Origin of the sequence: Nostoc sp. (assembly GCF_036919815.1) — a bacterium.
Taxonomy (GTDB): Bacteria; Cyanobacteriota; Cyanobacteriia; order Cyanobacteriales; family Nostocaceae; genus Nostoc.
The window spans coordinates 1-57,671 of sequence record NZ_JBALCE010000046.1; the positions used below are offsets into that span (position 1 = coordinate 1).

Annotated in this window: 47 protein-coding genes and 1 tRNA gene (1 of these 48 running past the window's edge); 19 read left to right on the forward strand and 29 right to left on the reverse strand. The window is 41.1% G+C overall.

The features are described 5' to 3' along the window. On the reverse strand, positions 1–4,306 hold a 4,306-nt coding region (locus V7K15_RS11795), incomplete at its 3' end, for an nSTAND1 domain-containing NTPase (protein ID WP_334905687.1). Between the two features lie 316 nt (positions 4,307–4,622). On the opposite strand from V7K15_RS11795, the gene infC reads away from it, so the two are divergent. Continuing rightward, the gene (gene infC, locus V7K15_RS11800) at positions 4,623–5,156 is read left to right on the forward strand and encodes a translation initiation factor IF-3 (RefSeq protein ID WP_334905688.1); all 534 of its coding nucleotides are present in this window, start codon (positions 4,623–4,625) and stop codon (positions 5,154–5,156) included. 374 nt (positions 5,157–5,530) lie between these two features. On the opposite strand, the gene V7K15_RS11805 is transcribed toward infC, so the two are convergent. The 3 genes from V7K15_RS11805 to V7K15_RS11815 form a co-directional block, all read right to left on the reverse strand. Next, the gene (locus tag V7K15_RS11805) at positions 5,531–6,055 is read right to left on the reverse strand and encodes a L,D-transpeptidase (protein WP_334905689.1); all 525 of its coding nucleotides are present in this window, start codon (positions 6,053–6,055) and stop codon (positions 5,531–5,533) included. 566 nt (positions 6,056–6,621) lie between these two features. Next, positions 6,622–7,137: a L,D-transpeptidase gene (locus V7K15_RS11810; protein ID WP_334905690.1), complete on the reverse strand. Its 516-nt coding sequence runs from the start codon at positions 7,135–7,137 to the stop codon at positions 6,622–6,624. Between the two features lie 113 nt (positions 7,138–7,250). Next, entirely contained in the window at positions 7,251–7,883 is a 633-nt protein-coding gene (locus tag V7K15_RS11815) for a bifunctional 4-hydroxy-2-oxoglutarate aldolase/2-dehydro-3-deoxy-phosphogluconate aldolase (RefSeq protein WP_334905691.1), read from the reverse strand. A gap of 554 nt (positions 7,884–8,437) precedes the next feature. On the opposite strand from V7K15_RS11815, the gene V7K15_RS11820 reads away from it, so the two are divergent. From V7K15_RS11820 to V7K15_RS11835, 4 genes are all read left to right on the forward strand, one after another. Then, entirely contained in the window at positions 8,438–8,710 is a 273-nt protein-coding gene (locus V7K15_RS11820; protein WP_334905692.1) for a GlsB/YeaQ/YmgE family stress response membrane protein, read from the forward strand. A 123-nt stretch (positions 8,711–8,833) separates the two neighbouring features. Beyond that, positions 8,834–9,121 carry a GmrSD restriction endonuclease domain-containing protein gene (locus tag V7K15_RS11825; protein ID WP_334905693.1) on the forward strand — a complete coding sequence of 96 codons (288 nt, stop codon included), beginning with the start codon at positions 8,834–8,836 and terminating at the stop codon, positions 9,119–9,121. Positions 9,122–9,373: 252 nt separating this feature from the next. After that, positions 9,374–10,204, forward strand: a complete 831-nt coding sequence (locus V7K15_RS11830) for a metallophosphoesterase (RefSeq protein ID WP_334905694.1) — start codon at positions 9,374–9,376, stop codon at positions 10,202–10,204. A 147-nt stretch (positions 10,205–10,351) separates the two neighbouring features. Beyond that, positions 10,352–11,185, forward strand: a complete 834-nt coding sequence (locus V7K15_RS11835) for a metallophosphoesterase (protein WP_334905695.1) — start codon at positions 10,352–10,354, stop codon at positions 11,183–11,185. A gap of 582 nt (positions 11,186–11,767) precedes the next feature. Here the strand turns inward: V7K15_RS11835 and V7K15_RS11840 are convergent. After that, positions 11,768–12,460: a hypothetical protein gene (locus V7K15_RS11840; protein WP_334905696.1), complete on the reverse strand. Its 693-nt coding sequence runs from the start codon at positions 12,458–12,460 to the stop codon at positions 11,768–11,770. A 293-nt stretch (positions 12,461–12,753) separates the two neighbouring features. Then, positions 12,754–14,277, reverse strand: coding sequence for a DnaJ domain-containing protein (locus V7K15_RS11845; protein ID WP_334905697.1), 1,524 nt, complete (start codon positions 14,275–14,277; stop codon positions 12,754–12,756). On the opposite strand from V7K15_RS11845, the gene V7K15_RS11850 reads away from it, so the two are divergent. Next, positions 14,251–14,382 (forward strand): hypothetical protein, encoded by a 132-nt coding sequence (locus V7K15_RS11850; RefSeq protein WP_334905698.1) that lies wholly within the window; start codon positions 14,251–14,253, stop codon positions 14,380–14,382. The two genes, V7K15_RS11845 and V7K15_RS11850, sit on opposite strands and share 27 nt — an antisense overlap. A gap of 14 nt (positions 14,383–14,396) precedes the next feature. On the opposite strand, the gene V7K15_RS11855 is transcribed toward V7K15_RS11850, so the two are convergent. Then, positions 14,397–15,029, reverse strand: coding sequence for a J domain-containing protein (locus V7K15_RS11855; RefSeq protein ID WP_334905699.1), 633 nt, complete (start codon positions 15,027–15,029; stop codon positions 14,397–14,399). Between the two features lie 36 nt (positions 15,030–15,065). Here V7K15_RS11855 and V7K15_RS11860 point away from each other — a divergent pair, with 36 nt between their 5' ends. After that, positions 15,066–16,163, forward strand: coding sequence for a tocopherol cyclase family protein (locus tag V7K15_RS11860; protein ID WP_334905700.1), 1,098 nt, complete (start codon positions 15,066–15,068; stop codon positions 16,161–16,163). A gap of 33 nt (positions 16,164–16,196) precedes the next feature. Beyond that, positions 16,197–16,270, forward strand: a tRNA-Arg gene (locus tag V7K15_RS11865). Between the two features lie 98 nt (positions 16,271–16,368). Here the strand turns inward: V7K15_RS11865 and V7K15_RS11870 are convergent. The 3 genes from V7K15_RS11870 to V7K15_RS11880 all read right to left on the reverse strand — a co-directional run bounded on the left by V7K15_RS11870 (position 16,369) and on the right by V7K15_RS11880 (position 17,381). Continuing rightward, positions 16,369–16,722, reverse strand: coding sequence for a DUF5615 family PIN-like protein (locus V7K15_RS11870; RefSeq protein ID WP_334905701.1), 354 nt, complete (start codon positions 16,720–16,722; stop codon positions 16,369–16,371). Continuing rightward, the gene (locus tag V7K15_RS11875) at positions 16,719–16,949 is read right to left on the reverse strand and encodes a DUF433 domain-containing protein (protein WP_334905702.1); all 231 of its coding nucleotides are present in this window, start codon (positions 16,947–16,949) and stop codon (positions 16,719–16,721) included. Before V7K15_RS11875 ends, V7K15_RS11870 begins: the two co-directional genes overlap by 4 nt. Positions 16,950–17,108: 159 nt before the next feature. Then, entirely contained in the window at positions 17,109–17,381 is a 273-nt protein-coding gene (locus V7K15_RS11880) for a hypothetical protein (RefSeq protein ID WP_334905703.1), read from the reverse strand. Between the two features lie 344 nt (positions 17,382–17,725). On the opposite strand from V7K15_RS11880, the gene V7K15_RS11885 reads away from it, so the two are divergent. From V7K15_RS11885 to V7K15_RS11910, 6 genes are all read left to right on the forward strand, one after another. Further along, a complete protein-coding gene (locus tag V7K15_RS11885) occupies positions 17,726–18,001 on the forward strand; it encodes a hypothetical protein (RefSeq protein WP_334905704.1) in 276 nt (91 codons plus the stop codon). A 341-nt stretch (positions 18,002–18,342) separates the two neighbouring features. Continuing rightward, complete coding sequence (locus V7K15_RS11890; RefSeq protein ID WP_334905705.1) at positions 18,343–19,413, forward strand: hypothetical protein; 1,071 nt, start codon at positions 18,343–18,345, stop codon at positions 19,411–19,413. Between the two features lie 59 nt (positions 19,414–19,472). Beyond that, positions 19,473–19,937, forward strand: coding sequence for a hypothetical protein (locus V7K15_RS11895; protein ID WP_334905706.1), 465 nt, complete (start codon positions 19,473–19,475; stop codon positions 19,935–19,937). Between the two features lie 11 nt (positions 19,938–19,948). Continuing rightward, entirely contained in the window at positions 19,949–20,278 is a 330-nt protein-coding gene (locus tag V7K15_RS11900) for a GTPase (protein WP_334905707.1), read from the forward strand. A 111-nt stretch (positions 20,279–20,389) separates the two neighbouring features. Further along, a complete protein-coding gene (locus tag V7K15_RS11905; protein ID WP_334905708.1) occupies positions 20,390–22,279 on the forward strand; it encodes a Dynamin family protein in 1,890 nt (629 codons plus the stop codon). A gap of 102 nt (positions 22,280–22,381) precedes the next feature. Further along, entirely contained in the window at positions 22,382–22,633 is a 252-nt protein-coding gene (locus V7K15_RS11910) for an AbrB/MazE/SpoVT family DNA-binding domain-containing protein (RefSeq protein WP_334905709.1), read from the forward strand. Positions 22,634–22,685: 52 nt separating this feature from the next. Here the strand turns inward: V7K15_RS11910 and V7K15_RS11915 are convergent, their stop codons facing one another. From V7K15_RS11915 to V7K15_RS11930, 4 genes are all read right to left on the reverse strand, one after another. Next, on the reverse strand, positions 22,686–27,821 hold the full coding sequence (locus V7K15_RS11915) for an nSTAND1 domain-containing NTPase (protein ID WP_334905710.1): 5,136 nt from the start codon (positions 27,819–27,821) through the stop codon (positions 22,686–22,688). After that, positions 27,791–29,128, reverse strand: coding sequence for a P-loop NTPase fold protein (locus tag V7K15_RS11920; RefSeq protein ID WP_334905711.1), 1,338 nt, complete (start codon positions 29,126–29,128; stop codon positions 27,791–27,793). The genes V7K15_RS11915 and V7K15_RS11920 overlap by 31 nt, the downstream gene beginning before the upstream one ends. Before the next feature lie 920 nt (positions 29,129–30,048). Further along, positions 30,049–30,906 (reverse strand): SDR family NAD(P)-dependent oxidoreductase, encoded by an 858-nt coding sequence (locus V7K15_RS11925; protein WP_334905712.1) that lies wholly within the window; start codon positions 30,904–30,906, stop codon positions 30,049–30,051. Between the two features lie 41 nt (positions 30,907–30,947). Continuing rightward, positions 30,948–31,178, reverse strand: a complete 231-nt coding sequence (locus tag V7K15_RS11930) for a hypothetical protein (protein WP_334905713.1) — start codon at positions 31,176–31,178, stop codon at positions 30,948–30,950. A gap of 406 nt (positions 31,179–31,584) precedes the next feature. Between V7K15_RS11930 and tatC the strand changes: the two genes are divergently transcribed. Continuing rightward, complete coding sequence (gene tatC, locus V7K15_RS11935; protein ID WP_334905714.1) at positions 31,585–32,379, forward strand: twin-arginine translocase subunit TatC; 795 nt, start codon at positions 31,585–31,587, stop codon at positions 32,377–32,379. A 40-nt stretch (positions 32,380–32,419) separates the two neighbouring features. Here the strand turns inward: tatC and V7K15_RS11940 are convergent, their stop codons facing one another. Together V7K15_RS11940 and V7K15_RS11945 are read right to left on the reverse strand one after the other, a co-directional pair. Next, the gene (locus tag V7K15_RS11940; protein WP_334905715.1) at positions 32,420–33,034 is read right to left on the reverse strand and encodes a hypothetical protein; all 615 of its coding nucleotides are present in this window, start codon (positions 33,032–33,034) and stop codon (positions 32,420–32,422) included. 72 nt (positions 33,035–33,106) lie between these two features. Then, positions 33,107–33,415 (reverse strand): DUF3067 family protein, encoded by a 309-nt coding sequence (locus tag V7K15_RS11945; protein WP_334905716.1) that lies wholly within the window; start codon positions 33,413–33,415, stop codon positions 33,107–33,109. Positions 33,416–33,644: 229 nt separating this feature from the next. On the opposite strand from V7K15_RS11945, the gene petC reads away from it, so the two are divergent. From petC to V7K15_RS11965, 4 genes are all read left to right on the forward strand, one after another. Beyond that, positions 33,645–34,184 (forward strand): cytochrome b6-f complex iron-sulfur subunit, encoded by a 540-nt coding sequence (petC, locus tag V7K15_RS11950; protein ID WP_292792679.1) that lies wholly within the window; start codon positions 33,645–33,647, stop codon positions 34,182–34,184. Positions 34,185–34,337: 153 nt separating this feature from the next. Further along, complete coding sequence (petA, locus tag V7K15_RS11955) at positions 34,338–35,342, forward strand: cytochrome f (protein ID WP_334905717.1); 1,005 nt, start codon at positions 34,338–34,340, stop codon at positions 35,340–35,342. Positions 35,343–35,487: 145 nt separating this feature from the next. Beyond that, the gene (locus tag V7K15_RS11960) at positions 35,488–36,555 is read left to right on the forward strand and encodes an SDR family oxidoreductase (RefSeq protein WP_334905718.1); all 1,068 of its coding nucleotides are present in this window, start codon (positions 35,488–35,490) and stop codon (positions 36,553–36,555) included. Positions 36,556–36,566: 11 nt separating this feature from the next. After that, on the forward strand, positions 36,567–36,695 hold the full coding sequence (locus V7K15_RS11965) for a hypothetical protein (RefSeq protein ID WP_334905719.1): 129 nt from the start codon (positions 36,567–36,569) through the stop codon (positions 36,693–36,695). Between the two features lie 259 nt (positions 36,696–36,954). Here V7K15_RS11965 and V7K15_RS11970 read toward each other — a convergent pair whose 3' ends face one another. The 13 genes from V7K15_RS11970 to V7K15_RS12030 form a co-directional block, all read right to left on the reverse strand. Beyond that, the gene (locus V7K15_RS11970; RefSeq protein ID WP_334905720.1) at positions 36,955–39,846 is read right to left on the reverse strand and encodes a CHAT domain-containing protein; all 2,892 of its coding nucleotides are present in this window, start codon (positions 39,844–39,846) and stop codon (positions 36,955–36,957) included. 48 nt (positions 39,847–39,894) lie between these two features. Continuing rightward, the gene (locus tag V7K15_RS11975) at positions 39,895–43,521 is read right to left on the reverse strand and encodes a two-partner secretion domain-containing protein (protein WP_334905721.1); all 3,627 of its coding nucleotides are present in this window, start codon (positions 43,519–43,521) and stop codon (positions 39,895–39,897) included. 74 nt (positions 43,522–43,595) lie between these two features. Beyond that, complete coding sequence (locus V7K15_RS11980; protein WP_334905722.1) at positions 43,596–44,414, reverse strand: DUF928 domain-containing protein; 819 nt, start codon at positions 44,412–44,414, stop codon at positions 43,596–43,598. Between the two features lie 33 nt (positions 44,415–44,447). Next, positions 44,448–46,760: a CHASE2 domain-containing protein gene (locus V7K15_RS11985; RefSeq protein ID WP_334905723.1), complete on the reverse strand. Its 2,313-nt coding sequence runs from the start codon at positions 46,758–46,760 to the stop codon at positions 44,448–44,450. A gap of 355 nt (positions 46,761–47,115) precedes the next feature. Continuing rightward, entirely contained in the window at positions 47,116–48,396 is a 1,281-nt protein-coding gene (locus V7K15_RS11990; RefSeq protein WP_334905724.1) for a DUF1822 family protein, read from the reverse strand. A gap of 23 nt (positions 48,397–48,419) precedes the next feature. Continuing rightward, complete coding sequence (locus tag V7K15_RS11995; RefSeq protein ID WP_334905725.1) at positions 48,420–50,060, reverse strand: sigma-70 family RNA polymerase sigma factor; 1,641 nt, start codon at positions 50,058–50,060, stop codon at positions 48,420–48,422. Positions 50,061–50,844: 784 nt separating this feature from the next. Next, a complete protein-coding gene (locus V7K15_RS12000; RefSeq protein WP_334905726.1) occupies positions 50,845–51,822 on the reverse strand; it encodes a hypothetical protein in 978 nt (325 codons plus the stop codon). A 370-nt stretch (positions 51,823–52,192) separates the two neighbouring features. Further along, positions 52,193–54,046, reverse strand: a complete 1,854-nt coding sequence (locus V7K15_RS12005) for an ATP-binding protein (RefSeq protein ID WP_334905727.1) — start codon at positions 54,044–54,046, stop codon at positions 52,193–52,195. Positions 54,047–54,505: 459 nt separating this feature from the next. Next, complete coding sequence (locus V7K15_RS12010; RefSeq protein ID WP_334905728.1) at positions 54,506–55,180, reverse strand: hypothetical protein; 675 nt, start codon at positions 55,178–55,180, stop codon at positions 54,506–54,508. 220 nt (positions 55,181–55,400) lie between these two features. Beyond that, positions 55,401–56,414: a DUF4255 domain-containing protein gene (locus V7K15_RS12015; protein WP_334905729.1), complete on the reverse strand. Its 1,014-nt coding sequence runs from the start codon at positions 56,412–56,414 to the stop codon at positions 55,401–55,403. A gap of 85 nt (positions 56,415–56,499) precedes the next feature. Beyond that, positions 56,500–56,988, reverse strand: coding sequence for a phage tail protein (locus V7K15_RS12020; RefSeq protein WP_334905730.1), 489 nt, complete (start codon positions 56,986–56,988; stop codon positions 56,500–56,502). Between the two features lie 119 nt (positions 56,989–57,107). Further along, on the reverse strand, positions 57,108–57,566 hold the full coding sequence (locus V7K15_RS12025; protein WP_334905731.1) for a phage tail protein: 459 nt from the start codon (positions 57,564–57,566) through the stop codon (positions 57,108–57,110). A 50-nt stretch (positions 57,567–57,616) separates the two neighbouring features. Further along, a protein-coding gene (locus tag V7K15_RS12030) for a phage tail sheath family protein (RefSeq protein ID WP_334905732.1) crosses the window boundary here: on the reverse strand, positions 57,617–57,671 show its final stretch. The gene runs 1,688 nt beyond the window's last position; only the last 55 of its 1,743 coding nucleotides appear in the window; its start codon lies beyond the right edge, outside the window; the stop codon is at positions 57,617–57,619.

The following is a 57,671-nucleotide window of genomic DNA, read 5'->3' on the forward strand; positions in this document are numbered from 1 at the left end:
TGCGTTTGCCATCCGGGCTAAAACTGGCGCTGTTGACAGCTTGGGTATGCCCTTTGAGTTCGGCGATTTGCTTACCGGAAATATCCCACACCCGCGCGGTGTTGTCTGCTGAGGCGGTGAGAATGCGTTTGCCATCCGGGCTAAAACTGGCGCTGTTGACAGCTTGGGTATGCCCTTTGAGTTCGGCGATTTGCTTACCGGAAATATCCCACACCCGCACGGTGTTGTCTGCTGAGCCGGTGATAATGCGTTTGCCATCCGGGCTGAAACTGGCGCTGTAGACATAGCTGATATGTCCTTTGAGTTCGGCGATTTGCTTACCGGAGATGTCCCACACCCGCGCGGTCTTGTCTGCTGAGCCGGTGACAATGCGTTTGCCATCCGGGCTAAAACTAGCGCTGTTGACATAGCTAGTATGCCCTTTGAGTTCGGCGATTTGCTTACCGGAAATGTCCCACACCCGCGCGGTCTTGTCTGCTGAGGCGGTGACAATGCGTTTGCCATCCGGGCTAAAACTAGCGCTGTTGACATAGCTAGTATGCCCTTTGAGTTCGGCGATTTGCTTGCCGGAGATATCCCACACCCGCGCGGTGTTGTCTGCTGAGGCGGTGAGAATGCGTTTGCCATCTAAACTAAAACTGGCGCTGTTGACAGGTTTGGTATGCCCTTTGAGTTCGGCGATTTGCTTACCGGAAATATCCCACACCCGCGCGGTGTTGTCTGCTGAGGCGGTGAGAATGCGTTTGCCATCTAAACTAAAACTGGCGTTGATGATACTGCCGGTATGCCCTTTGAGTTGATTTCGTTCGTGAATGTTGTCAAGAATTGTCTGTAAAGCTAACTGGGGGCTAGCAGCTGGATATTCTTCTAGTGGGCGACCATCTTTGACTAGTTTTTGCAACTCTTGACCAGCCTGCATGGCTGACAGTAATGGTTCTATTTCTTGTGATGAAAAGTTTTGCCAAGCTGTGATTCCTTGTCGTTCTAACCTTGTGCCTGTCTGCGCTTCTTCACTGAGGCGAGATGCTTGATTTGCCAGCACTCCGGCAATTCCTGCTAAAACCAAAGATATAAACAGTACTCCTGAGCCAAAACGAATCCGCTGTGTTGCCTTTCGGTTAGCGTCTGCCAAAATTGTCTTAGCCTGTTCTGATTGTTTTAGCTCCTCTTCAGCTAGCAGGCGTTGCTTTCTTTCCTTATCCACTTCCGCCATTAACTCATTTAACTTCGGCTGCTGTTGCTGGCGAATAAACAAAGCTAAATAGTCATGCACCAGTTGATAACGGTCAAAAGGATTCTCTGGTAACAAAACCACCAAGCCAGATTTGACAAAAATCTCTAAAACCAAATTTAATTTACTCGCTTCAAAAACGTGATCCTTCGATCCCCCCGCCTGTGGCGACCCCCTTAAAAAGGGGGTAGAAGAAATATAGCCCCCCTTTTTAAGCGGGGTTGGGGGGATCTCCGAGAAATACGAGAGCAAATCGCGTTCCAACTGGGCGCGAGTCTTCAGAGGGCGAGTTCCTTTTTCATCAGTGAGCAAATATAGTAATAATTCCGCCACCTGCTGATTCTCAACACCGCAATCATTAACAACTTCATCCAAATAACGCTTAACCAATTCGTCTTTAGTGCCACGCTGCTGATATTCTGCCAGAGTTACGATGTTCTCCGTTTGCAGTTGCGCCCCCACTACCTGTAACTCAATGGGACGCACTTCATCCAATTCCCCGGCTAAATCCAGCACCAGTTGCTCAACTAAAGCAGGTTGTAACTGAAAATTAGCTTTCTCTGTTAAACACTGGATAATCGACTTAGCATCATTGGGTGAAAAGTTCCCCAACTCGTAGAGGACATTAGTGCTGAGAATGTCATTGCCAATAATCCTCATGCCGGAGAAACGATTGCACTCCAGCAAGTAAGGCAGGTAATCCAGGCGCAACGACAGAATCACTTTCACCGAGAGAACATTGAGACACTCTCCCAGAAACTCAAAAAACTCCTGCCTTTGCTTGGGTTCGGTGTAAACAAAGAAAAATTCTTCAAATTGATCAAAAATTAGGACGGTGCGGAGGTTGCGCTGTTCATTTTCGCGTAGTTGGGAAATTAGGAAGTTAGGAGTTAGGGGTGAGGAGTTAGAAGTTAGGAGTGAGGAGTTAGGAGTTAGGGATGAGGAGTGGGGATTTTGAGTATTTGAGGTGGATGAACGGAGTTCTGAGGTCGGAGTTCCGAGTTCAGAGGCTGAACTTCCGAGTTCAGAGGTCGAACTTCCAAGTTCAGAGGTCGAAGTTCCGAGTTCCGAGGTCGAACTTCCGAGTTCCGAGGTCGAAGTTCCGAGTTCCGAGGTCGAACTTCCGAGTTCCGAGGTCGAAGTTCCGAGTTCAGAGGTCGAACTTCCGAGTTCAGAGGTCGAACTTCCGAGTTCCGAGGTCGAACTTCCAAGTTCAGAGGTCGAAGGTTGAGGTTCCGAGGTCGAAACTTGAAGTTCTAACTCTCCCTCATCCTCCTCATCCCCCACCCTGCGGGTTCGCGTAGCGTTCCGTAGGAAAGCTAAAGCTACATCCGCCTCATCTCTTATCAAAAGCCGCCCCAACTCTTCCACCCAGTTGGTGTAAACGCGCATCGTTACAGGTAAATTATCTTGAATACCTATTGCTTTATTCTTTAAAGCTGGTATGAGTCCCGCATTCACTAGAGAACTTTTACCTACACCTGATTGCCCATAAATTACGATCAACTTTTTGTCTGGGCGACCGATGCGTTCAATTAAACGTTCTACATCCAATTGACGACCAGATGCAGCGATTTCTGGGGCAATACTATCTTTATTATCAATCCTTAAAGGTGCAAGACCTTGCGCCCCTAACTGTTTTGTCGCTTGCAATCTCCCAGCACCGATAAACGCCCGCAAACCAAATTGCTGCTCGACAGAACGCTGCTGCTGCTTCATTTCGTATGCTGGGAGATATGCTTTTTGCTGAAAGTAAAGCTTTTGCAAATGACTAAGAATCTTCAGATAAAGCCTTAAATCTGTTAGTGGATTGCTGATATCTTTTGCAGTTTCTAAGTTACGAATTGCCTCTTGGTAGTCACCTAAATGACATTGAGAACGAGCCAAAATAAACCGATAGAGACTCAAATCATTGGAGACGACAACCTTTTGTCCTGGGAGAGTAGCAGGGCTAGGCGCTCCTAGATTCAAGGCTTGCTGTGCAAATTGATTTGCTTCTAACCAGCGTTCTTCAGCTAAAGCTACCTCAGCTAAAAAACCATAATCTTTAGCTAATTCTATGGTTTGATTATTAGCCTGATGTATTTTTAATGCTTGTCGCGCCAGACTTTTTAACTGTTTCCACTCTTGTAAATCACACAGGAAAATCCCAAATTTCAAGATGAAATTAGCAATTAAATCTGGGCGTTCAGCCTCAGTTAAAAAGCTAATATATTCCAGAAGATAATGCCGAGTAGCTTGCCAATCTGGATGAGTAATATCTTGATGTTTAAAAGCTTTGAGATAATAGCAAAAAGCAATATCAGCGAGGGTTTTACCCCATCGTTCTAGATTATTAAGCTGCTGCCAAAGCGCCAGAGCTACTTGATAATGTTCCAGCGCCACATTGATTTTATTATTAACCTGTGTTGCCAAACCCAACAATGATGCTAAATTAGCCTTTACCTCTTGAGAAATCTCTGCATCATGGAGTAATTCTCTCTGGGCTGCTGCTAATTCTGCTTCTAAGACTAAATAAGCATCTAGATTCAGGGTTAGGGTATTGCTAAAATATTGATCCGCAACTTGTTGGAGTAAAGTTATTAAATCATGTTTAGCGATCGCAAAATTCCTCGTAATCGCCCAACTCTCTAAATCAGGAGCCAGCTGTATCAGTTGCTTATAGATTTGATCATCAATCCACAACACCAAGGGAAAAGCAAAGTTCTTGCGAAACTCCTCCCGCACCTGATTAGCAGAAGTTAACATCACAGTTAAATCCTGCACTGTCTCCAAACCCACAACCATCACGCAAGCTGGTACTTCCTCCCCAAACTCCTCCCGAATCGCAGTATAAAGCGTCCGGCGAGATTGCTGCACCACCAAAAGCTGAATTTCGACTTCACAGATTTCACCCAATTTTTGGATCAGGCGATCGCGCCAGCTGGCATAATTACACCGTGCCAAAATCAGCTTAAACTGCCCCAAACTCGCCTCAATCCCCCAAGCCAATTGTTGCAGTGAGCGTAGGCGTAGCCCGTCGTAGACATCGTTGTTTACAAGGTTATTTTCAAGTGGGTGTGCTGAGTCGGTCATAAGCTAATCTCAATCTAGACTTATGTGCAGGTTTGAACATTGAGTCAACCTATCCCGCCTTACCCTCAAGTGCAAGGTTAATAATTGTAATAATATTTAACATGAGTCGAGATTGTGTAATTTAGATTAAATGTTGCAGAGAAATTCTCTCAGAGTGAGTAGAATCACAAATTCAACGATGCAACTCTTTTCTGAATTAGCTACCCTAGAAGTGTAGACTATTTTTTCACGTCCTGAGTTATTTCAGTATTTTGCCTCTGAGGCATACCAATTTAGACCACACCAAATCCTTCATTAACAGATTCCAGAAATCATAATGGCTGTGATTGAGAAGAAAAGAACTCGCGAACTGCCTCCAATTAACGAACGAATTCGCTTCCCAAAAATTCGGGTTATTGACACTGACGGTGCCCAACTGGGAATTATGCCCCCACAGGAAGCACTGCAACTAGCAGAAGAAAAAGAGGTAGATTTGGTGCTAATCAGTGACAAAGCTGACCCGCCGGTTTGTCGGGTTATGGACTACGGGAAATACAAATTTGAGCAGGAAAAAAAGGCGCGGGAAGCCCGGAAAAAGCAGCACACGGCTGATGTCAAAGAAGTTAAAATGCGCTACAAAATAGAAGAACACGACTATAACGTGCGTGTTAAGCAAGCAGAGCGCTTTTTAAAAGATGGCGATAAAGTCAAAGCCACTGTGATGTTCCGGGGTCGAGAAATTCAACACAGCGACCTAGCAGAAGATTTGCTCAAGCGAATGGCAACAGATTTGGAGCCTTATGGTGAGCTCCAGCAAGCGCCAAAAAAAGAAGGGCGAAACATGATGATGCTCATCTCACCTAAAAAATAATCCTCTAACTATTTAATAGACCAAGTTTGAAAATCCCCTGAGTGTCTAGCTAGGGGATTTTTTCATTTTTCGTTTGGATGCATGCAACATGCCTTTTCGTCCCACATTTGTCATACGTGATTTTCTTCTTAGGGGCAATACCCTGCGGAAAGCTAAAGCTACATGAATTGCCCCAGAGTGCGTGTAGTTTTGCGTAATATCATGTCCGAATAATTAGCTTATGATTCCCACAGTCATTGCACCCCACCCCGCAAGCGGGGAGGGGAGACGAAGCGTAGCTTTGGCTCTTTGGGGTTCTTCGGGTTTAATAAGTAATCAAGCGGACATGATATAAGTCCTATTACAGACGCGACAGCTTAATTAGGAATTACGAATTATTTCCGCACCACTACTAAAGTTCCTGTTGAAGCCCATCTGTAAAGATTGTGAGCTTGCTTAACAGGTAAATTTACGCACCCGTGACTGACTGGAGTCCCAAAACGGTTATGCCAGTAAGCACCGTGGATGGCATAGCCTCTGTAGAAATACATTGTGTAAGGAACGTCAGGAATGTTGTAGCCGCTACCTCGCATCCGGTGAGTGCGATACTTAGAATTAATCCGAAATCTGCCTATGGGTGTGGGAGTCGATCGCTTACCTCCAGAAATTCGGTATGAATAAACAAGTCTTTTACCTTCCCACGCACGTAAGCGTTGCTCTGACAGGTCAATTTCAATCCAGCGAGATTGGGATGTTTGCCTGATATTGTTTTCATCGATTGACGTGGCTGTTGCTGTAGTCGAGTTGGGTGTACCTGTTAACGGTGATGACCAAGAAAATAAAGTCAGCACCATCAGCGCCACGCCTGTACAAAAAGTTCCAGAGGAACGAATTGCACCACTGCTAATCCAGGTTTGCATTATGCTTCATCTTCTAAACTACGCAAAAATCATCAAGTGAAGTAATTTTCTGGAACACTACAAATTTCCAGATCGACTACTCGCTTTCTGTGGAGGATTTACGCAATTCATCCGCTAATGCTTCTCAAGACAAGTTCTAAGCTAATCTGCGTCCAATTTGCACATTTGTCATTTGTTATTCACTAAGGAACATGGATTTAATCAAGAGCAACTTTCGCAGGGTGCGTAAAGCACCCTGCGAAACAGAAGTTTTGCATTTTGTTTAATCCACATTCCTAATGACTAATTACAAAGGACAACTGTTACAAAAAATCTGTCATTTAAATACCTAAATGCAAACTTTTCCCGAATTCTTATTTGCATTTGTAACTTCACAGAGGAATTGTCAGGATTTACGCTTATTTTTTTGGGCAAATTGTTTAATGCCCTCTTCTATATTTTATTTCAAGTTCAGTAATTCCGACTCCGAAGATTCCCAGCAAGATTTTATGCTGGGAATTACTTAATTGTCTTGATTTGTTGTTATTTATGATTTTACCTAAATTGCTTTTTAGCTGCTTCACCTACTATTTCTGGATAACTACTGGTGTCCCTACTGATGCCCACTGGAATAGCCATTTAGCATGTTTAGGTGCTATATTCACACAGCCGTGGCTGACTGGAGTACCAAATGTCTTACGCCAGTAAGCTCCGTGAATAGCGTAATTACCTTGGTAAAACATTGCATAAGGAACGTTGGGAACATTGTAGTTTTCCCCCTGCATCTGTGTAGTTTTGAACTTTGATTGAATCTTAAAAGTACCAATAAGAGTAGGAGTGGATTTTTTGCCAGAGGAAATAGCGCTTCCATAAACAACTCTGTCACCTTCCCAAGCTATTAATCGTTGCTTTGAAAGATTAATTTGAATCCAGCGCTGATCCGATTGTTGTAATATCTGGATTGTTTGTGCAATCACTTCATTTTTGGAATTCGCCCAAACTTCACTGGTTTCAGTAGTAGTAAAAACACTTAAGGACAGTGCTGTACCAGTGAGGAGTATTTGTAAGCAACGCACCCAGTCAGGATAAATCAGTTTTTTCATTTTAGATACACTCACACTCAAATCATCGGGTATTGGGAAACTTATCAGTTTTCACCTTTATTTCCCTATCTACTACTTTAATAGACGTGAGTTTTTGATGATTTGATTCTAAGTTAAGCTAACTGTCGCATCAGCTTTCTTGCCCTATATGCGATCGCTTCCCAATTTCCCTCTGTGACAAGCTTTTTCGGAAATAATCCACCGCTCAAACCGACAGCGATCGCTCCTGCTTCTAAAAATTCTTTGGCATTTTCCAGAGTCACGCCGCCAGTAGGAATTAAGGGAATCTCACCCAGCGGCCCTTGCAAACTTTTGATATAATCAGCCCCTCCCAATGCTTGCACAGGAAACACTTTTACACAACTAGCGCCCTGACTCCAGGCGGTAACAATTTCTGTAGGAGTCAGCGCTCCTGGGATGATCGGTACATCTTTTTGTTGTGCTGCTTGAATCATTGCCGAATCAAGATGGGGTGTGAAGAGGAATTGCGCCCCAGATGCGATCGCAGATTGTAGCTGCTGCACATTGAATAGTGTACCAGTACCAATGGTACAGGTTGGTAATTGTGAGCGTAGTTGACTGATTAATTCCCCAGCGCGATCGCTATTCCAGGTAATCTCAATTAACTGCATTCCCCCAGATGCTACAGCCATTGCCATTTCCTGTCCCAGTTCGATTTTCGGGGCGCGGATGACTGCGATCGCTCGATGTTTTTGCAACTGTGATAACCAAATTTGATTAGGCATTTTAACTGAGAATGGGGACTAGAGAATAGTTTTCCTAATACCTAATTTTCAATTATCCTGGCGATGCCCAAGTGGGGAATCTTGGTAAGAAGGTTGCTACAACTAAGCAGGTAAGAATTAATCAAACTAAGTTACGTAATGTAAAATACTTAAACTGGCTTGTAGTAAGGGCTTCAGCTTTTACTATAAACCTTTAATTATTCACGCCCATTTAAGAGCGCCCATCCTAGATATCGCCTGATTTTGCTTCCTTTACATTACTTTAGAGACAGTCTTTGAAAATTAAGCTTAATTCTTCTAGTAGAGGAGCGAGCTAATTAAAAGGTATATACTCCAATTACCAAGCAATAATTTGATACGCTCCTAGTTCAAGACCTACTAGGAGCTTTTTTTAATTGATTGTCTACCTCAATAGAGGGGATATCAAAAAACCTAGTAGCAATTAGGGTATTCCTTATGGATATAAATAATTAATTCTGATGGTAGATGTAGTCAACAGATTAAGATTGATAATATGTACTCGTGGGTAAGAAAAGTCTACGAAATTAATAACAATGAATATTATTGCTTGGATTGTTTTAGGTTTAATTGCTGGTGCGATCGCAAAAGCTATCTACCCTGGTCATCAAGGTGGCGGAATTCTAGGAACAATCTTGCTAGGAGTTATCGGTGCTTTTGTTGGCGGTAGTTTAGGTGTCTTCTTCAGTACGGGAACATTAACTTTAGCAGCTCCTAGTCTTAGCATTCCTGGTATTGCGCTAGCAGTTCTTGGTGCAATTATTGCGGTTTTCGTGTGGAACTTAATAACTAACCGCAGTGCTGCATAAAAACAAAGTCGCAGTTAATGAATGAGGAAGATTTAGCCAATTCATCTAACTATTGTTATTTCTGAATTAAATAAAAAATAGCGCCAGCCTAATTACAGGCTGGCGCTGTTTTTTTAATGACTGATGAATAAAATAATAAATAGTGTGTGGGTGCAGTGGTTCCCTGACCAGAAAGAACGGGGAAATTTCGTACACCTTTTAGGTAACTTACTTTTGCTATCTCGTAAGAAAAACAGCGAAGCCCAAAACTATGACTTTGCTAAAAAGAAACAGATATACTTTACTAGTAAAACAGTTTCACCTTTTGCATTGACTACTCAAGTGTTGATGGAACAGGAATGGACACCTGAAGTCATCAACAAGCGGCAGAAACACCTAATTTATAAACTCAAAGAAGTTTGGCGTTTATAGCAGTAGTTTCTGAGAGTGCGATCGCACTCTAAATTATACAGGAATCTGGAAAGCGATTGCACACCCAACCTAAAGCAAGTAGTATTTTTAACGTAAATTAATAGTAAATTTATTTTGGATTTAAATAAGTATAAATACGCTAAAATTTCCAACTTTCATAAAATTTTCAATAAGTTGCATTGGTCGCTACACACAAAGCAATAATGTTCAGTTAAGCTGTAAGCGCTATGATTAAGGTTTATTAAACGTCTTATGCATTGGTTGTTATCTGGGCCGTTGAGTACAGAAGAATTGACGGTTAACATTGCAGGGTTGCCTGCATCCTTACAAGGTAAGAAACTGGTGCAGTTGTCAGATTTTCACTACGATGGTTTGCGACTATCGGAAGATATGTTAGAAAAAGCGATCGCACTTACTAACGAAGCTGAACCAGATTTAATTCTATTAACTGGTGACTACGTAACTGACGATCCCACGCCAATTCACCAACTGGCACTTCGACTCAAACATCTGCAAAGTCGCAGTGGTATATATGCTGTTCTTGGCAATCATGATATACATTACAGACACGCAAAAGCAGAAGTTACAGATGCCCTTACTAGCGTTGGAATTCACGTCCTTTGGAATGAAATTGCCTATCCACTAGGAAAAGAATTACCACTCGTTGGACTGGCGGATAGTTGGTCACGGGAATTTAATCCTGTACCAGTCATGAACCAGCTAAACCCCGATACACCTTGCATCGTTTTATCCCACAACCCAGATACTGCGGAGATATTACAATCCTGGCGAGTCGATTTACAATTATCTGGTCATACTCACGGTGGTCAAATCGTGATTCCGGGAATTGGGCCTGCAATGTTTTTTTACGAAAAGCTTGTAAAAAGAATACCTAGAAAAGTGCGGCGTCGAGTCCCATTTTTGCAAGTCAATGTTTCTGTAGTCAGCCATTGGGAATGGGCACAGGGTTTCCATCGGCTAGGAAAAAATCAGCTATATGTCAATCGGGGTTTGGGAACTTACCTCCCAGGACGTTTATTTTGCCGCCCAGAAGTTACTATAATCACGCTACAAGGTGAATGAGAAGCCAGAAGGAAAACCCGATAACTAAATTCAGCGATTTCAATTAATTGTATCTGGAGTCTGTGACATAAATTATTGCAGTTACTCAAGTTGTATTTTAATTTTTGGTAAGCTGTAAACGCTGGTATGAGGAGTATCGGTTGCCTTATGCATTGGTTGTTTACGGGACATTTAAGAGTAGATAAAATAACGGTTAAGATTGCGGAACTTCCAGCATCTTTACAAGGTACAACGTTAGTGCAGTTGTCAGATTTTCACTACGATGGTTTGCGGCTGTCGGAAGATATGTTAGAAAAAGCGATCGCACTTACTAACGAAGCTGAACCAGATTTAATTCTATTAACTGGTGACTACGTAACTGACGATCCCACGCCGATTCACCAATTGGTACTTCGACTCAAACATCTGCAAAGTCGCTATGGCATCTACGCCGTACTTGGTAATCACGATATCTATTACAGCCACTCAAAAGCAGAAGTTACACAAGCGTTAACTAGCATTGGGGTACATGTACTTTGGAATGAAATCGCCTATCCATTAGGAAAAGAATTACCATTGGTAGGACTAGCTGATTATTGGTCACGGGAATTTTACCCTGCACCAGTCATGAATCAACTAGACTCCGTTACACCCCGCATCGTTTTATCCCATAACCCAGATACAGCCAAGATATTACAACAATGGCGCGTAGATTTGCAACTATCTGGTCATACCCACGGTGGTCACATCGTCATTCCGGGCATTGGCCCTGTAGTATTCTATTATAAAAAGCTCCTCAAACAAATTCCCAAAAAATTACGGCGTTGGCTAACATTTTTCCTCGGAGACTGTTCTAAAGTAGTGCGATATTGGGAGTGGGCGCAAGGGTTTCACAAAGTGGAAAAAAATCAACTATACGTCAATCGGGGTTTAGGAACTTATAAACCAGGACGCTTATTTTGTCCGCCAGAAGTGACTGTGATTACCTTAATTAGTGATTAACAATTCTGAGCTTTTTAATTAACTCAAAGCAGAAACCGCCGGAAGCTACGATGGATAAATATCAGCAGCTTGGGGCGGTTTCTTGAAGATTGGAGAATTCAGAAGTAAATAACTCAACTAACTAAGGTGGACAGCATTTGCGCTCGCTATACTCAGAATTGCACATCCTGACATTTGAAGTTAGGCAAATTCTTTGCTGTGCGTTCTCAAACCTCCAAAACGACTCATTGAACTCAAGGTAAAAATACATTCAATGGATGCCACAATTTCAGAGCAATGTCTACGACGGGCTATGCCTACGCAAGAACATTAGAGCAGGAGGCACAGGCTCTAACTTGAAAGTTTTTGTTTAACTTTTAACCTGTTTGTACCTTGCTCTTAATCTAGCCTATGTTTGTTCAGCTACACCACATCTTTACTAAACTTAAATACCATTAATTTATCGCAACAATTCCGAAATATTGATTAAAAAATTGTCCCACTTGATATGTTGGCGTTAATGCCAGGATATCAAGTGGGTTGAAAGTTTAGAAGCCATTATTGAGCAGAACTGCCATTAGATTCACTGTTTGACTGGTCTACTTATTGAGGTGGAGTGGTTTTAGAAGTATCACTTTTGGTACCTGGAGCGACAGTACTAGTAGAAGCATCGTCCTTGTTCTGCGAAGTCGGAGTAGTACTAGTTGGACTCGCCGTCGGAGTTGGTATCACTTTCGGGGTTGGCTGGGTTACAGGTGGTTTTTCTGCCGCAGGCTGCTGGGGTGGAACAGTAATGTTAATATTCGGTTGGCGAGGTGCAGATGGAGGTGTAACCTGCTGTTGTGGAACAGGAACAGGAACAACAACAGGTACTTCTCTGGTTCTTTCGATGATTGTCGTTCGTGGTTGAGCAGATGCACTAGGAGTTGGACTACTCTTACTCGGTACAGGAACTACGACTGGCACAATATTGTTAACGGGTGCATTATTCTGCTGGCTGAAGTACCAGACCCCACCTATAACCAAAGCAAGCACGGAAGTAATAATAATACCCAACACCAAACCACCATTGGCATTATTATTATCACGCTCGGCTAAATCAGCTTGCAGATTGCCATGCTCAGTATTTCGACCTTGTACGTAACCTTTTTGGTAAGAGCTGGGATCAGGTGTGTTGTTCTTAGATGTTTCAGTGGTTCGTGTCACATGGGTGTGAGTATCACCATTACTATCAGTGTAAGACTCTTGCTTGACTTCACTATTTTCACTTTCGCCTTTATTGGTAGGAATAGGCATAACTGTTGATTTAACTCCTTGATACGATATTGAGAAACTAAAGCTTTGTAAAAACGAGAGGTTTTAATGAGTCCAAAAATGTATGTCGCTGATAAATATCAGTTTTATTTGCTACTCAAGTGTTGGGAGTTTTCAGTATAACCTCTGTGATCAGCAAGTGGCTCTATTTCTAAGGAGTTAATACTTAATCTAAAGAAAAAGTATCCCAAAGATGGATGTTATTAAGCTATTATCTGATGTTTTTATACAAAACCTAGCAATTTACTGAAATCATCTAAATTTTTAATTTCTCGTTAGACATCGCAGCGCCAAAGCTTGATTGTCATGTCTCGACTACCACTAACCAAAGTTTTGCCATCAGGACTGAAAGCGACAGAGTTAACCCAATCTGAATGGTTATCCAAAGTATAAAGATTTTGTCGGGTGTTAATATCCCATAGTTTCACCGTATGATCTGCACTACCACTAGCGAGATGCTGACCATCGGGGCTAAAAGCGATCGCGCAAACATAATTATGATGTCCGGCAAGTGTGTTAATTAGCTTACCTGTATTGATGTTCCATAACTTGATAGTCTGGTCATAACTGCCACTAGCTAAAATTTGTCCATCAGGGCTAATGGCGACACAAGTCACGCAACCTGAATGCCCGTTGATAGTTTGCAGCAGTTTTCTACTCTTCAAATTCCACAGCTTAATGGTATTGTCTGCACTACCACTAACTAAAATCTGCTGCTTTGGGCAAATGGCAAGGGAGTAAACCAAGTAAGAATGACCTTTGAGGACGTGCAGCAATTGTCCCATCTCTATATGGGAAATCTTGATAGTAGTGTCTCTACCGCCACTCAGCATAGTCTGACCATCTGGACTAATGATTACAGAAAAAACTGGGGTTGAATGTACTTTGAGCGTGTTGAGTAATTTACCTGTAGACACTTCCCAAATCATCATGCTGCTGTCATCACTGCCACTAACCAGAGTTTGACTATCTGGGCTAAAGGCAAGACATCTTACCCATTTTGTATGTCCAGTGAGAGTATGTAGCAATTTACCTGTGTCGAGATGCCAAATTTTGATAGTCTTATCAGTACTTCCACTAGCCAGAGTTTGCCCATCTGGACTGATTACAGTTGTAAAAACCCAGTTCAGATGAGTCAGAGTGTGTATACATTTCCACGCTGAAGGTTGAGATTGTGATTCAGAGGGTGGCGGCGTTGCTGACTTTGGCGGTGGCGATGTCGGTTTGGGTGGTGGTGGCGGCGTTGCTGACTTTGGGGGTGGCGATGCAGATTTGGGTGGCGGCGTTGCTGGCTTTGGCGGTGGCGATGTCGGTTTGGGTGGTGCTTTTTCCTGTTTTAATTCCAGTTCTCTGGCATTTTTCAAATCTGACCAAGCTCTATTTTCATATCCGAGTTTCGAGCAAGCAAGCCCTCGGTATTTATATGCTTCAAAGTAGTTTGGGTTAAGACGAATTGCTTTGCTAAAGTCTTCAATTGCTTCAGTATATTTTCCTTTTTGAGCTTTCACCATACCCAGTTTATAGAAACCTTCAGCATTGGATGGAGTGAAATCAATTTTGGTCGAAGTGGAAGCAGATTGATTTATCTCATTTGGCTGATAAGATTTTAACCTTCCATAAGCTTGATTAATTTCTTTGATTTTTTCTTCTGCTTCTAGCTTTTGCTGCGGTTCCAGAAAACAATCTGGATGCCAAGTCTTAGCCATCTGGCGATAAGCTTGCTTGACCTCATCAACAGATGCACCTGGTTTTAACCCAAGAATATTGTAAACATGATTTATATCAAAGCGATCGCTCATACTAGGAATACTAAGAAATTAGCAGCAAATATTAGTACACTTAGTATTCCCAAATATAAGTATGAACTAACACCAGATATGGTGTCGCCATCTGAAGCGTCTTAAACTATATTCGCTTCTCATCTCCAACGCCGATTTAGCCGCAGTAAACTTTTTAGCCTCTGACAAAATCTTTTTATCAGAGGTCTAGGTTTTGATGTATATCTAGCTGACCGTGATGTAGGCGTAGCGCCCGGATTTATTAATTCTTGTTCTATTTGTACAGCTTTATTTAAATCTGAAGCGGCTCTATATTCGTATCCCAGTTGAGAGCAAACTAGCCCACGATATTTATATGCGTCAATATAGTAAGGATTGAGACGAATTGCGTGGGTAAAATCTGCGATCGCATCCTCATATCTTCCTTGTGTAGCATTCTCTACTCCCTCAGTATAGAAAGTTTCTGCATCCCAACGATTGACAGATATTTTTGGGGGATTTGTAGGCGAAGATGAAGATGGATTTTCACTAGTGGGAGGCTCGGATGGGCTTTCGGATTTAAGCTGGTTGTAAGCTGCGTTGATTGATTTGATTTTTTCCTCAGCTTCCTGTTTTTGCTTTTGCTCAAGAAAGCGATCGGGATGCCAAATTTTCACCAGTTGACGGTAAGCTCGCTTCACTTGTGCTGGCGACGCACCTGGTTCTAGCCCCAGAATTTCATAAGCATAATTGATATCGAGGCGTAGACGCCTTTGTGGCTTGTCGTTAGACATCGCGCATACTGAAAAAATCGGCAACTATATAAACCTATGTTAACTATTCCCCTAAATTTTCTCCAATCAACTCAAACGCCCCATTCTGGTTATCACTGGGATGGTAGTAGTCGCCGCTTCTTTGAAGGCTGGTATTACCGCGTCACTTTGCCGGAAATTGGGCAAACATTCGCCTTTATGTACTCCATTGAAGACCCCATCGGCGGTAAACCCCATAGCGGCGGTGCAGCCCAAATCCTTGGCCCGGATGATGAGTATTTATGCCGTACTTTTCCTGATGTGAACAAATTTTGGGGTAGTCGAGATGTTTTGGGTTTAGGTCATTGGGGTAAAACGGATTTGCAAGTTTCTCCTTTATACCTACTGCCAGCAGAGTTTGAGCATCATATTCAAGAAGGATATCAAGCCACAGCCACCTTGAATCAGGGAATTATCCGCGAACGCGCCACCAATAATTATTGCCGTTGGGACTATGAAATTCAACCAGTATACGGTTGGGGCAATCAAAATAGCATTCAGCAATCAACCGCAGGATGGGTGTCATTCTTGCAGATTTTTGAACCTGGATGGCAAATTTTGATGGCTCACGGTTTAGCTAGTGGGAAGATTGACTGGAATGGCAAAATCTACGAATTCACCAACGCCCCAGCCTACGGCGAGAAAAATTGGGGTGGTGCTTTTCCCCAAAAATGGTTTTGGATAAATTGTAATTTATTTGAGGGTGAACCCGACTTAGCATTAACTGCTGGCGGTGGACGGCGGGGTGTGCTGTGGTGGATGGAATCTGTAGCGATGATTGGCTTGCACTATCAAGGCAAGTTTTATGAATTTGTTCCCTGGAATTCACAAGTAGACTGGGAAATTCAGCCTTGGGGTAGATGGCAAATGAAAGCTCGTAATTCAAATTACGAAATTGAATTGACAGGAACCACGGATTTACCTGGTACACCTCTGCGTGCGCCCACAGAGGAAGGTTTAAGATATTGTTGCCGAGACACCATGCAAGGAAAGTTAAATTTAGAGTTACGAGAATTAAATGGCAGAAAATCTCAAATAATCCTGAAAGCAGAAAGTTTTCTTTGTGGTTTAGAAGTAGGCGGCGGTTCTTGGGATAATTGTTGGCAATCTCGCTAAAACTCCTGCTATGATTATATATGCTTCCTATTTGGGGCTGTAGCTCAGTTGGATAGAGCGGACGCCTCCTAAGCGTCAGGTCGTGCGTTCGAGCCGCACTAGTCCCGTAAGTAAAAAAATCCCTAAGACCTTGACTAATAGCAGGTCATAGGGATTTTATTTTTTATCGTAGTCGCTGGAAAACGCCTCTTTTAATTTTTCTACATCATGTCATTTTACGAATGCGAATACTTTTAGATGAAATAACAGTAAAAGCTCCTAATAATTCATCTGCATGTTGATTAATGGCATTGGCAATAATTTCTGCTCTATCATCTGGAGATAAACCGAATAACCGAATTAACACGACACCTGCTGCGATTCGACGCAAACGGAAAACTAACTCACCAAAATCTTTATCTGATGTCAATAGAATTGTACCTTCACTATTAGCCAAGGTTAAAACTTCATCGTCACCAATTCCTGGTTCCATTTCTACAATATACAAAACTTCGTGACCATCAAAACGCAGACGTTCAACAATTTGCCAATCTAAATTTTCGTCCCCTAAAAACTTCAAGAAGCTTTCTCAATCGTTGGATAAACCACATCATACCGCAAAGCTTGAGCCGCAAATGCCAAAGCTGCTTTAATTCCTTCATCGCTAAGTCGCGGATGCGCTTCGAGTATTTGCTGAGGTGTTTCACCCGCAGCAAGCTTTTCGAGAATTAATTCAACTGTAATGCGAGTTCCTAAAATGACAGGTTTGCCCATCATTATTTTTGGATCGGATACGATTTTTTGCATGAATTAAGATTATTTGGATAGATGATTAATATCTGACGCGGTACGCCCTTCTCGGAGGGTGTGCTTAGACGTTAAGGAACGTGGATTTATTAACTTACAATTCTTGCTCATCGGCTAACCTGCTATTTAAAAGTCTTTAAACCAAGTTTTGCAGTTTATTTAATCCACATTCCTAACCAACGTACCACCGACAGCATAAACAGCATCATAGCCAATTTGCTCTGTCCAAATGATTGCGTTTGGCTGTTTAGCTTGCAGCCGATGACAAGCCACAATGAAATCGTTATCGATTTCGTAATCACCTGTAGTGATGTTAATTGCAATGATTTTGCCGATATTATCTGCTGTTTCGACTTGGGTACGGATATTCTGCTGGTAAAGTTCTTCCCCATGTTGAGCAATTTCTTCGCGGCTGAGGTTGGGACAAGGCATAAAATCAACCTTTTCTGTATCCGATTTCTGATTCGATCTTAGAACAAAATTGTAAGCCAGAAGCAACTGATAGAAAATGCGGAGCCGCCAGAAGTGAAACTGACGGCCTAGTAGTAAGCAATAAATCATGTTGCTCTCAATATACGTATAATCATAAAAAATATAAATCCTTTAAAAGTACAATTACGTGTAAATACGTAAGCTATTCACTTTATTTCCGATTATAAAGAAATAGCGAAGCTACTCAAATCTAGCTACACATTAACTAAATAAAACTGAAATTTATTAGAAGTATACAGAAACTAAAAATTCTGTAGTTAAAAAAATTAGCAATAGGTTTTAAAATGAGCAATAAGTTATACAAAGTATTTGAAGATGTAGAACAAAATGCCCAACTTCTCTCTAAATATTGGCATAATTTTTCTACCGAAATATCTGAGCATTTGCCAGATACATATCACGCCGAAGTACAAGAACTTTCTGACAAGTTAGAGATAGCTATTGATAATTTAATAGATGAGCTTCAAAATCCTACTCTTACCCTTGCGACAACAGGAACTACCAATATGATGAAATATATAGTGCAGAAGCATCTAAAAAAGCACGAAATAATTTTTTAGGATTAATTGATGAAAATATATTAGAAGACCTTCCATTTAAAACAGAAAGATGGTCTAGATATGACCGAAATAGGGTTGCTGATGCGTTATGGCAAAAGTCTTATGCAGAAGAATTTCAGCAATCCTTAAAAGAGCATATTAGTCAACATTTTCCCCGGTTAGTTATTCCTCAAGCTATAGAACGTTTTAATGTTGCTGCTGGGAATGCTATTACAGAGTGGGCTTTACAGACAACAACAGCCATTCTTAATAGTTCAGAAGAACGCTATCAACAAGAATGTGAAAATATATCAAAACTTAGATTATCACTGAAGCGCTTCCTAGAAATTAGGAACACAATTTTGAAAACACCGTTTGAAGAAGTAAGTGCCAAGATTAAACAAGTTATAGCAAAAAAGTCAGAGGATGATTTGATATCCCATCTAAAAAAAAAGCTGGAAGAATTCCATAATGTTGAACCATATAATGAATTAGGAGATAAATTATCTCCATTTTTTTTATGGGAATTTGAATTTAAAAAAGGAATCAACCAAGTCTTGGACGCGGTAGCAAAGTCTTTAGAAATTGGAAAAGTAGATTTAGACAGTCCCAATTTAAAAAAAGCAAATGCTGCAAATGTTAATTTACTAAGAAGAAACTTAAACCGTTTGATTAACTTAGGTTACACAAATTCTGTTGCTAAAGAAGGTAAAACGATGGAAGCAAAAACAGAGGAAGAGAAAAATAAACTCAAAGAAGTAAATGAAGAATTGAACGAATTATCTATCCATCTCAACATTATTATAGGGGATGTAATAAAGCAAATATCTACGCAAGAATTAAACAGAATTTACGATGCTGTAGCTGAATTGTTACGTTGTCATTTATCCTATATTGAAAAAAAAGCAAATGATATTGCACCTAATATAGTGATTAAATTCCCTGACTCACAACTTAATCAAGTTGATACTAAGCTTACATTTAGTTTTCAGTTTAAAACAGAATTTGCTATTACACAAGGAAGCTGGCAAGAAGAAATAAAGGTTGAAACAAGAAAAAGGGTTTGGTATAAATTATGGTTAGGAAAGAAAACAATTTATGAAACGAAATATGAAAAACGCTCTAGTGATAATGCTAAACTACCTAGTACAGAAGATTTACTTATGGGTTGGATAATTCAAGCGAGAGAGAAAGAGTCAGAAAGAGCAAATCAAGTTGCAGGTTGGATACTACAACAGATTGATTCTCTAAAACAAAATGTAGATAAAATTCAAAATGATATTATTGACCGATATCAGGAAAGACTTGATAAAGCAAATCAAGAAATTACTACTGATTATGAACAACGAAAAAAAGTATGGCAGCCCATGAAACAAAAAGCTAAAAATCTAGCAGAAGAGTTTTATAAATTAGAGCATTTTGATAAAATTTAGCTAAATTTATAATTGCCTTATGAATTGAATAGAATTTATCAATATAAAAAAACAATGACATGATAGAAAAGATAAAAAGAGGATTAAAAAACAACTTGCAAAAAATTAATCCTTGGAAAAAGCAGCGATTAAATATTTCTCCAGAGCGACAAAATTCTCCTGTGGGATTGTGTCTCATCGTACCAGCATCGGCGTTAAAAAACTTAGGAGAAAAGGAGCCAATTAATATCTCTAATATAGAAAGATTGATAGATAATGCTTCATATTTTTTATGTACAGATATTGACGAAGCAGATGACATTTTTGAACGTATAGAAACGACAACTGAAGATATCAAAACTGTGAGCGAACAAAGAGAAGTCTACGTCAGAATTAATATTTCTGATGGTGAAGATATGATTGGAAAAAAAATCCCATATATTTTAAAGAGAAATTTGCCTCATTATGGATCAGCAAATATTATAGAACTAGCTTGCCTGAAATATCTATCTATATCTGGATTAGAAAAATTTAACCGTATTTAAGGGCTATTCAAATGGATTGGAAAACAGCATCTTCTTACTATGAGGCCCGTTTAAGTGAAGCTCTAAACGTACAGAGATACGCGGTTAATTTAGCTAATTTACCTCAAGCCGAAATTCCATCTCAATTAAAAGCAATACTGTTACAAGAAGCAGAACCAGCCCGTCGTCAACTTGAAAGGCTGAAAAAGCGAGAGTTTCGCATTGCAGTTGTCGGTTTAGAAAAAGCGGGAAAAAGTACTTTTATTAATGCCTGGTTAGAATGTGATTTACTTCCAGCCAAGGGAGGAAGGTATACATTTACAACAACGCAAATTTATTCGGTTGAAAATGACACCCAGTAAAAGCTTGAAGTACAAGCGAAAACAGAAGAACAATTTATCAATTTATTAAACGAGCTTGAAACAGCAAAAGCCCAAGAAGATATCAAAACTATCCGAGAAAATGAAATTACTTTGCAGCAAGTAATAAAAGAAGGTAATCGGACTTTTCCATTTACTCGTTTAGATGATATTAGGGAATCACTCAAGAAGTATGTAGCAGATGAAAAGTATGCTCATGCTGTTTTAGAAGCGAGACTTTATACTAACAAACTTGCCCAAGCTGAAGGTATTGTATTTTATGATGTTCCTGGTTTAGATTCAGGTTTAGCAAAGCACGTTGACGAAGCCAAGGAAATGCTGTCAGATTGCGATGCTGTAATATTAGTACAGCGTTTTACTAGCCTGAGAGAGAAGGAACTAGAAATCATCAAATTCACAGAACTTGGTGATAAAAACATTACCGTTGCTGATAAACTTTTTGTGTTTTTAAGTCGTATTGACTCGTTAGCTACTCCAGAAGCACTTCAAACTCATATTGAAGAAGCATCTCAAGATTGGTTTAGACGTGCCAAACTTCCACAGGAACGTATTATATATGGTTCGGCGGGAGCATATCTAGTTTTGAATGGATTAGCTGGAGAACAGACAAGGTTAGAGATTGGTGACGCAAGTAATATCGAAGCCCAGTTAAAAAGATTAACTGGAATTATCGATGAGGAAACTTTAAATAAGAAAGGTACTGGAATTCCCGAAATAAAAGAAAAAATATTTAATTATATTAATACTGAACGTGTATTTATCTTAAAAAAGAGATGCGAGGCTTCTATAAATACAATCTTAACTACCTCGGAAGAAATTTATAATTTAGTTAGCAAACGTTATCCTGAAAACCCTGAAGAAGCAAAACGATTTCAAGAAGACCGTAGGCGAGTTTTATTTAGCGAATGGTGGAATCATAGATGGGAAGAGAAGAAAGCTGATCTCCAAAAATTTTATGACTCTTCTGTTGCCAATAACTATCTCGATAATTTAACGGCGAATTCTGCAACCAGCCTCGCAAAATTTAAAGAGAGATATCTACAAATTGTCGCTAGTGAAATTCAAAAACTGAAAGCAGAAGTATTTATAAAAAAAGATATTATCTTTGCTGCTAACTCATTCCCACAGTTTGACCGCATGAAAGCTAATTTCGCTTGGCGTGAAGATTTATACGCCGACATTAGCAAACTTTTATCTTCCATAGCCCGACAACTCGCTCTGGAATTGAAAGATGAGGCATTAAATTTAGTCGAATACATGACAACATTATTGTGGGGCAGCAAGCAAGTAAAAGAAAGATTAATTGATAAATCGGAAGAATACTTTTTATCTAAGCTAGAAAATAGCTTAAGTGTGCTATTTTTACGTTTTGCCCGTCCGGTTGCAGAAGTATTAATTCGCGCTCCACTTAATAGCGATGCCCGCGATAAAATTGCTAAGAGCCTTGGTGTAGACATTGAAATAGTTGATAACTATTACATGGGAGAAGAACCCGCTTTTCAAGTTCTTAAAAGATATGCAAAATATGGTTATAAATTACTCTATAATCCTGAGACAAGGCAACAAGTTTTAGGAATACAAGGAATCGTAGCACCTATTATTAATGTTGTCACACAAATTACTATAGATGTTTCCAGGGAATTTAAATCTCCCCAAGATGATGTAACATTTGAAGTTGAAAATGATATCAATGCTTTTGAAGAATACTTGCGTGCTGCAATTTTTGAAGCAGCAGGTTTTGAATCGTACTGCATTCAAGAACTCAAGGGCTTGATTGATAGTTTTAGGGAAAAGCAAGGCACATGGACGGGGATTGCCCATAATGAATGGTTGCAAGAAAATCCGCTTTTGTTGGCAGAGATACCACCAGAATTGCGATCGCAAGAGTCTAACTTAGAAGTTAGCGATCGCTTGCGCCAATTATCTACAGCATTAAAAATCTCCATCACCTACGAGAACACAAGGCGTGCTTATTCATTTTAATCATCTTGTGAGACGATTAAAATAGTGGGAAATCTGGAAAATAGAAATGCAGGGGAGCTATTAGCTAAAGACTTCAACATTAACATGAGGACATAAGAACGCTTGAACAACAAACACACTATGCGGATTACACCTGACGGTCAGATTACCATCCCTCCTGAAATCCGAGAGGTGCTAAACATTTCTCCCGACGTAGAATTAGCGTTTGAAATCGAAGGCGATCGCCTCTACCTCAAGAAAATACAACCTATCGATAAAATCTCAACCTGGATTGACACCATACGGAGTTGCGCTGCTGGAAGCCTCACCACTGACCAAATCATGACCCTCACCCGCAGCGACGACAATCAATGACCGTCTTGGTAGACAGCAACGTTATCCTCGACATTCTTACCAACGATCCCAACTATCTACCAGAACACAAAGCGCGATCGCTATTTATTACCTTCTGGTTAGCCTTTAAATAATCATGTAGCAAATCGCAACTCCGTGTCAGTAATTTTTCCAGTTGGATATCCGCCAAATTCTGTAAAATCACCGTACCGTTAGCACTACCCGCAGCCAAAGTTTTGCCGTCATGGCTGAAACTGACGCTGGTTAATTCATCCTTATAACCTTTCAAAGCAATCAGCAACGTTCCTTCTCGGTTCCAAATCCTCACTTTGTCATCACTGGAGGCTGCCAGAGTCTTGCCATCTGGACTAAAACTGACACTGATAAAACTATCGCCATCCCCAGCGAGATTAGTTAGCAAATCACCGTCCCGACTCCAAATCTTCACCGTGCTATCAATACTAACGGAAGCGATCGCCTGACTATCAGGTGTCCAAGCAACCCCATTTACCCGGCGGCTATGACCAGTTAAGGTATATAGTAATCTACCATCCACACTCCAGATTTTCACGGTTTTGTCATCACTGGCTGAGGCTAACAACTTACCATCAGGGCTAAAGCTTACCCAATTCACCGCGTCTTGATGTCCCTGCAAGGTGTTGAGTAGTTTACCGTCCCGACTCCAAAGCTTCACTGTTTTATCTTTACTAGCCGAGGCAATTACTTTACCATCAGGCGACCAAGCAACACCCAAAACGGCACCATTATGACCGTGCAAGGTGTTGAGTAATTTACCATCGTTACTCCAAAGCTTCACCGTTTTATCTTTACTAGCAGAAGCGATCGCTTGACCATCGGGACTGAAACTAACGCCCCAAACTTGACCCTGATGTCCCGTGAAAATACGGATTAGTTTACCGTCTCGACTGAAAAGTTTTATAGTTTTGTCTCGGCTCGCTGCTGCTAAGGTGCGATCGTCTGGGCTAAAACTGATGCTAGTTACCCAGTCATCATTATCAGCTTTCGGCTTTCGCAGCAGCACATCATCCCAATGCCAGAGTTTAATAGTTTTGTCCCGACTTGCAGAAGCAAGAGTGCGACCGTCTGGGCTAAAACTGACGCTATTCACCCAATTATTATGCCCCTTCAAGGTTCCGAGCAACACACCTTCAGAACTCCAGAGTTTAATTGTCTCATCGGTACTTGCAGAAGCGATCGTCTTACCATCAGGGCTAAAGCTGACGCTGGTAACTCCAGCACTATGCCCGGATAAGGTTCGCAGTAGCTTACCCTCCAGATTCCAGAGTTTGATAGTCTGGTCTAAACTAGCAGAAGCAAGAGCTTTCCCATCAGGCGACCAAGCTATACTTTTAACTGCATCATCATGTCCCTGGAACGTTTTCAGCAGCTTACCATCCCGACTCCACAATTTTACTGTCTTGTCAGCACTCCCGGAAGCAAAAGTTTGACCATCGGGCGACCAAGCGACACTTAAGACTGCACCATCATGTCCCTGCAAAGTTTTCAGCAGCTTGTTATCCCGACTCCAAAGTTTTATTGTCTTGTCTGTACTCGCCGAAGCAATAATCTGACCATCTGGGCTGAAACTAACACTATTTACTACACCCTGATGTCCTAATAGAGTAGCAAGTAGTTGACCGTCCCGATTCCAAAGTTTTACTGTCTTGTCTTGACTGGCGGAAGCAACGATTTGACTATCGGGGCTAAAACTGACGCTATTAACTACATCTTCATGCCCCGACAAGGTTTTAACCAAGCTACCATCGGGATGCCAGAGTTTAATTGTATTATCCGCACTGGCTGAAGCAATTAAAGTGCGATCGCGACTAAATATAACACTATTTACCCCAGATATATGCCCTTCTAAGCGGTTATACTCTTTTACCCCAGAAACTGCTTGATAGAGTGCCGTCTGTACTTCCTCTCTTGTATAGGAATCTACCCAGATTATTTGTTGTAATTTTCTTCCCGCTTTTAAAGCTTCCTTTAAAGCATCAATACCTTTTTGGGAAGCAAAGAGGGCTTCACTGGATGCACTAAGAGTTTTAATTTCGCTATCTACTGCTGTCACTATGGAAACACTTAATCCCAATATCGCCAGAACACAAGCAGTTAGTGCCATTTTCAACGAACGATTTAATTGAGCTTCACTTAGCCGTTGTTTCTTTTGACTTTCTGCGAGTTTAGCTGTTAACTCTTTTTCTTTGAGTTCAGATCGCAAGTGTTCAATTTCTAACTGACTCAATTCTTCCCGCTTGTGTAACTCCCGCAATTCTGTTAATAAGTCCAAACCCGGTTGGGGATGAATATCTACTAATTTGGAACGCTGTTTATTTTGGCTAAGTTCACTCTTAAGTCGCTCAATCTCAGCTTGACTCTGTTCTACTTTTTGGCGTAGCTGATTTAGTTGTACCTGTAAACTGGATTCTTGTTGTTGGAGGTAGCGAATCAACGATACTAAATAATCGTGAATCAGTTGATAGCGTTCTGGTACATCGGGAAAGAGAACCACTAAACCGGAACGCACTAAAATTTCTAATACTAACTCTAATTTATCAGCATCTTCTAACTCTGCTAGCTGCGCCGCTAACTCAGCACGAGTTTTAAAAGGTCGGTTGTTACTTTCATCTGTTAATAAATATAAGACGAGTAACGCGGCTCGTTCATTCTCTGGGCCGCAGTCTTTAATCAGTTCCTTAATATATCGCTCAATCAGTTTATTCGGTCTATATGGCTGATATTCTTCTAGTGTAGTAATGCGTTCATCTTGAATTTGCGCTCCCACAACTTGTAATTCAATCGGGCGGACTTCTCCAAATTCTGTGGATAAATCTTCGATTAAGGCATCAATTAAAGCAGGTTCTAAATTAAACTGCGATCGCTCTGTTAATTTTCGGATAATTGCTTTAGCATATTCTGGCGTAAAATTATTTAATTGGTAGCGGATATGCTTATCGAGAATATTATTATTAATCGCTTCCAGTGCCGAAAGATGCTTAAAGTCTAATAACCGATGTAAATAATCTTCTCGCAAGGAAAGGATAACTTTCACAAAGGGTATATTCAGGCAGTCACTAATAAATTTATCAAATTCTTGCTTTTGATTGCGATCGCTATTACCAAAGAAAAATTCTTCAAACTGGTCAAAAATTAAAACTGTGATCAAATGCTGATCGGCATTTTCTTTTAGTTGTTGTAAAATTCTCAGGATGGTGATCGGTTGGGCATAGTAAGCTAAAGCTTCCGGTTTAATCGCTACTTCTGGCTTTATATCAGCATACACGGCAAGGGATGCGTCACTAGACATCGCCTCACTTAAAGATTTTCCTAATTCTCGCGCCCAATCGGTATAAACTTGCAATACCACAGGCACGGCTATTTGATCGCCAATAGCTCGATTTTGCAGCGCTGGAACTAAACCCGCCGTGACAGTCGAACTCTTACCCACCCCTGATTGACCGTGAATTACCGTCAGCTTTTGATCGGCGCGGCTGATTCTGCCAATTAAGTTATTAATATCACGCTCTCGACCAGAAGCTGCAATTTCTAAAGCAACGCTACTACTCCCAGAAGGTGACATCAATGCTGGGTTTGTCGCCTGTCTTTGCGGTTGCAAGCGTCCCGCACCGATAAAAGCCCGAAAACCGTACTGTTGCTCAACAGAACGCCGTTTCTGTCGAATGTAATAGGCTTCCAAATAGCGCCCTTCTTCAAAGTAGAGCGATCGCAGTCTCCGCAACAAGCGAATATAACGATGGGCATCATATTGATGGGTGCTGCTTTCTAAGGCTGTTGAAAGTTCTTTTGTTGCCTTCTCCAGGTATTCACGAGCGACTTCTAATTCACCTAAATTTCGCTGCGCTTTCGCCAAAACTAAATAAAAAATTTGCCCCAATAATAATGGAAATAAGCAGTTATAAGGATCGTTCTGCTTTTGCGCCTCACCTAATTTCAGCAGTGATACGTGTGCTAATATACTCGCTTGTACCCACCGCGACTGATGCACAGCCACTTGTGCCAGAAAACCGTAGTCACAAGCTAATTGGATTTGACTACCATAAATTTGATGTAACTCCAGAGACTTTTGAGCAACCGTCTGCAATTCTTCCCACTCTTGCAGATATTCTAAAACCTCAGCGAGTTGATTAATAAATCCAGCAACTATATCTAAACGCCCAGCCACCTGCAAAACATTTAAGCATTGCTGAAAATAAGATTTAGCTGTGTACCAATGGCGGCGGCTTTCTGTTTGATTTTGCTCTGCAAAACGGCAATAGCACAGCCCAATATAAAACAGTAAAACTCCCTGGCGCAGAAGTAGAGCAGATGGGCGATTAGGAGGCGCAGAAGAAGAAAATACTCCCTCATCTCCCACCCTGCGGTCAGCTAAAGCTACATCCCCTCTATCAACTAACTTTTGCCAAACTTCCAAGCTTTGCTGAAAATGGTTTAAAGCTGCATTAATGCGATCGCTAATATAATTATCTAGACCAAAAACAAATTCCAAACTAGCGTCTAATTCTGGCTCTAAGTTAATACCACGATTATGCAACTCTCTAATGGCGAAGTGGAGTTCATAACTATGTTTCCAAACTTGCTCCACAGTGGAATAATGCTTTGCAACTTCAGGAGGTTGGTGTTGTGCAGCATTGGTTGGTAACACCGTAGCAAATAAAGAGTCAGTTTCCTGTTGCAAAAATTGCAGCAATGCCTCAGTTGTCATTTCAAACTGAATCGGTGTTGCCGCCCAACTAGCAAAATCTGGTGCTAAACGCGCTACCTTTTGCAACACTTCTTCATTCACCCAGACAATCATCGGAAACGGGTGACGTTTGCGAAATTCATCACGAATATGATTGATAGACCTAAGTAAATCATCAAGTCCATCTACTGATTCTAAACCCAAAATCATCAACGCCGATGGCGGATTCTTTTCAGTTAGCAGTTGTAAATGAATACTTGTGTAAAGACTTCTGGCATTATGCGGCAAAACAACCTTTTGAATCTGATGTACTCCTGAAGAGAGTTCATCGAGTTGTTGCAGCATTTGCTCTTGCAAAACTCGATAATTGCAGCACACCAAAACCAGAGAGAACTGCCCGCTAGAAAGGGCAATTGCTCTCCCCAAATTCCGTATAGCCCGCTCGTTAGCTGCTCTTACATCTGCTTGTGGGTGTCGTTCAACCATGACTTAAATTTTTCTGTCTCTGCTAAAACTGGGTTGACGGCAAACCAAGCTCCCTGATGATCGCGGTATTCAAAAACAAATAAACTTCGCAATAGGGTGTGGTATTCTATATCGCCTCTAACTCTCTGCTGTTGCACTACCTGAAAGATTAATTCCCACTCATGAGGATCGATGGCGTTAGTTCGGTAATCGCGTTGTCTTCGGATCACCAGTTCAACACACTCCCGATCAAAAGGTGGATCTTGTTCTCGCAGACAGTCAAATAGCAACCCTAGCAAGTCGCGTACATGACCACCACTAATCAAGCACAATCGATCTAAGGTTTCCAGACTATCAAACACTTCTCTAATTAAGCCTAACCGATCGCTAGCCAAAATGTCTGGGAAAGCTCTAGCTAGCACCATTTGCCGCAACATCGTTAGCCCTTGAGGGAAAATTTGCCCAGAGCGCAGACGTACAGGTATCATCGGCAAGACTTTTGGTGCAACTCCTCCCCCCAAACGATGCTGAAGTTCGGCGCTATCGTTAGAGAAAGTCAGAGCTAAGGGAATAGTGTAAACTACATGACAATTAAGTTTGCGTAACTGTTCGCCACGCTGAATAAATAAATATTCTGGCAGCGATCGCCCCGATGGTAAAGGTCGAATTGCGACTCTATCTAAGTTATCAACAATCACCACCAGTCCTTTTTTACCCCTGGCTTTCAGTTCCTTAGTGGCACGTTCTAATAATTCTTGATTAATTGACTGTAAAATATTTGCTGTTCGCGGTTCCAAGTAATCTCTTAACCGCCGCCGCAATTGCGGACTTTCCTTAGTTTTAGCTGTAATTTTGGCAATTCCTACAGACAACTCGGCTTCTACCCCAATGTCAAGTGGCGTTTGCAAGAAATCGACAAGTTCACCAAACAACTTGGTAAAATAAGTAGGTTTAAGCCGAATTTTCATCGCTTCTAGGCTTTCGCTTACCTGTCCGGCGATCGCCAACAAAATATCAGTCACATCCACATCTGCCATTTCTAAGACATGGGTAGACTCAAAATAAACTACATGAAATTGCTCCTCCTCTAACTCAGCTTTTAGCCGTAACAACTCCGTTGATTTTCCACAACCGAGATGTCCTGTAAATAGCTGACAGGTTGGAGCATTCGGGGATATGCGAGCGATCGTGCGCTGTAAAGCTTCGATAATTTTGCCACCCCGCACCGCAGCAAAATCGATATAGTATCTGCGATCGCTGGCATTTCCTATAATTAGAGGTCTGCTGGGATTGCAAGCCTGATAGAATCTTTCTAAATCTAGGAGCATAACTAATCGAGTTCACTTAGGAATAGGGATGAAAAAATCTGCTAAATAAATATATTTGGTTTGTGGAAATTTCTTCCTTAATTTAAGTACATCTCACTCAAAATACTAACGAAATTAGCAGTATTCGGGATGATTTTTCATATCTAGGTTTTATCTAGCACAAGGCAAGGCTAATATTTGATTTTAAGTAAGCAGAAATCCTACTATAAGTACAATTAGGAGAAATACCTGATCTTCAATAAGGTACTCTTATCAATATTAAAAATATCCAGCACAAAAAAAGGTACTGTTAAGTACAATTTTGTCGCGCTCTTAAATATATAGCGGCTCTCAATTCCATAGAATACAGACAACTTGTAGGGAACATTGCTCATGGCTATCAACGCTCATGGGTATCGACTTAAGCCCAAACCCCTTTAAAACGTCGTTTCCAGTCTCCGGCTAAAAATGCTCCTCATTACGGCTCTGCCGCAAGTCTTGAAGCGGCAGCCATCCTATTAGGCATTAAGAGACCGAGACTCGGAATGAGAGAAATTTGTTCCTTTAAGGAATAATTTAGTCCTGAAAGTGATGATTTCCCCCTGAAAGCGATGGTTTACGCCTTAACGCCATTATTTACTCCTTAAAAAGATGATTTTTTTCTTAAAAAGATGACTTTTTTCTTAAAAAGATGACTTTTTTCTTAAAAAGACGATTTTTTTCTTAAAAAGATGATTTTTTTCTTAAAAAGATGACTTTTTTCTTAAACAGGACTTACGCATTGAAAACCTGAAACCTCGATCCCCCCTAACCCCCCTTAAAAAGGGGGGAAAAGAAACTCTAAGATCCCCCCTTTTTAAGGGGGGTTGGGGGGATCTCTAAAGACTCAGGTGCTTCAAGAAAGGTTTGAAAACACGCACTAGGGGATGAGGGCAAGTACCCTACAAACCCATTGAGTATAAAATTATACGGTCATGCAGCTTATCGGGTAAAATATGCTTCAGCACAGATCCAATTTTGGCATCTCGTCCAACGAGATAGCGTGTCTTTGGCTGCTTTGCTGTCAGCGCATGGACAACAGCTTGAGCAACAATATCCGCAGAAATTCCCCCAGATGCGAGAATCTGCATTTTCTTACGGACAATATTCATCGCCTGACCGTAGAGATTTTGTGCCGATTGTGATAAATCCTGCTGTGCTATTTCCGATTGACTTAGGGACTTTTCCCAAATTGGAGTAGCGATCGCCCCAGGTTCGATAATGGAAACCGAGATTCCCCAAGGTCGTAACTCCATCCGCATTACATCATTGAGTGCAACGAGCGCAAACTTGGAAGCATTGTAAGCTCCCAGGAACGGTGTCGGACTTCTACCGCTAATGGAACCCATATTGACAATTCGACCCCGACTTTGGCGTAATAGACCCAGAAATGCTTGTGTGACTGCTAATTGTCCGGTAACATTAACCTGCATCTGGTGTTGAAATTCTGCGATCGCTAATAATTCCAACGGACCAGGAACAGCAATGCCGGCATTATTCACCAAACCTAAAATCCCGACATCACCGACTGCATTTGTGACTTGATCAACCGCAGCTGCGATCGACTCAGCGTCAGTAACATCTAAAAAAATTGGAATCAGCCTTTGTGACCCTTTCTGCTTCAGTGTTTGAGCATCAACATCTTGACGCACGCCAGCAAAAACAGAGAAGCCCAACTGGTCTAAAAGCAAAGCACACGCCTGACCAATTCCTGTTGATGCTCCTGTAACCACTACTGTAAGTTGATTTTCTGTAACCATTAATTTTTTTATCAGCAGACTGCCGTAAATACGAATTAGTATCAATCTTTGCAAGTACCCGCGCGAAGGCAATCTTCGGTTTGGTCATCTCTAGCTGATATTTGCCACGGCAATATGCATGACTGAATATTTGTCCTGTGAACGATTAGAGCAGCCATCATCGGAAGCTGGTTTTTGACAATTGACACGTCACGACTACAAATATTGCCTAGCTCAACATTGTATAAATAAACAGGCAATGCCATCAGGGCAATGCAAATTGTCCGGTTCATACCCAACCTCAACTAAAAATTTCCGATTGCGCTATATATAGATGCCACCTTGATGAACCGGATTTTCAAAACTGAATATTATATGTTGATGTTGTGTCAATTTACTCAGCGTTACTAGCCGCAAAGACGTGATTTCTAAATTATCGGTTCCACCCTTTTTGAGGTTAGGCATTGCCTACAAGATGGCTTACTACTAACTTATGCAGATGCAACCCCGAAAAACAGGACAAAAAACCTACAGCATCCAAAAACATATCTTGGTAGCTGCATTCCCCAGATAAAATAATGAAGAGTGCTGAGTCACCGAAATGGTCGATGACCGACAAAGAAAAGGATACAAACCCCTAAATTTATTTATGGGATTGTTAATTTTAAATTTTTAATTTTGAATTGGGAGCGAAGCGACGTGACGCCTTCACAAGACGTAGATACTGTAAACCTTCCCAACATAGACCCAGAAGGATATGGCAACTCAGACACCGATCCTCTTGATGAGTTGCCAGGTGAAATCGAAATGTCCCTTTTCGACCACCTAGAAGAATTGCGACAGCGAATTTTCTATTCGCTGATTGCCGTAGTAGTGGGCATTATCGGCTGTTTCTTTGCCGTTAAGCCAATTGTCCAGTTACTTGAGGTTCCAGCACAAGGAGTAAAATTTCTTCAACTTGCACCTGGAGAATATTTCTTTGTCTCCCTGAAAGTTGCAGCCTACACTGGCTTCATACTTACTAGTCCTTTCATTCTTTACCAGATTATCCAGTTTGTGGTTCCAGGACTGACTCGCCGCGAACGCCGTTTACTGGGGCCTGTGGTTTTGGGTTCGAGTGTACTATTTGCGGGGGGATTAGTATTTGCCTATTTACTGCTTATCCCCGCAGCGTTGAAATTTTTCATCAGCTACGGAGCAGATGTTGTTGAACAACTTTGGTCAATTGATAAATATTTTGAATTTGTGCTGCTACTGTTATTCAGCACTGGTTTAGCATTTCAAATTCCCATAATTCAACTGTTGCTCGGTAATTTGAACATTGTCTCGTCTAAACAGATGGTTTCTGGTTGGCGTTACGTGATTATGGGCGCAGTAGTTTTAGGAGCCGTTCTGACACCTTCTACTGATCCCCTAACTCAAAGCCTCTTAGCGGGAGCAGTTTTAGCCCTTTACTTCAGTGGTGTTGGACTGGTTAAGCTCATAGGTAAATGACGATCGCACTGCTTTAATTGCAAATTCCCAAAATCTCAACTTAGTTGATGAGTGCAGTTAGTAAGATCCTAACCACTATTTCCAACTCTTCGGTTACTCGATAAAGGTTAATTGCTTGCTCAATACGCTGTGTCTGTCGATACAATCTGCCAAATTGCCAAACATTACCTGTTGTTACTGCTCCTAATATTTCTGTTTGAGTAGAATCAGTCCAGCGATCAAGAGCTATCATCTCAATTGCCAGTTGTGTAAATCCCCTATTTATATCTGCTTGCTTGGCTTCAATCACAATTAAATTAGTTTGTGTTCTGAGGAAATAATCAAAATTACCTTGAAGTCGGTTATCAACTTTGATAGTGTATTCAATTCGTAATTGAGCGCGGGAATAGTGAATTAAATCGGTAACAATTGGCGCAATTAGCATTTCGCGGCGTGTAGCTTCGTTCTCCAAATCTACATACGGTAAAACTTCCTCAATTCGCTGTTTCAGGTTAGAAAGTCGGTCTAATGTGCCAGAATATTGTGGTAAATCAATAAATTTCCGCTCGAAGGAATAGCCAAATTCAGCAACTAAATCGTCAACTGCAAACCCTAACTCAAAGTAATTACTAAAAGTATAAGAACGATTTGGGTCTAGCAATGGTTGGCGGCTCATGTCAATCCCCTATTTTTGGATAAAAAACACTGTAATTATGCAGAAATTTATTAAAGTTAATCCAATTGCCGGTCATAATATCCATTCCGAAGCGCGATCGCCCAAATCTAGAGGAATGCTGACAGCTTTGCCGAGCCGGGGGCGATCGCGTGTTTGAGTAATAAATGTTTGTACTTGTGTTGATCCACCCAAGCCATGAAGATAATTGGCGACGCTATCAAGATGCTCTTGGTACTCCGCCTCGCTCAAGGGAAAAGAAGCTTGCTCCAGATATTTCCACATGACTTGCAAAAATATCTTTCCCTGTACCCGCCGCAACTGGACATCGTAAGAATATCCCCATTTATCAAGCAACATCTGACGTAATTCCTGTCCTGTCATAGCTTTTCTCAATCAGATTTTACATTTAGTTATGATGTTAAGTTCCGTGACTCCAGTATGATAAGGATATAAAGAAATGTAATGCTAACAGAAAAGATGCTAAATATATCTTGGAATAGAGAAGTCTGGCATCGTTGTGAGCGCTAGCATTTCGACTTAGACAAGAGTTACTCAAGTAGTAGTACTTTTGTCAAAATGCTTAACAAAATACACAAAGAGCGCGTAGATTATGGCTCAATTTTCGGAATCAGCAGACGTGCCCGATATGGGTCGGCGTCAGTTCATGAATCTGCTCACTTTTGGGACTGTGACTGGAGTAGCTCTGGGTGCATTGTATCCCGTTGTCAAGTACTTTATTCCACCCTCTAGTGGTGCTGCTGGTGGCGGTGCAACGGGAAAAGACGAGTTGGGTAACGATGTTAGTGTCAGTAAATTTCTAGAAAGCCATAACCCAGGCGATCGCACCCTAGTCCAAGGACTAAAGGGAGATCCGACCTATATTGTGGTAGACAGCAAAGAGGCGATCAGAGATTATGGGATTAACGCCATCTGCACCCACTTAGGTTGTGTCGTCCCCTGGAACATTGCTGAGAACAAGTTTAAATGTCCTTGTCACGGTTCTCAATACAACGAAACTGGTAAGGTTATTCGCGGTCCAGCACCTCTGTCTCTGCCTTTGGCCCATACCAATGTAAACGACGACAAAATTGTCTTGACCCCTTGGACTGAAACCGACTTCCGCACCGGTGATGCCCCTTGGTGGAGTTAATGAGTGCTGAGTGCTGAGTGCTGAGTAAGGGATGAGGGAGTGAGGGAGTGAGGGAGTGAGGGAGTGAGGAAGAAATAATCATGCCCCATGCCCCATGCCCAATGCCCCATGCCCCATGCCCAATGACTAATTCAATCGTTGCCCTTATTAGAGATGAGAAATGCTTTCTTAACAGCGAGGTTAACTCGCAGTGCTAGAGCGATCGTCAAAACATTGCTCATAGCGATCGCTACCGTGACATTCTACTTCACCAGCGATCTAGCCCTTCCCCAATCTGCTGCCGCCTATCCCTTTTGGGCACAGCAAACCTATCCTGAAACCCCCCGCGAACCTACCGGGCGAATTGTGTGTGCCAACTGTCACCTAGCAGCCAAGCCGACAGAAGTGGAAGTTCCCCAATCGGTACTACCTGACACTGTATTTAAAGCTGTGGTGAAAATCCCTTACGATCTGGGCGCCCAGCAAGTTGGTGCTGACGGTTCCAAGGCTGGCTTGAACGTTGGTGCTGTCCTGATGCTACCTGAAGGCTTTAAGATTGCTCCTGAAGACCGTCTTTCCGAGGAACTTAAAAAAGAAGTTGGCGATACTCCCTTCCAACCCTACAGCGAAGACAAAGAAAACATCGTCATCGTCGGACCTTTACCCGGTGAACAGTATCAGGAAATCGTCTTCCCAGTTCTTTCTCCCAACCCCGCAACCGACAAGAACATCCACTTCGGTAAATATTCAGTTCACGTAGGTGCTAATCGTGGACGCGGACAAGTTTATCCCACTGGCGAAAAGAGCAATAACACTGTTTACAACTCTTCCGCTACTGGCACAATTACCAAGATTGCCAAAGAGGAAGATGCAGATGGTAACGTCAAATATCTAGTAAACATTCAACCCGAATCTGGTGATGTTGTCGTTGATCCGATTCCTTTAGGGCCAGAACTGATTGTTTCCGAAGGGCAAACAGTTAAGACTGGTGATGCTTTGACCAACAACCCGAACGTCGTCGGTGGATTCGGTCAAAAAGATGCAGAAATCGTACTGCAAGATGCTTCTAGAGTCAAATGGTTGATTGCGTTCATCGCTCTTGTGATGTTAGCTCAAGTTATGCTAGTGCTGAAGAAGAAGCAGGTTGAGAAAGTTCAAGCTGCTGAGATGAATTTCTAAATTCTTTGCTAAATCATTACTTACGAGACAGGCAAGATGCCTGTCTTTTTTAACGTTAGTTACACGAAGCCTAGAAATTTGGAACTTAACTGCTAGTATTTGAGCGTACATTGCTATAGAAAATTTCCGTACTGGAAGAAACGACATGGATGGAACAGCCTTAGTTGTGGGCGCGAGCGGCATCATCGGCAGCAATCTTGCGAGAGAACTGATCGCGAATGGATGGACGACCTATGGGTTGGCCCGAAATCTTAAAAAAGGGGTGGAAGGGTTACGCCCTGTTGCTGCCGATCTGCTCGATCTAGCTAGCCTGAAAACTGCGCTGTCAGACATCGCCCCAACACACATCTTCATCACAACGTGGATGCGTAATCCGACCGAGGCCGAGAACGTCAGGGTCAACGGCACAATGGTTCGCAATCTGCTAGATGTTCTGTCACCGAAGGACACGGTGCAGCACGTCGCCCTCGTCACCGGACTCAAGCACTATCTAGGGCCATTCGATGCATACGCCAGGGGCGGATCGCTGCCAGAAACTCCATTGCGTGAGGAGCATCCGCGGCTCGATGTGGAAAATTTCTATTATGCTCAGGAAGATGAGGTCTATGCAGCAGCCGCCCGTGACGGTTTCACCTGGAGCATTCATCGCCCTCACACTGTCATTGGAAAGGCGGTCGGCAATTTGATGAACCTCGGCACGACGCTGGCCGTGTATGCCGCGATCTGCAAGGAAACCGGGCGCCCGTTCCGCTGGCCAGGTTCTGAAGCGCAGTGGAAGGGCATCTCCGACATGACCGACGCACGGGTGCTGGCGAAGCATCTATTATGGGCGGCGAAGACCGAAGCAGCCCACAACGAGGCGTTTAACGTCGTCAATGGCGACATCTTCCGCTGGATATGGTTGTGGGGGCGACTGGCTGACTGGTTCGGCATCGAGCCTATCGGGTTCGACGGCACAACCCACCCGCTCGAAGCTGAAATGGCGAATGAAGATGCTCTCTGGCGCGAGATCGCAAAGCAGCATGGCCTCGCCGAGCCGGATCTGAGCCGTCTGTCGTCTGCATGGCACACCGATCTCGATCTTGGCCGTCCGATTGAGGTTATGACCGACATGTCGAAGAGCCGCAAACTCGGCTTCTCCATATACCAGAAAACGGACGAGTCGTTTTTCGACCTGTTCGAGCAACTACGCGCAGATCGGTTGATTCCGTAGAACCTCGGTGGATGGCACTGGTAGCGTTTTATGGATGCCGAACGACAGGAACTCTGACTAAGCAGCGATCGCAATCTGGAATTTATCGTGATTTCTCAGCCTCCCAGTCATGGCGATCGCATTTTGAGCGATATTATTGAATCTAGCCCTAGTTGAGGTATCCGACCATGACAGCCTCAGTGGAGTATATCCCCATTACCACGATTGAGTATATTAAAATTTCTGATGCTGAAAAAATCTGAATGTTTTTCTATCAAGCCTTTTCAAGCATTTTTATTTTAGTTATATATTATCAATTATCTCAAAAGATGCATATTCTAATTTTGCTTATTCCAATGAATGATTGGGGCAAACGCATCTAAATTACTCTTGCTCACAATTCAAGTTAAGAACCTTCACCTAAAGCCAATTCCCCACTAAAACATAGGGTGCCCAATAAAATGGATGTTCTTTATCCCTCAAAACAACATTTTGAGCACGACGTAGGGCTTCTGCTTTACTTAAATTGGCATCTTGTGTTAATTCTCGATAGAATTCACTCATCAGAACGGAGGTGGATTTATCGTCTACTTGCCACAGTGAAGCTAGAGTACTGCGTGCGCCGGAGCGCACAGCGACACCAGCGAGTCCCAAAGCAGCACGCTTATCTCCAGTCGCTGTTTCACAAGCACTGAGGACAAGTAATTCAATTGGAGGAGGTACGCGATTCGAGCGCCCTACCACTTGTTCTCTAGTTTGCAGAATTTCACGCAACTGTTTAATTTTAATCTTGTCATTCCAAGCAAGAATATATGTATCTTCGAGTTTAGAACTAAATTTGCCGTGAGTTGCTAAGTGAACCACAGGAAAAGAAACTGCACTGACTTGCTGTTCAATGTTGATGCTAGTAAAAGATTGGTTGATGAGTTGTTTAGAAGGAATAATAGACTCTATTTCCTTCAATTCGGTGCCGACATTTGATAGGGAACTAAAGCCGAGGCGAGATTCTGTTAATCCGGCGATTAATGCTTCCAATCGTCTCCGTTTTTGTTTGGGTGCTAGCAGTTGCAAACCGGGTGAGAGGGCGACGCTGTATTTTTCTATCAAATACTGTTTGCCGTCGTAAAGCGCAGCCATTGGGATATTCTGCAACGAACCATCCATCACAAAGACTAGATTTTTGACATTGCTTTGCTCCAAGTCTGCAATGGCAGGTTTGATAATCCAGTTATATACTTCTTGGGAAAGTTCTTCGCGATCGCGAAATGTATAACGTTGTTCTAGTTTTTGTCGCAGTGCTTCTAAAGTCTTTTCTACTTCAACTTTCGGTTTATAAGTCGTGTAATGCCGTAATTCGTCAGAATGCGGTAATTTGACAATTATTTCGAGGCTGTCTGGTAAGATAATTGAGTAAATAACTGCTGTCACTGGATTAACATCGTCCACCACTTTGTCAATCTCCGTTGACTGGATGGTAATACAAGCATCTTGGAAAAAGTTGTCTAATTCAGCCAATTGTAAAGCTTCAATCATCTTGCGAGCTTGCTTTAAATTTTCCTGGCTGACTTGTTTGGTTACTGCTTTGTCAGTCGAGGTTTGATCCGATTGTAAAAGTAATCCTACCAATTGACGATATACTGGTTCTACTTCATCTCGAAAGTCAAATTGAATGTCGGGATTAAGAGCTACCAAATCACCGCGTAAAGTATGAAGAGTTTCCACTGCTGTGGTGTAAGCTGCTACTGCTCTTTCTGAATCTCCCTGTACCAAAAGCAGGCGTCCGAGTTGCCATTCCCACTGATAAGCAATATCCGGTGCATTTATCATCTGAGCAAGATTTAAAGCTGACTCGGTATATTGCTGTGCTTTTGACAATTGTTTTTTCATCTCGTAAAATTGAGCCAGATAACCCAGACTAGAAGACTCGGCTCGTTGGTCTTTGATATCTTTGGCTTGTTGCACTGCGGTATTTAATAGCTCGACAATTTCTTCAGGATTTTGGATTTTAGCTCCTTCTCTGGCTCCTGCCTGGGAATCCTGATTTTGGATTGGGGAATTGAAAATTTCTCTTGTTGTCTGCTTGTGTGCCTTTTCAAGACAAACCAAACTCTGGACAAAATTTATTCTGGCGTAGACTGCGGCTCGACTGGGGGTTAGATTGGAGAGTGCAGATTTAATTGATCCAAGATATTCCCTCGTCGGTTGTTGCCCAAGAAACTGCAATACGCTCAAGCGATTGAGTTGGGCTTGTACAGCAGTAATGGGAGAACTTGACTTATTAGCAATTTGATGATAATAATCAGATGCTTTTTTGAAGTAATTGGTATCCTCTGTTTGGGCGTAGAAGCTCTGCTTCTTGTCGTCAGACATCGCTGTTTGTCCACACCGCGACGGGAGAAAATTATCCTCGGTAGTGCTTTGTTTGATGATATTTCTCTTGCCCCTTGCGAATGCGGCATTGCCTAAACTGAGTAAAGTTGCACTTTCTTCTTGTGGCGATCGCAACTGTTGCGCTACTGCCAAACTTAGCTCCAGTATTTCCTCAGGATGTTCTCTATCTCCACTAGCTAGCAGCGAATTTCCCAAACTTCGCAATCCAGCAGCTTTTAAAAGCGAGTTTGGCATGGAAAGGAGATTTTTTTCTACCTGCTCAAATATTTTCATCGTGCGGCGGTAAAGCCCCAAAGATTGGAAGGCTGTAGCCTGGTTAATTAAACTACCAATGTTACCAGCAGTATCACCAATTTCAGTATAGGTTTTAGCTGCCTTTTGCCATGATTGCAAAGCATTTTCAGCTTGGCCTAGTGCTAATTGTAAATTGCCTTGAGTGTTGAAAACCAGGGCGAAGATGTGTTTTGCGCTACTATTACTTAATTTTGATTGGTTTAATAAATCGAGACTGGTTGTAATTGCAACACTTGCTTGGTTCCAATGTCCCAGTTTTTGCTCAGTCAAGGAAAGGTAATTTAACGCCAAAGCTTGGTTCAGCAGGTCATTTTGGGACTGATAAATCTGTGCAGCCTGCTGAAAACTTTGCGCCGCAGAGGCAAATTGTCCTGATTGGTATAAAGTCTTGCCCTTTTGTATAAGTTTTTCTCTGCTTTCGGGGACTTCGGTATGAAATATAGAAGCATTGCTAATTGGCTGACTTGATCGGATGGGGACTTTTTCAATAACTGGGACAATTGAAGCAGCCGATAGCAGATGAACACCAAAGCTGAAAATCAATCCCAGCAAAGCTAACAGGATAATTTGCCACTTGCGAAATACACCCTTTTTTCTAGCCGTGTTCCCAAAATTAGGTCTTGCCATTCAAAATCTCTTCCAAAATAATCATCATTGCCCTATGCCCCGTGTCCATTAATTGGCAATTGGCGGCTGACATCCAGATGATGAACTCTCTACTTTGTGTAGTGTAGCTGTGGGAGCGTAAGCTGTAAGAATCACTTCCCCATTCTGATTAATTATCCACCCTTGCGCTTCCACAATTTCAGTAGGGCGTAAGGATTTATTCTCTCCCCCTTGCCCCTTTATCCCCAGAGGGGACACCGAGTTACCCTTATCTCTTTCTCCCTCTCTTCCCTTTGGTACAGCAGTGAGTTGCCAATCTTCCCATACCGCATCACTATTAAGTATGTTGTTGGGAGAGGCAGGTAAACCACCACTTCCGGTATAAGTGAAACTACTGTTAGCAGTTCTCGCGCAGATATTATCGTCTACTAAACGGGCGACATCCACCACATCTGTTGTTAAAGAAACTAATCCTTTACTAGGGTCTGTATCAGGAGTATTGATTTGTATATTTCCGCTCAAGTCAGGACTTGCTCCTGTTGCAGTAATACTACTAATTAGCGGGAATGATGTTCTTTGGGATTGAAAACCAAAGATTTTAGCTACATTAATTGTGACTTTTCCACCACGAAACTTTTCAGAATCAGCACGAATATTACTATTTTCATTTTTCACTGCAACAACAAAGGCATTTTTGCCATCGATTGTAATATTACCACCAGTAATATTGCTTCCAGAAGCTTTAGTAGTAATTTCACTATTACGACGCATTATTAATAAATCTCTTGGATTTAGATTTATATTGCCTTTCCCTGCAATGGTGTCGGCTGAAATTTTGCCTCGGTTGTCAAGACGAATCAAATCAGCATTTACCGTTAAATTGCCTGCTGCTCCATTTCCCTTACTGCTGCTAGATAGTTCGGCACCATTGGTAATAAGAAGTAACGTACTTGTAATATCAACATCACCTCCATTGCCCACAGCATTTTCTCCTACCTTACTCTCAATCGTACTTGGTAATCCATTAGCGCTTGCTCCATCAATAGATACCATATCTTGGGCAATAATATTTATTTTTCCTGCATTCCCTTCTCCCTCTGTGCCTGCGCTCAAGATCGCACCATTTCGCAAAAAAAGTGAGCCTGTATTAATGTTAATATCCTTTGCCGCACCTGTTCCTTGAGGGAACACAAGACTATAGGCACCACTTCTGTTGTTGTTACTGCCTACACCATCAAATAAAACGAAATCACTCGCCTTAATATTGACACTACCAGCATTTCCATTACCATTTGTACGACTAGCCAAGAGTGCACCATCAGTCACTTTCAGCGACCTGGCAGTGATATTTATATCGCCTCCATTACTATTTGGTTGAATGGTCGCAACTTCGCTGTAAATGCCTCCTGCAAAACCTTTTTGGTTAACTCCACTTAAATTAACGGAATTAGCGGCATTAATAGTTACACTACCAGAATGTCCTTCTCCTAGAGTGCTTGTTGCTATAAAAGAACCATCACTCAACGTCAAAGAATCCGCTTTAATATCTATATCACCTCCCCTACCATTGGCATTTTCTTGTGCTCTACTATAAGCTCCTCCCTCAGTTATAAAAGACACATTATCTCGTGCTTGAATATTAATATAACCGGCGTCTCCCTGTCCATAAGTATCAGCCTGGAGCGAGGAACCACTGGCAACTGAGAGAGAACCTGTGGTAATGCTGATATTACCTGCTTTACCCGTTATTTGCCCTCCTAACAGGCTTTTTATAGAACTTCCATCTGATAAAGAGACGGCATCACGGGCATTAATGATGATATTACCTGCATTTCCTTCTTTGCCGTAGCTTTCTGCTGTTAATATGGCTTGGTTGGTGAGCTGAAGCGAACCTGTAGAGATTTTTACTATACCTGCGTTGCCTAATCCTACGCCATATCCATCCAAACCTACGCTGCTAGCAGCATAACTTTTATTACCATCAAATCGAACCGAATCGGTAGCCTGAATTATTACATTACCTGCGTTACCTTCACCGAAAGTACCTGCTGTTAAAAATGATCCATCAGTAACTGAAACTGACCTTGCTTGGATTGAAAGGTCATTTCCATTTCCTTTGCCGCCTGCTTGAACTGTGGTAAACGCGCTACTATTCTTTGCAAAGGATACAGTATCGCCGGCCTGTATTTTCACACTGCCCGCATCTCCTTTGGCAATGGTACTAGCACTAAGAAACGAATGATCATTCAGTGTAAGTGAACCCGTATTGATTTTTATGATCCCGCCATTACCTTCCCCTTTTTCAACTTGGCTCAAGGCAAAGGAATTATTATCAAATTCAACGGTTTTACGAGCATCAATTGTTAAATTGCCAGCATCTCCCGTACCTAAAGTACTAACCTTTAATTGAGAGTTGTTACCAACTAACACAGAATCAGCTTGAATTTGCAAATCTCCACTTTTTCCTACACCTGTAGGTTCTGTAGGTTCTAAAGTAGTCGAGCCAAAACTTCCATCTAGAAAATAGACTTGTCCGCGAGCATTGATATTGATATTGCCGGCATTACCTGGGCGTAGCAAGGAATGATCGCCCAAGGAACGAGTATAAATTCCAGATCCGACCTTTACGGACAATAAGCCAGTAGTAATATCAATATCACCAGCATTGCCGATGCCATTCGTTCGAACCTGATTTCTAATTTCGCTTTGCTCTTCCATCCTAATTGCTTCGGTGGCGTCAAGAGTAATATTTCCTGCTTTTGCAGTTGCTGATCCCAAATTTGCCTCGATACCAGCATTGAGCGCACTTCCTTTTAACAAATCTATGTTGCGTGCGTTGACTGCAATACTACCACCACTCTGATAAGCAACATTAGCGATCGCAAAATTATTCAAAAATACATCACTTCGTGACAATTCAGGTACTTGAGTACTAAAAATGTCGCCATCAATCGCAAGATTTATACTTCCTGGAGCAGCTAATCCTCCTAATTCGATTCGTCCACCATAAGCATTTAATTGTCCATTATCCATCGTCACATTACCACCGATTAGTAATAAGCTTTTACCATCAGGTACTCGCAAACCATATGTATCAAAACCTGTTAAATGACGACCAGCATATGCAACTGAGTTATTTTGAATTGCTCCTGTAGGGATTTGGTTGTATAAAAAAGCTGAAGGGTTAATCGTCAGTAAGGGTGAAGGCGCTTCTGGATTTGTAGCGCTGAAGTTGCCTAGACTACCGAATTGTAAAGCGTTGGCTGTTGTCCCAACAAAAGAACCACCAATGTTCAAGCTACCATTTCGCCCAAATACAATTCCATTCGGATTAAGTAAGAATAAGTTTGCTTTACCGTTAGCACGAATTAAGTCATCAATATTAGAAATTGACTTACCTGTTACTCGTGTCACGATGTTCTGAATATCTAGTGAATTATTGAAAAAAGCAGGACTTCCATTGGGAACAGAGAACTCAGAGAAACTGTGGAACAGATTAGTGCCTCTTGTCGTTCCACCCTCAATAATTCTGGTGTTGCCATCTAATTTGACATTAGAATTATTCGGCAGAGTGCCATCCGGCGTAATTTGGGCAATAGCGCAATTAGCAGAGAGTATTATTCCACCAGCGAACTGACAAGTTAGGACTTGCCCGATAATCGCAATTCCTGTTCCTCTGAAGTATCCAAAACGCATATATTTTCTCAAAATCGTATCCCTCTAAAGTAGTAGAAAAAGTTGTTGCAGATATCCAATGCCCTATGGCAATGTCAAAGATTACAACAAGGTGCGATCGCTTCGGTAGAAATATTTTCCAACCCTATAGACTCCAACAAATCTTTCCAATCAGCCGCCAAGTCCGCATCTTGTCGTTGCCGGGCGCGAAGTTTTCCTAAAGTAGTCAGAGCATCTTGCCAAATACCTGCTTGAGCATAAAGGGCTACTCGTTGACGTGGGGTTGCTATCTGTAAGCGACGTGTTAATCCATCTTTTGGGACAATGCGTTGTACTAACCCTTCAACTGCTATATCTTCTGAGCGATTTTGCGGGTTACAATCAATCAAAAAGTACCAGTGATAATATTGTCCAATTTCCAGGGGTTTCTCTGTTGTAGGAACACTAACTCTAATCACTCCTGGCGTGTTGGATAAAGTAATAGGAATTGGTTCTTTGGAGAGATAGTTCTTTTGTTCATCCTCTAAGATAAATTTCACCGAGTTGATATTCTTGGGTAAATAGGGAACGTAAAACCAAAAAGTTGGATGTTTCTCTGTGGTTAAGCTTAAAACATATTGTGTGGTAGCTGTGCCTGTTGTTACTTGCTTCTGATTTGCGGTTTTTGACACTAAAGGTACTAAGGCTGTGAGAGGTTTGTTCGTAACTGGGCAATCACCGCGAGTTCCTGCACCTCTTCTGTCTCTCGGTGCGCCCCGATTTTCTGGTTGTTTTTCTAAAGATGGCTGAACAAAACGTATTTTTGTAGTGTTTGATTGCTGAGATTGTACTGCTAATTGCGTAATATTAACTAACATAAAAGTTGCAATCAATACTAATGCTTTTGGTGGTGAAAGAAAGTTGATTTTAGTCATAATTAATTTTTCAATTATTTACAGTTATTTTTTTTATGAATAATTTTTCGTATTTTTCACACTGATTCCAGTGATTACTAATCCCAATGCAGAGGGAAGGAATGGCATCCAACCTCCATATAGCAACAGAACAAAACAGCAACCGTAGAGGATGAGTAATTCAGCACTGATAAGAATAGCAAGTTTCAATAGTGACCGACTGTATACAGCTAATATTCCGGCTACCAAAGACGTACCGCAAATCCACAGGATTTCACCCCATGCAGGTAAAACCCACAGCAGAGGGCGCTTGTCTAAAACAGCACTTAGAATTTGACTAACCATATTTGCCTGAAGCAGTACCCCTGCAATTTCCTGGTATGGGATAGTTGCCATACTATAGGGTGTAAGAAAATAATCTTTAGCGCCTTGTGAGTCAACACCAATCAAAACAATCTTATCTTTTACCCAGTTGGGGTTGAATTGATTATTCAGAACTTGTGCGACAGTGAGTTGTTTTGCAACCTCCCGCGAAGAGCGATAATTAAGTAGTATTTGGTGTCCTTTTGCGTCAAATTGTTGGTAACCACCTGTGGGAATATCTATGGGTTTAAAGACTATTTTGCCAAGCTGCAAGTAGCCTTCGTCAGTAATATCGAATTTGATGCCTTCTTTAGCTAGATATTGTCGTGCAAGTTGGAAGTTGAGGGAGTAGGGCGACTTGCAATTTGACCCCAGGTCTGGTGTCATATATAATAGGTTACGACGAATTACCAAATCGCTATCAGATTCAACATCACTAAAACCTATGCGGTTAGATGGAATTTCCGGTGGTGGTGAAATCCCAACTGTTTGTTTATTGCTACCCCCAAGTTGACAGATAGCAATAAAGTTGTTGTTTGTCCGCAAACGATTTGCTAAATCTGGATATTGAGAACCTACCGGAAAATCTCGATAAATATCTAAACCAATGGCTCTTGGTTTGTAAAGTGACAATTTTTGCAATAGTTCTTCTAATGTCCTATCTGATAGCGATGATTTTTGTCTTTGTTCTTGAGCTTGAATATCTTTTTCTGTGACAGTAATCACCAAAAGACGTTTATCTACACCTTCGTCAGGTCGCATCCGCATCATTGAGTCGAAAGCTAACAGTTCCCATTGCTGCATGAAGCCGAGCGATCGCACTCCCGCAATTAAACAGGTGCTCAACACACTCACTAAAAATGTGATTTTCAAATTCCGCGCTGTCAATTTAGGGAAAGCAACTATGTTAGTTTGACCGCATAATTCTTGCCAAGTTAGAGTCTCTTCCGCTATGTTTTGACAAATCACAGGTAGCCAAGAAGCACCAGGAAATTCTTCTTCCAAACCCTGTAATCTTGAACGTGCATAACGCACCGCTAAATAGAAAGATTGACCTTCAGAAAAAGCTCCCAAGAAATGTTTCACAAACTCTTGTGCTATAAAGTCCGGTATTTCTTCCCGCATGACAATAATTTGGCTAATTTGCAAATCAGTTAACTGTCGCGCTAATCCCAAACCATCACAAGAATTGAAAATAGCTATTTTTAAACCGCGTGAAATTGCGTAACTTAATGCATTTTTTAACTCGGTTATTGTTAAAATACTAGTTTGATTTATATGTATCTGACCCCGATCATCTTTGCTATGACTGTGGCCTGCAAAAAACAGTATATCCCAACCTTGTTCGTCCCAAAGGCACTTATCTAATTCCTGACGTGAAGGCTCTACTAAAAATACTGTTGATGCAGATGGTAATTGTTCTAGAATATTTCTATCTTGCTGAATATCAATTCCTTGACTATTACCCAAAATTGCCAATATTCTAACTTTATTTGTTTTCTGTTTAGGTAATGGTATTACTCGCTCATATTTTGAAGTACTTACAGCAACTTCGCATAATTGGTAATGCTCAATAAAATTCCACAAATGCCAAGGTAGCCGTTGTAGGAGATAATCGCTTGTTTCAATAATAACTTGAAATTCTTCATCTAAAGCCAATTTCTCTCGTAATTTTTGATCTATTGGGCGGAATAAATCAGAGTTTAGCCAACAATTGATTTCTTGATATAACTGTTCTTTAACCTCACTAAAATCTACTTCACTAACGTTATTTAAACCTGTCGATTCTACTTCGATTCCCGAACGACCCACGAATCGTTTATGAAGTGCTTGATATATTAATTGAAAGCGTTTATAGATTTCAGCAATTTTTGGTGCAGGAGGTAAACTTCCTGTAAATTTTATCGGACGAGAGTTGTTAGTTTCCCATAATTGTGCAGTTACAGGGAAAAAGCCATCGTTTAAGTTACCTTTTTCTAAGCTGATAACAATTAATTTACTCATCTTTAATTATCAGATAGCTATGATTTACAGGCAGAATGCATACTGTTTTAATATATATCATTTTTTTGTTAACTCATGACTTGAAAATACTAAGATAGCTAATCTCAAGTTTGCTTAAACACTTATAATATCTATAAGTTATTAGGTTGAGGAACGTAGATGCATACTCCTAGGTCGAAGCAAGCTACGCGGAGCGTCTCGCAGAAAAGCGGCTTTCCGTTCGCGTAGCGTCTCCGACAGGAGAAGGCTAACCCAACACAAGTTTAGAGATCATGTTGCGTTGAACCTTGTCAAACCCAACCTGTCCTGTATTGATAAATTTTCTTATAAGTAATTACCCAAACTTGATATGATTTCAAATGGAAAAATTTTCTGTCATCCTGAAATTATCAAGAATCAGTTGGATAGAAAAGTTGGTTCCGCTTAAACCTTTAAAACGGTTAAGTTGAATGTAGCAATCTAGACTTCTCGATTCAATTTGTTGTAGAATGTTTCCCGATTCTAAAAGTATAACATTGAGATTTGGTGGCAAATATTTCTTATTACCAGTGGGGTGAACTTGTACAATGATCGCAATTTTTTTGTCTTCTTCCTGCGAGAGAGCAAGCATCAATGCTAAAGATTGTCCTCCTAATTGTACCCCCAAATCAATTAGCTTGACTCCATTTACACCTGTTTTCTTAATTGCCGAAAAACTTCTAAACTCAAATGCTAAATTTCCTAGCTGTGAATTTAAAACTTCGTCAATAGGTTGCCATCCGGTTGCAAACAGGTTCTGAAACCATTGATTAAGGTTCACCTGAATAAATGAGGAGTCTACAGAGACGTTATTCATTGATTCTATGCTTGATGACAAGTATTTCTTAACAGTGGATACAGTATTTTTTTCTTTATTTAAACGTTGATGATACAGTTGTTGTCGCCACTGTTCGTTGGAAATTAATGCCGCCCATTGAGCAAATGGTATATCCAAATGTACCCTGGGAGAATAAATAGAAGCATCACTCAATGTCTCCAATATGTTTTGAGCTTCTGCTGCTAACAAAGTTACTTCAGGTGGAACTTCTTCTCGCCAACGCAATCCCAATGTAGCAAAAAGTAAGGTGAAATTTTCAGTTAACTGTTCGATAGGTAAAGAATAAGTGCGATCGCTTGAATTATATTTGCCTTGGTTTTTCAATTGACGATGGGTAGTAAACCCGCATACTCGTATCCAACAATCATCATCATCGCCATCCAAATTTACCTGCACTGATATATAATAGTCGGCTGCCCAACTATTAATATCTACCCATTCTTGCGGTACGCACAATTCTTCTATATCTATTGTTTCAGTCGGCACTAATACTATCTTGGTTTCACCCACCTTAATTGCTGTGCCATTTACTATCTCTAAGATCATAGGTAAATTTTCTTCACTAGGAAATACCTGTGCACGTAACGTAGATTCTTCTAAGGACACCTGAAACCAAGTGAGTAAGCGGCTCAAGCAGATGCGATTAAGATAAGCATTGTAAATTGCGATCGCATTTGAGTGATGTTGGCAAAGCTGCCATATTTTTTCTTGTTCGGCTGTTTCTACTTGTAACCAAATATGCTTAGTGTCAATATTTACGAAATCTGATAAACTCAACATAATATTCCTCCTCTCTAATAAAGTTAATACAACTGATTTTGAATATATATTTCCACTAGGAAAATCTTTTCTTCTAATTTTAATTCTTTCTTTCCTAATTTAGCTTCATTTTTCAACACTATTTTTATCAGAGATTTGTAATAATTACTTAACCACTTTTCTAAATATTCTTTAATCCAAATGGTTATTTCCTGCATCAATTTTTCTTGTAATTGATTTGTTATTTTAGTAAGTATTGTAGCTATTTTATTCAAGCTAATACCTAACTGAGAAGCAATTTTTATTTCATCCATTTGCTCTCCATAATAAAGTTGCAAAATCTCGCGTTCTTCGTTTACTAATTTCTTTATTGCTGACACCAAAGCTGCTTGAATCAAATCTGAGTGTACTGGTGCATGATACTCACTTTCTAACCATCGTCCTACATACTGTTTAACCCATCGTTGTGGTTGGGAGATTCTTGCTATAGTTTCTAATAATTTGATTGTAGATTTAGTTAGATAGCGAGAAATTGTACTTTGATTCATTCCTAATCTATCTGCTAGCTGTTTTTGATTTAGTCCAAACCCATAATAGAGAAGTAAAATTTTCCGTTCATCCAGTTTCAGGGATTGAAGTTGCTCAGATAAAATTGAATTAGCTTGATTCGCCAAAAATCCTTGTTCTCTTGTATCCTCAGTGCTTGATATCTTTTCCCATTCGATTTCTGGAGCTTGTAATTCTGATTTAACTTCAAATTCACCTTGGAGGGCATCAAGTGAAAATTTCGGTAGAATTGATATTGGATAACTTTCTAAAGCTTTAATACAAATCTCCATCCAATCTTGAATTTGTTTTGCAGTTACTTTAGTAGAGTTAGCAAATACCTCATGGGGTGCAGTTGGTAATACCTTTTCTAGGTTATAACATTGAGCAGATTTTGAAAAATCTTCTTCGTCAGGGGCTATCCATTTTTTACCTGTAGTTCTGGTGGGATTTTTAACTTTGTTAATTAAATAAACTTGTTTAAAGTATTTTCTGGCAAAAATCATTAATGAAATTTCTGGTTCGATGATTCCGAATACTTTTAGTGCTTCTATGAGTTCTTTATCACTCTTTTTGTATAACAATCTCCACCGTGAAAATCTACTAACTTCTGCTGAAGATTTAATATGGTTTGTTAATGTGTGAGTTATATATGTATCTATATTCGCACTTTGAGAATTATATTTAACTAAAATTTCTTTCAATTTTAGGGGGTTGTAAACTAGCAATCTAGCAATACATAGATATTCTTCCCAAGAATTGGCGTTACGCTCCTTACATAAGTCTTTGGCAGCCCAATAGCATTTTTCTTCGAAGTAACTTGCTAAATGTTCATAGGCAAGTTGTATTTTATTGCTTGGCTTCCAATCTGCTATTAATTGTGATTCATCAAATACTACTTTTCGCCAAAAATTGGCGATGTCTATTCCTCTATCCTGGTGGCAAAATAAATTAGAAAACTCCTGATGCTTGTCTTCATATAATTTCAAATTACGTTGCAGAGAAGGTTGATGTTTCCATTGCAACGCTAATTGATTATTTTGGTTAATTAGCACAATATAAGTAGAAAATTTGTTAAAATTATCCCTCCGCTTTGGTAATACAGGAATACTGTCATATTTAGTAAAATTAAGCACCATAATTTTTCTCCTTACTAGATAACAAAATGAGGTTTACAATCTATGCAAGGGGAGCAACGCGATTTGGTGAAGAAGTGCTAAAACCAAGAACGGAAATAGGCTATTTCGGGATGCGTAGGCGCAGTCCGCCGTAGGCATCGCAACGAAAACCCTGGTTTTATTGAGAATTTAGCGATGTAATTGATAATTTAACCTTGATCTCACCAAATCGCGTTGTTCCTATATGCAAGTATTAAATATACTGCCTTGTTTTGTGTGATTTTACCTTCACTGAACTTATTGGGAGCAAAGCAAGCTAATTATGCAAGTTGTAGGCATTATAAAAACTTGAGAGTAGAAATTGGTCAAAACGCTTATACTTTTACCTCGTTTACATATAATATCTATTTATCAAACAACAAAAAGGCTGGTTTTAGCAAGCTAGGAAAAATAAATAATATCAAAATTTACGCAACCGCTACATAATTTGGGTATAATTAAAGACAAATTCCGCCAAGGTATGACAAGTACTACAACTGGTACGGTGCTTAATACCCCTCTTTTGCCACTTTCCGAAAGCAAAAATCAAAAGCAACTTTTAAAACTCTGACTGGATTCGTGTCTCAAATTTTTGAAGTTGCTGCATAACTAGATCCACTTAATTAAGCTCATACTATTTTAGTGAACTATGAAATGTTAGTAGACTTATGTCTATAAACAGGGTTATTCCATTAATTCACAAGACTCTAGACAGAATTATTTAAATTAAAGCCATTAATATTTCTAGCAGGGGGTGTGACTAAAACTAAATCTCGTCGTATTCTGCTCCGGAGTCTACGTTGAACGACTCATCCATTATCTGCTTCAAAGTCGGAATGTATCCTAGTCCCGCAACTATGCCTTCATTATACAAACGCCCAAATTCGTCTGCGGGAATGGTAATAAATTCCAATTGTTGACTAGCTATCTCAAGGCTCTCTCCTTCTTGGAATTTTTTCTTGATTGCATTCATTTGTGCGTCTTTATTACCTGCTAACGCATATATTACTTTTCCTCCTAGCTTTTGTGCAAGCTTCTTATTTTTATCAACTTGATGGGTATCTACACTGGCTGTGTTTTTCGCTTCAACTATATTTGTTTTTTCATCTTCGTCAAACACAAAATCTATTTCTCTATATTTTCCATTTTCTGTTGGTGTTGTTATGTTTTGTGAATCACCATTCAAGCAACTATTTTTTTCTTCTTTCGTTAATCCCCGACTAATTTGTTTTCCATGTACAATCTTGAAATTTCCTACTAAGTGCATAGCTGTTTGTATTTCATGATACAAGCCACAATCAATTTGTTGATACCTTACTTTTAAGCTGTCATTAAACTGTTTAATCATTACGTTTATCCTAACCCTTGGATCTTTCTCATTGTCTGGGACATTAGGATAATTGATAGTACCTTCCAGTTGTGGCTCCTTATCCTTTTGTTGAGTCGTTTGGGTTTGTTGTTCTATTTCTTCTTGTGGATTTACTGTATTATTTTCTGCTGCTTCAAATTGTGTATCTTCTGCACCACCTCTATTAAAATCTGCTCGTGCCACCTCTCTTGGATTAGACTCTTGTCCATTCGTTTGTGTTTGTTGCAGAGGATATGCAGATGTAGTAGAAAGGAGTTTAATACTCTGTGTTTGTTTTTGTAAGACATTTGGAGGTATTCTGGAAACCCGGTTGTTACTCTCCTGAATATTTCCGGTATGTGGGCGATTTGCAGATTCTATTTCTTTTTTTCTCACGGAAATAAGATAGATAATTTCCCATAATATCCTTGATGTATTAGTGAGTGAACTTTCTGTTTCTATGTGCAGATGTCTTTCTGCGCTAAACTAGTTTCAACTTTATGCTGAATTATTTGACAAATTCTTCCTCGTTTATCTGTAGTATCTTATTAATTTTCACTATCAATGTCTATAGACAAAAGTATGAATACAGAATATAAATTTCTGCCGAAAAAATTGTGTGTTTGGCGAATTATTGCTGCTTTAGGGACAACTATAACTGCTGACTCATAGGCAGAAACGATGCAAATCAGTCTGATTTAGGCGAACGTGTTTACCGTCCTGATTTTGGCTTGTTTTATCTTCAGTAAGTTTTTGCGACACAACCTTAAATCCAGCCAGAAATTTCTACGCTCGTTAATGATTTCCCTAGTTTTTCATACTCTGTTTGAGTTGCTCTAAGAATATGCTTCATTTGGACAGGCTCTTGTGCATCGGCGGCCATAAAGGCTGAGTTGAGGGCAATAATGCGGATATTACCGCCAGGAGCGTTAAGTTGAGCTAGTCTTTCAACGTTTAAGCCTTCGGTTGGCGTATCAGGCGGAAAAATCCGTCGCCAAATTTCAGATCGATGGGCGGCATCTGGGAGAGAAAATTGAGTCACGAACCGAAGTCGCCGCATGAATGCAGGGTCTAAATTACTCTGTAAATTCGTCGTTAAAATAGCCATTCCTGGATAGGATTCCATTCGCTGAAGTAAATAACTGACTTCTAGATTGGCATTGCGATCTTTAGAATCTTTAACTTCACTCCGCTTACCAAAAATAGAGTCTGCTTCATCAAAAAGCAAAATTACACCCCCGCTCTCAGCCGCATTAAATATCTGCTGTAGATTTTTCTCAGTTTCGCCAATGTACTTACTGACAACAGCAGAAAGTTCAATTCTATAGAGATCAAGGTTCAGCTCATTGGCAAGAACACCTGCTGCCAGAGTTTTTCCGGTTCCGCTAGGCCCAGAAAATAGTGCTGTAATACCCAGTCCACGTCTACTTTTAGATGCAAATCCCCACTTTTCGTATACTTTGGCTTTCTGTCGGACATGAGCCGAAATTTCCTTTAGGATTCCCTTCTGAAGGGGCGGCAATACCAAATCTTCCCAGGACAATTTAGACTCAATTCGCTCTGCAAGCTCATCTAATCCAGGACGAGCTTGGACGCGGCAGCTTTGCCATAGAGCCTGTTTTAGGGAAGGAGCGGACGGCATTGTCAACTGCCCGACAGCTGCGGTACAGGCTCGACGAATCATAGAGGTACTAAGTTGAAACTGAGACGTGAGTTCCTGCAAGTCTTGCAGCAGCTTATCTGAGTCTGGTATATATTTCCCTTGCTCATTGAGTTGAGTTTTGAGTTCGGCCACAGAGGTTTCCCAGGTAATTAACTGTTCTTGAGGTAGGGGTTTAGGAACATCAAAGCGAATCATCTTACACTTTAACTCTTGGAGTGGAACACGCGTTGTGATAATGATAAATCCTGAAAATTCCTCCAGGAGTTGATTGAGCGCAGCACGTTGTTCTGGATCGGAAAGATCCGTATCATCGCAATTGAGCAGGAGCGCCCTATGCTCTAAAATACATTCTCTCTGCAATCGGCGAGTGAAAGAAGTTAAGTCGTTAGAGTTTAGAGGAATGCGATCGCAGTTCAGGAGACTGATGCCTCGCTCAAGTTGGTGACAAACAACTTGGGCAATATCTATCTTATCTTCTATCTCTGAACCACACAGTTGAATTATGGGGGCTTGAGATGAACTTAGATGCCATAACGCTGCTATTTTATCAGCCAAGCTCTGGTGAGAGGGCATTAGTTGATTGGGACGATCTGAAGGTAGCTCAGTAAGTCCTGTCAGTAATGGGTCTGTCGTTTGGAGACCTTGAAGGTAATGAAGGATTCTCTCATCTATAAACAATTGTTTATTCAAAAGGCTATTACCCGAACCTAAATCGATGAGCTTCCAGTAGCGAAGCGCTCCATCAGGAGCTAATGCACTCCAATGAGGATTTGGTAAAGCTCTGAGGGCTAACCCAAATGTTGGATAGTAGTAGTTCCGATCGTTATAGACTTTAGTGCATAATTCTGGAAAACGCGAATCGAGTTCAATGGCAGCGCAAAAAACCAGTATATAAAACTCAAATTCTGAAAGTCTAAATTTTTGACAAATTTGCTCAAAAGCTGGAGGAAATGACATTTCAGAAGCTATCTTCCAGAGTTGAGATCGATCGCGATCGGTGTTTGAAGATCTTGCGTCGGGATCGTTTTCAGATCGATCGGTCGAGTTTTGTAGAAGATTGTGGACTAGATCGAAAGCGGCAATTGAATAGTGGTGGTTGGCCTGGTACCAGACTTCAAAATCGTGCTGCATTATACTTTTTCCAGTTGCGAACTCTGTATTTGGCTTTCGTCTTTATACTTAGGCTGAGTGTGGCAAGGAAGGAAATAGGTGATTGATAAAATTTACCATTCTCTCTATTCGTACAACAACGCCAATTAAAAGTAGTACAAACAATGCTTGAAACGTTGCATTTAGAGGGCGTTGTGTTCAGCATAGATGCCCTACACTGCCAAAAAAACTACTGAGCTAATAGTTAAGGGCGCAAACGACTTTAGCTAGGGGAGGGTCATTCACGCCTACAACAAATCATTACTTCTAAGGCATAAACAGGCCCGTCGGATCTTCCCCCTCAGCGACTTTCTCGGGTCGTACCGGAACGACTTGATTGGAGGGGATTGATTGACTTATGGTGTATGAGGCCCTGGAGTTTGGATCTCTCTTTGTTAATTCGGGATGTACGTTTCTGAAACCTATGAAGGCACTGTTCTTTTCAATACTCTCTCCTCCAGCACTGAGTTTGTCATGATACTCTGCATAAGCGTTGGCTACTTTCCTGCTAGGAGTACCATGAACCACGCCTTGAGAATTTTCTATATATTTCGGGTCATTCATTTTTCTACTAGCTCCTCCCTCCTGTCCTCCATAAGATGTTTGTAGCCCCGTTTCTAATATGTTGGCTGCATTGCTCTCTGAAGTTCCATGAAGCATATATCTTGGTATAGAACGGTTGCTATCCACTGAGTCCCGACCCTCGTTTTGCGCTGTAAATTCTCTGCTAAAGCGGCTAGGCGTTAGTGATGATACTGAGCTAGATTGTAATGGCGGTCGTGCTGGCGTCGTCGCTTGCTGAGATGATGAAGCTAAACCTGGCGGCGGTTGCAAAGACGATTCTCCCTGCTGTTGCTCTCCTTGCTGACGATCTTGTCGTTCTGCCTGACGACGCTTATGTTCCTGCCGTGGATGGAGTATATTTTTAGCAATTTTTTTCATCGTTGGTGCTCCCTGCTTTAGATATGGTTCAAACGGTCAAAATCTGGTTCAAAATCACCCTAAATTACAAATTTATTGTTGTGGCGATCGCAAAAGGCGCGTCTGTTTTAAGGCTAAAAAGCGCGATTGCGGGCGTTGAAACTTTGATTATATCCAACCAGTGACTTCTACACTCGTCAATGACTTGCCTAATTTCTCATACTTGGTGCGATCGCACATATTAGCCTTGAAGAGCTAGAATAGGCTTATCGTCTATGGTTGGATGTAAAACGAAAGTCTGCTCGTTCGACAATACCTCTGATTCTTGATAGTTTTGGTAATTATATAGTTGTTGATGAACAACCTGAACCTTCTGAACCCCAGCATATAGATTTTGGGGCAGTTTAAACAAAATTCTGTTATCTTCAACAATTTGTGGTTCTAATAGGTTTTCTCCTCCGTTCAGACGCAGCAGAGTTACATCCCCCCTAAGGTTGTTCCCATAGATGATTAGACTGCTCCCAGCGACAATCTCGTTATTTGTAGGCGATGCCACAATTTTCTCAATTTGCGGCTGATTCAATGCCCCTTTACTAGAACCTGGAGCAAGTGAAGATTTCTTAGAGCCAATAAACACCATCGATACTTCGTAGGCTATTGAGGGTCGATAAGAACCTTTTAAGAGCGACCACAATTTGGACATCTGTTCTGTATCGAACAAGTTTGGCGCGATCCTTACTTGGTCTAACTGCTCAGTTAAAGCTTCAACAGAAGTCGATTCAATCGCTTGTGCCAAAAGACCGGAACGATTGATGATTGCGACATGATTTAGCATTGTTCGAATCGTGGCATTGGATAAAACCGGAGTTTGATGCATAAGCTGCATGACATAACCCAAGAGTATTTCCGTCTGAAAGTCTTTGTTTCCGTAAGCGGTCAATACATAATGGAGATTGATGGCTAAGGGGAGAATTGCACCTTCTTCTGTACTAGCTTGATGGTAGGCTGGCTGGTTGTGTAGCTTGTCGCCTTTAGCATTGCGCCCACCCATATCTGCATTACGATTTTGCGAAACTTGGTAGAGAAACAGGTTTAACTGAGGTTGACCATCGACTCCAATAGAAATCTGATCTGGGGGAAGTGTGGTTACTAGCACATTTCCCATACTCGACAGTGCTGCATTTTGAACCAAGCCGTCTTCTAATAAGTTTTTGAAGACAGCTGTTATCGCTGCGATCGCTAATCCATTACTCATAAGCTTTCAACTGATGAAATATCTTTTCTGATGGGCATCTCAGATATGAGAAGAAACGTGGATCTAGTAAACCACGAAAGAGCTGCTAGATTTTTACACGCTTGAACCCTTCGTAGGCTACTTCTACTTCTTCAATCTCTAGCTGTTGACTATTTGATTTGACATCCGAAAATTTGTATCTGGTAGGCCAGGCTGCTGTAAGTTCAAATCTTGCCTGAGGTTTTCCATCATCATAGATCGTTAGAAGAGCATTTTTTCTCTGTTTAGCCCAGTTGCCATCCTCAACCAACTCAAACCAGTTCCATAGAGCCATCGAACTTGTCATTCCTCGAAGTAATGTTAAATTTCCGCTCTTGGCATTACCTGGAAGTTTCGTTTGCACAAACTTTCCTTTGTTTGCTTTGCCCCATCGACCGGAAGTAACCTCACTAAACTCAATTACATCCTGCGAATAGTTAAATCCCTGACATTCCAAGAAAACTGCGTCTACCACGTCACTTGAGCCATCAAGCTTTAAATCTAAATAGAAATTAGCTCCAGTAAAAAAAACGGGGCTTCTAGGTAACTTTGACATAATCTATTTCGTCGAACCAAAATATCTTAATTGCCGAATCAAACAGGATTAAAAGAGAAGATTTGCCCTCTATTAAAAGAGGGCTAGTGATTTTTGCGTGAGAGGAATGCGAATATTACCTATTTTTCACGCTTGATCTCTTGAGCAACTAACTCTAACGTTTCAGTAACTATTTCTGCTCCACCAGCCTTCATTGAAGAGACCGTATACTTGCAGGGAAAGCATTGCTTAATCTGCCATTCCATAACTGGTTTCCCGTCAAAATACCCAGTAATTTTTCCATCTTCAAGTTGATTATCATACTTAGGAGCCTCCTTCCCAAAAGGATTAACTTTTGAAAACCATTCATAGGCACTCTTACTTGCAGTTCCAGACAAAACAATCGTTATGTTGGTCGATTTGACAGGTCCCGGCTTTGATTGCCTTACTTTGACTCCATCTTTCCCAGTTCCAGCAACCTGATCGGTGGTAGCAGCCTCCATCCCCATATTACTGAACTCTTGGACTGGTAAGTCCTTGACCTTAGACCCTGCACTAAAGTAAAAATCCGAACAGGTGATGAGTTTTGTATCTGGCATGATTTTCTCCTAGTTATTTCGTTCAATGAGTAGTTGACTTGAGAGGATTGTTAATTTTGTTCTGTTTCAAGAGCATTCCACTGGCTGATGCGGAAAACCACAAAT

Bases quoted from the DNA above. Each gene is read 5' to 3' on its own strand.
- V7K15_RS11835 (WP_334905695.1), top strand. From the start codon at position 10,352: ATGCATTGGTTGTTTACGGGACATTTAAGAGTAGATAAAATAACGGTT.
- V7K15_RS12005 (WP_334905727.1), bottom strand. From the start codon at position 54,046: ATGTCATTTCCTCCAGCTTTTGAGCAAATTTGTCAAAAATTTAGACTT.
- V7K15_RS11960 (WP_334905718.1), top strand. From the start codon at position 35,488: ATGGATGGAACAGCCTTAGTTGTGGGCGCGAGCGGCATCATCGGCAGC.
- V7K15_RS12020 (WP_334905730.1), bottom strand. From the start codon at position 56,988: ATGTCAAAGTTACCTAGAAGCCCCGTTTTTTTTACTGGAGCTAATTTC.
- V7K15_RS12010 (WP_334905728.1), bottom strand. From the start codon at position 55,180: ATGAAAAAAATTGCTAAAAATATACTCCATCCACGGCAGGAACATAAG.
- V7K15_RS11860 (WP_334905700.1), top strand. From the start codon at position 15,066: ATGTTAACTATTCCCCTAAATTTTCTCCAATCAACTCAAACGCCCCAT.
- V7K15_RS11830 (WP_334905694.1), top strand. From the start codon at position 9,374: ATGCATTGGTTGTTATCTGGGCCGTTGAGTACAGAAGAATTGACGGTT.
- V7K15_RS12025 (WP_334905731.1), bottom strand. From the start codon at position 57,566: ATGCCAGATACAAAACTCATCACCTGTTCGGATTTTTACTTTAGTGCA.
- V7K15_RS11940 (WP_334905715.1), bottom strand. From the start codon at position 33,034: ATGAGCCGCCAACCATTGCTAGACCCAAATCGTTCTTATACTTTTAGT.
- V7K15_RS11875 (WP_334905702.1), bottom strand. From the start codon at position 16,949: ATGCAAAAAATCGTATCCGATCCAAAAATAATGATGGGCAAACCTGTC.
- V7K15_RS11975 (WP_334905721.1), bottom strand. From the start codon at position 43,521: ATGCGTTTTGGATACTTCAGAGGAACAGGAATTGCGATTATCGGGCAA.
- V7K15_RS11970 (WP_334905720.1), bottom strand. From the start codon at position 39,846: ATGGCAAGACCTAATTTTGGGAACACGGCTAGAAAAAAGGGTGTATTT.
- V7K15_RS11985 (WP_334905723.1), bottom strand. From the start codon at position 46,760: ATGAGTAAATTAATTGTTATCAGCTTAGAAAAAGGTAACTTAAACGAT.
- V7K15_RS11855 (WP_334905699.1), bottom strand. From the start codon at position 15,029: ATGTCTAACGACAAGCCACAAAGGCGTCTACGCCTCGATATCAATTAT.
- V7K15_RS11820 (WP_334905692.1), top strand. From the start codon at position 8,438: ATGAATATTATTGCTTGGATTGTTTTAGGTTTAATTGCTGGTGCGATC.
- petA (WP_334905717.1), top strand. From the start codon at position 34,338: ATGAGAAATGCTTTCTTAACAGCGAGGTTAACTCGCAGTGCTAGAGCG.
- V7K15_RS11925 (WP_334905712.1), bottom strand. From the start codon at position 30,906: ATGGTTACAGAAAATCAACTTACAGTAGTGGTTACAGGAGCATCAACA.
- V7K15_RS11945 (WP_334905716.1), bottom strand. From the start codon at position 33,415: ATGACAGGACAGGAATTACGTCAGATGTTGCTTGATAAATGGGGATAT.
- infC (WP_334905688.1), top strand. From the start codon at position 4,623: ATGGCTGTGATTGAGAAGAAAAGAACTCGCGAACTGCCTCCAATTAAC.
- V7K15_RS11850 (WP_334905698.1), top strand. From the start codon at position 14,251: ATGATTTATATCAAAGCGATCGCTCATACTAGGAATACTAAGAAATTA.
- V7K15_RS12015 (WP_334905729.1), bottom strand. From the start codon at position 56,414: ATGAGTAATGGATTAGCGATCGCAGCGATAACAGCTGTCTTCAAAAAC.
- V7K15_RS11840 (WP_334905696.1), bottom strand. From the start codon at position 12,460: ATGCCTATTCCTACCAATAAAGGCGAAAGTGAAAATAGTGAAGTCAAG.
- V7K15_RS11815 (WP_334905691.1), bottom strand. From the start codon at position 7,883: ATGCCTAATCAAATTTGGTTATCACAGTTGCAAAAACATCGAGCGATC.
- V7K15_RS11805 (WP_334905689.1), bottom strand. From the start codon at position 6,055: ATGCAAACCTGGATTAGCAGTGGTGCAATTCGTTCCTCTGGAACTTTT.
- V7K15_RS11965 (WP_334905719.1), top strand. From the start codon at position 36,567: ATGGCACTGGTAGCGTTTTATGGATGCCGAACGACAGGAACTCTGACT.
- V7K15_RS11825 (WP_334905693.1), top strand. From the start codon at position 8,834: ATGAATAAAATAATAAATAGTGTGTGGGTGCAGTGGTTCCCTGACCAG.
- V7K15_RS11920 (WP_334905711.1), bottom strand. From the start codon at position 29,128: ATGCTCCTAGATTTAGAAAGATTCTATCAGGCTTGCAATCCCAGCAGA.
- V7K15_RS11900 (WP_334905707.1), top strand. From the start codon at position 19,949: ATGGATTGGAAAACAGCATCTTCTTACTATGAGGCCCGTTTAAGTGAA.
- V7K15_RS11895 (WP_334905706.1), top strand. From the start codon at position 19,473: ATGATAGAAAAGATAAAAAGAGGATTAAAAAACAACTTGCAAAAAATT.
- petC (WP_292792679.1), top strand. From the start codon at position 33,645: ATGGCTCAATTTTCGGAATCAGCAGACGTGCCCGATATGGGTCGGCGT.
- V7K15_RS11980 (WP_334905722.1), bottom strand. From the start codon at position 44,414: ATGACTAAAATCAACTTTCTTTCACCACCAAAAGCATTAGTATTGATT.
- V7K15_RS11845 (WP_334905697.1), bottom strand. From the start codon at position 14,277: ATGAGCGATCGCTTTGATATAAATCATGTTTACAATATTCTTGGGTTA.
- V7K15_RS11995 (WP_334905725.1), bottom strand. From the start codon at position 50,060: ATGGTGCTTAATTTTACTAAATATGACAGTATTCCTGTATTACCAAAG.
- V7K15_RS11885 (WP_334905704.1), top strand. From the start codon at position 17,726: ATGAGCAATAAGTTATACAAAGTATTTGAAGATGTAGAACAAAATGCC.
- V7K15_RS11915 (WP_334905710.1), bottom strand. From the start codon at position 27,821: ATGGTTGAACGACACCCACAAGCAGATGTAAGAGCAGCTAACGAGCGG.
- V7K15_RS11930 (WP_334905713.1), bottom strand. From the start codon at position 31,178: ATGAACCGGACAATTTGCATTGCCCTGATGGCATTGCCTGTTTATTTA.
- V7K15_RS11880 (WP_334905703.1), bottom strand. From the start codon at position 17,381: ATGCCTTGTCCCAACCTCAGCCGCGAAGAAATTGCTCAACATGGGGAA.
- V7K15_RS11990 (WP_334905724.1), bottom strand. From the start codon at position 48,396: ATGTTGAGTTTATCAGATTTCGTAAATATTGACACTAAGCATATTTGG.
- V7K15_RS11810 (WP_334905690.1), bottom strand. From the start codon at position 7,137: ATGAAAAAACTGATTTATCCTGACTGGGTGCGTTGCTTACAAATACTC.